This window comes from Mesorhizobium bavaricum (genome assembly GCF_056781655.1).
Genome location: NZ_CM165566.1, coordinates 1,906,939 through 1,963,526, shown reverse-complemented (window position 1 = coordinate 1,963,526; position 56,588 = coordinate 1,906,939). Strand labels below are relative to the sequence as shown.

The window sequence follows — 56,588 nt, the reverse complement described above, 5'->3', positions numbered from 1 at the left end:
GGGCGCGAAATGCGATCAGCACCACCGCATTCGGCGCCAGCGCACAGGCAAGCGAGGCGACAATGAACAGCGCAATGCCTGCCACGAAAGCGCGACGCAACCCGAATCGATCGCCGGCAGCACCCCCGGCAAGGATCAGCGCCGAAAGCGTCAACGCATAGGCATTGGAAATCCACTGTGCCTCGGCAAGGCTGGCGCCAAGGTTGACGCGGATCGCCGGCATGGCGATGGCCAGGATCGAACCGTCGATGAAGCCGAGCGCCGAGGCCAGGATCGCTGCGATCAACACAAATCGCCGCTGCGATGGCGGACAGAACGTACCATTCGTGACCGGACTGATCAGCGGGACGGCGGCGGCTTCACTTGGTGAATGCATGGAACCTTGCTTAGACCGCATGCGTGCCGGCAACAACCAGCCAGTGGCTTGACGTCCTTGAACCCAGCCATATCGCCGGGGTTGGGCCTGTCCGGGTGCAAACGGCGGCAGTCATGCTAGGTTTTCTGGAAAGTTGCAGCCGGGGAGAAATCGATGAAGCGGCCACTTGAAGCATCGGCGGAGGGACGCGGCCGTATCGTCGGCATCACCGACGGGGTGTTCGCCATTGCACTCACGCTGATCGTCCTAGAGATCAGGGTGCCGGCGCACGAGGCGATCCATTCGGAGCACGATCTGCTCGCGGCGATCGCGGCTCTGGCGCCACGCTTCCTGACCTATGCCCTGAGCTTCCTGACGCTGACCATCTTCTGGTTCGGCCAGCAGGCGCAACATGGGCTGATCGCCAAATCCGACCGGCGCCTTGCCACGCTGAACCTCTGCTTTCTCGCTTTCATCGCCCTGCTGCCGTTCTCGACCGACCTTTTGGCCGATTTCCTCGAGTTCAGAACCGCGGTCCTCGTCTACTGGCTCAATCTGCTGATGCTCGGCGTCGCGCTGTTCGCCAGTTGGCGCTATGCGGACAAAAACGGCTTTCTCGCAGAGGGCGTCGGTGCGGATACAAAACGCACGGTCTATCTGCGCATCGTCAAGGCGCAGATCCTGTGGGCGATCGGTGCCGCATTGTGCATGATCACTCCCTTGCTCAGCGTCGGCTTCATCCTGGTGGTGCAGCTGATCTACGCGGCAACGCCAGGCGCGAACTGGGTGCGCAAGATTATCGGCTGAGCGTCTGGGTGCGTGGAGGTTCAAGTCAGGCCGAACCTGACCTGAATCTCAGCGCGCGCTAGTCGACGAACTCCACCGTCACACCCGGCGAAACGAGCTTGGCGAGTTCCCGCGCATCCCAGTTGGTCAGGCGCACGCAGCCATGGCTTTCGGTCTTGCCGATCTTCGACGGGTCTGGCGTGCCGTGGATGCCGTAGGTCGGCTTGTCCAGGGCGATCCACACCGAGCCGACCGGGCCGTTCGGGCCCGGTGGAATGGTCAGGACCTTGTCGTTCTGGCCCTGCTTGAAGTTGATGCTGGGGTTGTAGGTATAGTTCGGATCGAGCGCGACGCGCGATACAGTGTGTATGCCGGACGGTGACGGTGTATCCGACGAGCCGATGGTTGCGGGATAGGCCGCCACCAGCTTGCCACCCGCATCATAGGCGAAGACCTCTTTCCTGCCCTTGTCGGCGACGATACGGGCAACCGGTGTCGAGACCAGTTTGCCGAAATTGGCAACCTTGATGATCGTGCCGGGACGATTGAAGTCGGCGTCCGGATTGAGCGCCTTGAGATAATTCTCGTCCATGTGAAAGCGCTCGGCGAGCGCTTCGGTCACCGACGTATAGCCCATGCGGTCGAGCTGCGCCTTCTGGCTGTAGTCTTCCGGAATCGAGGCGACATAGGGACCGGCCGCATCCTCCGGCGTGATGGTGTAGTTGGCGAAGGCATCGCCGCCGGACTGCGCAAGGGCTGCCTGAATGCCGACCGCATCAGTCGACCGCAGATTGCTGCCGGTGATTTGGTTGTAGGCGGCCAGAGCCTTGTCGACATTCGAACCGAAGCGCCCATCGATGACGCCGGGCGAAGCTCCACCCCGGTCTAGCAGCACCTGCAGCGCTGCGACATCCTGGCGTGCTCCCAGCGAAAGCGACGGCTCGGCGGTGGTCTTGCCGCCGGCCTTCGGCGGCAGTCCCGCCTGATCGGAGGGCACTGCCGGCTCGACAGGTTCTATCGAGGCCTGATCCAGCGGCTGGCGCTCGATGGTGCGCGGCTCTGCCGGCTGCGGCGCATCGGGATAATTGTTGTCGTAGCTGCCATCGTCCTGCGGCGGTGGCGGGAAGGCTTCCACGGAATTGTCGCTATCAGGGTCATATTCGTCCGCCGGCGGCGGGATGACCCGGCCTTCCTCTTCCAACTGCTTGCGGCGGAACCGCGCCATGTCTTCCGGATCATCGAGATAGTAGCGGTCATTGTCATCAGGGGCACGGCCCAGCTCGCGCAGCCTTGTCTCGCGACGCAGCGCGCGCCGGTCGAGCCTGGTCTGCGGCGGCTGGATGGCAATCACCTTGCCGGTATCGGCATCAACGATGACGCGGTTGCCCCTGGCGTCGTAGTAGACGTCGAGGTTGCCTTCCTGTGCGACGAGGATGCCGCCCGTCGTGGTGGCGCGGACGACGCGCGGTGCATTGTCCTGCGTCGGCGCGGCGAGCGCGCCGGTAGACACGAGCCCGGCGGCGAGCACCGAGAGGGTGAAGATCGTGCGGAACATCGTTGCCAAACTCTCCGGTCCGTAATTGCCGCCGCCCGGCACTGTCCCTGTACGGCGAACCCCTTCGCCAGCAAACCAGTTACCCAGCATAAAGTTCCAACATGAACCGGGCATGAAGATGGCGGTTTTCCGGCGCCTCGAGGAATATTAGCTAGCTTGTGGCAAGTCCCAATTCCCTTAGCGCCTGCTTCGTCAGCTTCAGGGCGACAAGGCGATGGCTCTCGCGCAGATAGTCCTTCAGCGCGCCATCATCCATGCTCTGGCTTGTCTGACGCTGGATCCATGTCATGCCGCGCGAAGCAAGATAGGGCGCCGGCCGCAGGCCCGGCTGCTCCTTGAGCACATCATACGCGATGTCGGAACATTTGAAGGTGACGAAGAGCTCCTGGCCCCGGTCCCAGCCGCCGATCGCAAAGACCTTGGCCCCGACCTTCCAGACATGGGCGCCGCCCCACTGGACGACATGCGTCGTCGAAGGCAGTGAAGCGCAGAAGCTGTTGTAGTCGTCCAGCGTCATCGGCGCCCTCATTTGTATGAATACGCCGCGCGTCCAGGATGGACGCGCGGCGTTGGATCAGGCTGCCGCCTCGGCCGCGACAATCGTCGGCTTCGAACGGAAGTTCAGCCGGTCGGAACCGGCTGTCACCTTGACGGTCGAGCCGTCGAGGATGTCGCCGAGCAGGATCTTTTCCGCCAACGGGTCCTGCAGTTCCTTCTGCATCACCCGCTTCAGCGGCCGCGCGCCATAGGCAGGATCGTAGCCCTTGGCCGCCAGCCAGTCGATAGCCTCCTGGTCCAGCGACAGCGTGATCTTGCGATCGACAAGCAGGCTTTCCAGCCGCTTGAGCTGGATCTCCACGATGCGGCCCATATCCTGTCGGCGCAGCCGGTGGAACAGAATCACCTCGTCGACGCGGTTGAGGAATTCCGGCCGGAACGATGCCTTGACGACATTCATCACTTCGTCGCGAACCTGGTCGACATCCTCACCCTCGCCGAGATTGACGAGATATTCGGCGCCGAGGTTCGACGTCATGATGATCAGCGTGTTGCGGAAGTCGACCGTGCGGCCCTGTCCGTCGGTCAGGCGCCCGTCATCGAGCACCTGCAGCAGCACGTTGAACACGTCCGGATGTGCCTTCTCGATTTCGTCGAACAGCACGACCTGGTAAGGTCGGCGCCGCACTGCTTCGGTCAGCGCCCCACCCTCCTCATAGCCGACATAGCCGGGAGGCGCGCCGATCAGCCGGGCGACCGAGTGCTTCTCCATGAACTCCGACATGTCGATGCGCACCATCGCGCTCTCGTCATCGAACAGGAAGCTGGCAAGCGCCTTGGTCAGTTCGGTCTTGCCGACGCCCGTCGGTCCGAGGAACATGAACGAGCCGATTGGCCGGTTCGGATCCTGCAGGCCCGCACGCGCCCGGCGCACGGCCTTCGAGACAGCCTGCACCGCCTCGCCCTGGCCGACGACGCGCTTGCCGATCTCGTCTTCCATGCGCAACAGCTTGTCGCGCTCGCCCTGCAGCATCTTGTCGACCGGAATGCCGGTCCAGCGCGAGACGATATGGGCGACGTGGTCGGGCGTGACCACCTCTTCGACCATGCCGACCTTGCCGTCCTGGGCCTCGGCTTCCTTCAGCTTCTTTTCCAGTTCCGGGATCTTGCCATAGGCAAGCTCGCCGGCGCGCTGGAATTCACCCTTGCGCTGGGCAATGGCAAGCTCGTTGCGGGCCTCGTCGAGTTGCTTCTTCAGGTCGGCGGCTAGGCCGAGCTTCTGCTTCTCGGCCTGCCACTTGGCGGTGATCTCGGTCGATTCCTCCTCGAGGCCGACGAGTTCTTTTTCCAGGCGGGCGAGCCGGTCCTTCGACGCATCGTCAGTCTCGACCTTCAGCGCCTCGCGTTCGATCTTGAGCTGCATGATGCGGCGATCGATCTCGTCGAGTGCCTCGGGCTTGGAATCGACCTGCATGCGCAGCCGCGATGCAGCTTCGTCGACAAGATCGATCGCCTTGTCCGGCAGGAACCGGTCCGCGATGTAGCGGTTCGACAGCGTTGCCGCGGCGACCAGCGCCGAATCCGAAATGCGCACCTTGTGGTGCTGTTCGTATTTTTCCTTCAGGCCGCGCAGGATCGAAACGGTGTCTTCCACCGTCGGCTCATCGACGAACACCGGCTGGAAACGGCGGGCAAGAGCCGCGTCCTTCTCGACATGCTTGCGATATTCATCGAGCGTGGTGGCGCCGACGCAGTGAAGCTCGCCGCGCGCCAGCGCCGGCTTCAGGAGGTTCGACGCATCCATGGCGCCGTCTGCCTTGCCGGCGCCCACCAGCGTGTGCATTTCGTCGATGAACAGGATGATCCCGCCGGCCGCCGAGGTGACTTCGGAGAGTACGGCTTTCAGCCGCTCCTCGAACTCGCCGCGGTACTTGGCGCCGGCAATCAGCGCGCCCATGTCGAGCGCCATCAGCTGCTTGTCCTTCAACGATTCCGGCACGTCGCCATTGACGATGCGCAGCGCCAGGCCTTCGGCGATCGCCGTCTTGCCGACGCCCGGTTCGCCGATCAGCACCGGGTTGTTCTTGGTGCGGCGCGACAGCACCTGGATGGTGCGGCGGATCTCGTCGTCGCGGCCGATGACCGGATCGAGCTTGCCGGCGCGGGCATCCGCGGTCAGGTCGCGCGCATATTTCTTCAGCGCGTCGTAGCCCTGTTCGGCGCTCGCCGAATCGGCGGTGCGGCCCTTGCGGACATCGTTGATGACCTGGTTGAGCGCCTGCGCGGTGACGCCGGCCTTTGCCAGGATGTCGGCGGTCTTGGCCGATTTCTCCATGGCGAGCGCCTGCAGCAGCCGCTCGACGGTGACGAAGCTGTCGCCAGCCTTCTTGGCCAGCTCTTCGGCGGTCGAAAACACCTTGGCCAGCGGCTGCGCCAGATAAAGCTGGCCATTGCCGCCTTCGACCTTTGGCATCGCCTCAAGCGCCGTCTCGACGCCAAGCTTGACGTCGCGGGCGTTGCCGCCGGCGCGTTCGATCAGCGATGCGGCCAGACCCTCGTCGTCGTCGACGAGCACTTTGAGGATGTGTTCGGGTGTGAACTGCTGGTGGTTGCGGGAGAGCGCCATGGTCTGCGCGGACTGGATAAAGCCGCGCACGCGCTCGGAGTATTTCTCAAGGTTCATATCTGTCTCCTTCCATCACCGGCCCGCTTTGCGGCACCGGATCCGATTGCGGTGACGGACCCGCCCATTCGAGCCGGATCCTGTTCAGCCGAGATATGGGGCATGGACCATGCTGTCTCAAGACGCCTTGATGTCGGTCAACCCACAATATTCCATCGCGGCACAAAACGAAAACGGCGGAGATTTCTCTCCGCCGTCCAATGTCCAGAAATGTCGTTCGATCAGTTGTCGATGTCGACAATGACCGGATCAGCATTGCTGCTGTCGCCCGGGGCCGTGGCCACCTCGCCGGCATCGGCATTGTCGCTACCGCCTTCGACCTGATCGGCGTTGACGCGCGGACGGCGCGGGCGCCTCGGACGACGGGCAGCACCGCTTTCGGCGGCAGCCTCGTTGAGCTCGGCCTGGGCGGCGAGACCCGCCGGCGACAGATTCTCGAACAACGGAGCGGGCTCGATCGTCACAACGGATTCGGTAGATTCGGTCGGCGAAACAGCTTCGGCCTGGATCGGGGCCTCGTTGCGCTGGGGCTGACCGCCTTGCTCCACAGGCGAACCAAAGTCGCGCTGGCCGTTCTGGCCGTAACCGCCATTGGGGCGACGATCGCGATGGCGCCCGCCATTGTTGTCGCGGCCGCCATTGTTGCGCCCGCCATTGTCACGCCCGCTATTGTTATCACGAGTGTCGCGGCCGCTTTCCCGGTTGAGCGCGACCTCGGCCGGCATGCCTTCGATGACCGGCTGCGGACCGGCGCCATGGTTGATCACCGGCACCTGGGCATCGGAATTCGTGTTGCCGCCGTTGCCGGCATTGTCGAACTCGTCGCGATCGTCGTCGCCGTCATCGTCGAAATCATCGCGATTCTGTTGGGCGTTCTGGATCGGCATCTGCGCCTGCGCGGCCGCGATGATGCGGTTGTAGTGCTCGGCGTGCTGGAGATAGTTCTCCGCCATGACCCGGTCGCCGGAGCTGTGCGCGTCACGGGCAAGGGTGGCGTATTTTTCGGCGATCTGCTGAGCCGAACCGCGGATCTTCACGTCCGGGCCGTTGCTCTCGTAGTTGCGCGTCAGGGGATTTGGTCCCTTGCGGTTGTTGTTGTTGTTATTGTTGTTATTGCCACCGCCGCCGCCATTGTTGTTGCGACCGCGCATGCGCCTGTTCTGCTGTTGTGGCCTCATCAAACTCTCTTCATTTTGAAATTTTCGAAAAACTCTTCACGAACGGAGGCGCTCATGCAGCCAGCCGTTTCGTCTCTTCACCGGCGTTCGCCCGCATCGATTGCGTTGGCGCCACGTGCCATCCTGTTCCGGTTACATCACTTGCCGGACGATTCCCGCACGAAGCTTGGGCATCGTTTGCGCAAGAAGGCAGCTATTTCCAAGGAAAACCGAATCGCTAAGAGCACTGCCTGCTTCGTCTCATCCGGTTAAGGCGACCCTAGCCGCATTCCCCGGCATTGCCAAGCGCTTTTTTTGCACTGCGTCAAGGCTTTGTCCTTTCAAAGACAATAACCCTGTCGTTTCCACCAAGGTCCCGAAAGGCACCGCCCGGCACATAGCCGGCTGCGGCGAATATCCCGGAGACCTCGTCATGCTGCGTGTGGCCGATCTCGACCGCAATCCTGCCATCAGTTTCCAAAAACCTTGCCGCCTCCGCGGCGATGATCCTGTAGGGGCTGAGACCGTCCGCGCCACCATCCAAGGCCAGGCGCGGATCGAAATTGCGGACTTCGTCCTGCAGATTTCCAATGTCTTCAGACGGTATATAGGGAGGGTTTGCGGCAATTACATGGTACCGGCCGGAAACTTTTTCGAACCAGTCTGACTGGAGCGCCGTAAACCGGCCTGCAATGCCAAGTTGCCGGGCATTGCGACTGGCCGTCGCCAGCGCGCCCGCGGACATGTCGACGCCGGTGGCGATCGCGGCCGGCACGGCACTGAGCAGCGCCAGCGCAATGGCGCCGGTGCCTGTACCAAGATCGAGGATGCGGCATTCGCCTTCCCGCACCGCCACTGCCCTGACGAAAGGCAGCATCGCCTCGACAAGGGTTTCGGTATCGGGCCGCGGTTCCAGTGTTTCCGGCGACAGCGACAGGCGCAAACCATAGAATTCACGATAGCCAAGGATGCGATGCACCGGCTCGCCGCCGGCGCGCCGTCTCAAGGCGTCAAAAATTGCGGCAACAGTGCTTCCATCGATCTTGCGCTCCGGATCGACGATCGCCTGCGTGCGCGTCGTGCCGGAAAAATGTTCGACGATCAGCCTCGCATCGAGCGCCGGATCATCGATAGCCGCGGCGGCAAGCCGAGCCTGCGCTTCCCGCAGCAACGGCCCCAGCGTCTCCGGCAGTTGATCAGCCATCGATGCCGATGTCTGCGAGCAGCTTCGACTGGTGATCGGCAATCAGCGCGTCGACCACTTCGTCGAGTTCGCCCATCATCACCCGGTCGAGCTTGTAGAGCGTCAGGTTGATGCGGTGGTCGGTGACACGGCCTTGCGGAAAATTGTAGGTGCGGATGCGCTCGGAGCGGTCGCCGGAGCCGACTTGCGACTTGCGCGATTCGGAGCGTTCCTCATCCGCCTTGCTACGCTCCAGGTCATAGAGCCGTGCGCGCAGGATCTGCATCGCCTTGGCGCGATTCTGGTGCTGCGACTTTTCAGCTTGCACCACCATGATACCGGTCGGCAAATGGGTGATGCGGACAGCCGAATCGGTGGTGTTGACGTGCTGGCCGCCCGAGCCCGAGGCGCGCATCGTGTCGATGCGGATGTCTTCCGCCCTGATGTCGATGTCGACCTCTTCGGCTTCCGGCAGCACGGCAACGGTGGCGGCCGACGTGTGGATGCGCCCGCTCGCCTCGGTCGCCGGCACGCGCTGTACGCGGTGCACGCCGGATTCGAATTTCAGATGCGCAAAGACGCCCTTGCCTGAGATCGTGGCGATGATTTCCTTGTAGCCGCCGGCGTCGCCATCGCTGGCCGACACCGTCTCGAAACGCCAGCCGCGTTCGGCAGCGTAGCGCTCGTACATGCGAAACAGGTCGCCGGCGAAAAGGGCGGCCTCGTCGCCGCCGGTGCCAGCGCGGATTTCGAGAATGGCATTCTTGTCGTCGGCCGCATCCTTGGGCAGTAGCAGGATCTGGATGTCCTTCTGCAGCGCCTCGATGCGGTCCTCCACCTCCGGCAGGTCGGCCTCCGCCAGGGCCCGCATCTCGGCATCGGTGCCTTTGTCGGCAAGCATCGCTTTCAGGTCGGCCTGCTCATGCTCGGCCGAGCGCAGCGCCCTGACCTTGGCCACCATGTCCTGAATCTCGGCGTATTCGGACGCCATCCGCACATAGGCATCCGGTGCCGGGCCGGCCGACATTTGCGCTTCGAGCATCTCGAAACGCTTGACGACTTGATCCATACGATCGCGTGGCAGGTTGACCATGATGAGGATGCTACAATGGAATCGAACGGTCGTCGGCAAAGGCCTGCAGCAGCGCCCGCATCGGCAGCCCCTGCGCCGGCGCCATCAGATTGTCGTCGAAAAACGCCTCCAACTCGTCCAGCGGCAGTTCCGTCAGCATCGCCTTGACGGGACCGATCGAGGCCGGCGACATCGAAATCGAGCGGAAACCAAGACCGATCAGCGCCATTGCCGAGATCGGCTTGCCGGCGAGTTCACCGCACAAGGTCACCGGCGTGTGGTTGCGGACGCCGGCATCGGCGATCTGCTTCAGGACACGCAGGAACGGCGCCGACAGCGTATCGAAGCGGTTGGCCAATTGCGTGTTGCCGCGGTCGACGGCCATGACGAACTGGAACAGATCGTTCGAACCGACCGAGACGAAGTCGACCGCCTTCATCAATTCATCGAGCTGGAACAGAAGCGACGGCACTTCCAGCATGGCGCCCAGCTTGAGGCTGGTCGGCAGGTGATGGGCAAAGCGCGACAGATGCCGCACCTCGCGGTCGATGATCTCGCGCGCCTGGGCGATCTCGCCGAGTTCGGTGACCATCGGCAGCATCAGCTTCAACTCACGCCCGCCGCTGGCCTTGAGCAAGGCGCGGATCTGGGTGCGCAGCAGCCCCGGCCGATCAAGCGTCAGGCGGATCGCCCGCCAGCCAAGCGCCGGATTCTCTTCCTGGATCGCACCCTTGAAATAGGGCAGCACCTTGTCGCCGCCGATATCGATGGTGCGGAAGGTGACCGGCTTGCCGCGCGCCGCCTCGAGCACATCGCGGTAAAGCTTTTCCTGGGCCTCGGCACGGGGAAATGTCGAGGCGACCATGAACTGCAGTTCGGTGCGGAACAGGCCGATGCCGGCCGCGCCTGCCTCGGCAAGCTGCGGCAGGTCGACGGCAAGACCGGCATTCATCAACAAATCGACCTGGACTCCGTCCCTGGTCATCGACGGCTTCTTGCGCAGCTCTCGGTAGACCTCTTGCCGGCGCGCCCGGAAACGCACCTTTTCGGCATAGGCGGCCTCAAGGTCGGGCTGCGGCCGCAAATGGATCACGCCTTCTTCGCCGTCGACGATGATGGCATCGCCGTTTTCCGCCATGGAAACGGCGCCCTTCATCTGGCCGGCGACGGGAATGCCCATGGCGCGCGCGACGATGACGACGTGGCTGGTGGCGGCACCGTCCTCGAGCACCAGCCCGCGCATCTTATCGCGGGGATAGTCGAGCAGCTCGGCCGCACCCATCGAGCGGGCGACGATGATGGCGTCCTTCGGCAGCGATGCGGCGACATCTTCCGGCCCGCGCCCCATCAGCTGGCGCAGCAGCCGGTTGGCGAGGTCGTCGAAATCGCACATCCGCTCGCGCAGATAAGGATCGGTCATGTGCAGCATGCGGGCGCGCATGTCGCTCTGCACCTTTTCCACCGCGGCTTCGGCCGTCAAGCCGTTGCGGATCGCCTCTTCCAGCCGGCGCACCCAGCCGCGATCGTTGGCGAACATGCGATAGGCTTCCAGAACCTGGCGATGCTCGCCCTCGAAGGCGACGTCGCGGCGCTCCAGCATGTCGTCGATGGAGAGCCGGAGCGAGCCGAGCGAGGTTTCGAGACGGCGAACTTCTTCCTCGCTGTCCTCATTGAACAGATTGGTGACGACGATGCGCGGCTCGTGCAGCACGACATGGCCGAGCCCGACGCCGTCGTTGAAGGACAGGCCGGTAAAACTGACAGGGCGGCGCAGATCGAGTTCGAGGCCGGGACGCGTGAGCCGCGCCAGATCGCCGGTGGCGATCATCTCGGCGATGACCATAGCCGTGGTTTCCAGCGCCTCGACCTCGTCGTCGCGGTAGTGACGCATGGTCTTGTTCTGCACCACCAGCACGCCGAGCGTGCGCCCTGCCCGCAGCACCGGCACGCCGAGGAAGGAGTTGTAGATCTCTTCCCCGGTCTCCGGCAGGTAGGCGAAGGCCGGGTGTTCCTGGGCGTTGGAAAGGTTCAGCGGCCGCGCGCTGGCGGCGATCGTGCCGACCAGGCCTTGCCCCAGCCGCAGCTGCGCCAGGTGGACGGCGTTCGGGTTCAAACCTTCGGTGGCGTAGAGTTCGAGCACCGAATCGGCGCGCAGCACGTAGAGCGAGCAGACTTCGGCGACCATGTTGGAGGCGATGTCGCGCACGATCCGGTCGAGCCGCTCCTGCGGCTCCAGCGGCTCCTGCATGAGCTCGCGGAGCCGTTTCAGCAAAACGCGCGGGCCACTGGCCTGATCACGCATCGCGGGTTCTTCTCCAATGGGCATTTTGCCCGCCGCAGTTTCCACTGCGACCGGCGCACACGCAACAACTCAAATCGTTCTCGCTACTGCTTATCCAGACCGTAGACGGAATGCAAAGTACGAACCGCAAGTTCGGTGTACGGACCGTCGATCAGGATTGAAATCTTGATCTCGGAGGTCGTGATGGCGCGAATGTTGATCGACTTGTCGGCCAGCGCCTTGAAAGCGGTGGCGGCGACGCCGGCATGGCTCCTCATGCCGATGCCGATGACCGAAACCTTCGACATGCCGGCTTCCGATTGCACGACATCGTAACCGATCGAGGCTTTCAGGCGCTCGAGCACGGCCAGCGCCTTGTCGACATCGCCCGACGGCACGGTGAAGGTCATGTCGGTGAACTTGCCGTCCTCGGAAATGTTCTGGACGATCATGTCGACATTGATGTTGGCCTCGGCCAGCGGCCCGAAGATGCCGGCGGCGACACCCGGCCGGTCGCCGACACGGCGCAGCGAAATCTGCGCTTCGTCCTTGGCATAGGCAATTCCGGTGACGACCTGCTGTTCCACGATCTCTTCCTCGTCGCAAATGAGCGTTCCGGGCGGATTGAGCAAATCCCCCATTCCGGGCGCTTCGGGATCGTCGAAGGACGACCGCACGAAGGTACGCACCCTGTGCACCATGGCAAGCTCGACCGAACGCACCTGCAGAACCTTGGCGCCGAGCGAGGCCATTTCAAGCATTTCCTCGAACGAGATCTTGGCCAGCCGCCGCGCCTTGGGCTCGATGCGCGGATCGGTGGTGTAGACCCCGTCGACGTCGGTGTAGATGTCGCAACGATCGGCCTTGACCGCCGCGGCGATGGCCACGGCACTGGTGTCCGAGCCGCCGCGGCCGAGCGTGGCGATGCGATTGTCCGGGCCGATGCCCTGGAAGCCGGCGATCACCGCCACCTGGCCTTCGCCGAAACGCTTGATCAGGAACGCGCCATCGATATCGAGGATGCGCGCCGCGCCATGCGCGTTGTCGGTCTTGATCGGGATCTGCCAGCCCTGCCAGGAACGGGCATGCACGCCCATGTTCTGCAGCGTAATCGCCAGAAGGCCTGCGGTGACCTGTTCGCCGGAAGCAACGACCGCGTCATATTCGCGTGCGTCGTGCATCGGCGAGGCTTCGCGCGTCCAGCCAACCAGCTCATTGGTCTTGCCTGCCATCGCCGAGACGACCACCGCCACTTCATGGCCAGCGTCGACCTCGCGTTTGACGTGACGCGCCACATTGCGGATGCGGGCGATGTCGGCGACGGAGGTTCCGCCGAATTTCATCACGATGCGCGCCATGGAAGCGAAATGCCTTTGACTGAAGCCGGACCCCAACCCAAAAGCGGAATCCCGAAAAGCGGAAGGCCGGCTGACGCCGGCCGCTGAATGCGCGGCCTCCTTAGCCAAATGATGAAGCTTTCGCAAGCTGGCTATGATTGGAGCTCCCGATCTGGCTGGCTGCGACGGCGGGATCTGCTTGTCTCCTCCAAGATAGTGGCGGTTGTAGAGCCCGGTGTTCGGATCACGGATCGACCGTTGCCGCAGCGAAGCCTTCGTTCGCGTCATCGTCCACTCCCTCGAATTCAAAACGATGCCTCTCCTCTGCCGCCAGGCCAATTGTGTCACCGCTGTACCCGGCAACTGACATGCCCTGACAGAATGCATCGCTCTGGCGGCAACGGAAAATTGTTGCCTTGACATTCGCTGCCTCACGCCCGACTTCCTAGCGTTCGAGGAGACCGACCGATGCCAGAGCCCCGACGATCGACGATCGATGCCGGAGAAGTCGAACGCTTTTCCGCTCTTGCCGCCGAATGGTGGAACCCGAACGGCAAGTTCCGTCCGCTGCACAAGTTCAATCCGGTCCGGCTCTCCTATATCCGCGACCAGATAGCGACGCGTTTCGGCCGTGACCCGCGCGCGGCTCGGCCTTTCGAGGGCCTGCGCATTCTCGACATCGGCTGCGGCGGTGGCCTTTTGTGCGAGCCGATGGCGCGGCTTGGCGCCGAGGTGGTGGGTGCGGATGCCTCCGAAACGAACATCGAGGTGGCCAAGCTGCACGCGGCCGAGGGCAATGTGAGCGTCGACTATCGCGCCACGACGGCCGAGGATCTGGCCGACGCCGGCGAGAAATTCGACGTCATCCTCAACATGGAAGTGGTCGAGCATGTCGCCGACATTGACCTGTTCGTCGCCAAATGCGGCGAGATGGTTCGGCCCGGCGGCATTATGTTCGTGGCCACCATAAACCGCACGCTGAAGGCCTTGGGATTGGCCATCATCGGTGCCGAGTATGTGCTGCGCTGGTTGCCGCGCGGCACCCACCAGTTTGGCAAGCTGGTGCGCCCGGAAGAACTCGAAAAGGCGCTTGGCGGCGCCGGCCTGAGCATCATCGACCGCACCGGCGTCACCTACAATCCGCTTGCCGACCGCTGGGCGCGCTCCAAGGACATGGACGTCAACTACATGGTGCTGGCGGAAAAGGGCTCGGTCTGACCGTTCAGGCGTCGAGCGGCCTGTAGCCGCCCCGCCAGTAGATCAGCGCCTGGCCGGCATCTCGGGTGCGCACGGCTTCGACCGAACCGATGACGATGGAATGCGTGCCGCGATCGATCATCTCGTCGAGGCTGCAGTCGAAGGCGGCCACCGCATCCGACAGCAACGACGCTCCGGTCTTCAGCGTCATCCATTCGGCGCCCTCGTAGCGGTCCTTGCCCTTGATGCCGCCAAAGCCGGAGAACCGCTCGGCCACGCGCTGATGCTGGGGCCCGAGCGAATTGACGCCGAAATGCCGGTAGCGCTCGATCAGCGGCCAGGTCGACGACGACCGGTTGACGCAGGCGATCACCTTGGGCGGCTCGGCCGACAGCGAGACGACCGAAATGACCACCAGGCCGGAGCGATCCTCGCCGACGCCGGCGGTGATGACGCTGACATTGCCGACGATCAGCCGCATCGCGGCTCGAAAATCGGCGACATCGACAGGTGTTCCCTCCGGAACCTTTGATTCAGTCATGACTGGCTCCCGGAGCGGGGTTTCGAAAATGGAAACGGCTTTCGGAAAAGATCATGCTCGAACAAGAAGATAAAGATAATCCAGGTACAAATTCAGGTGAATTCCACGCCAAGGTATCTCACGCCCAAGGACGGAACCCAGCGGTGAGAACACGGACTGAAGGTCGGAGCCTCTACGGCTTCTGGCTTTGCGCCTTGGTGGTGATGAACACGCCGGCGGTGATGATGACCGCGCCCGCCCAGGTCAGCAGCCGATAGTGTTCGCCAAGGAAGACCGTACCGGCAAATAGCCCGACTGCCGCCGCCACGTAGCCGATCTGGCTGAGATAGACCGGGCCGCCGACCGCCTGCAGCCGGAAGAAGAAGGCGAACATCGCCGACGCTGACGCAGCCTGCGCGACGACGATCAGCGGCACGCCGCCGAGTGGAGCGAAAGCCCTACCGCCGAACAGGGCGAGAATGCCGACCAGCAGCATCGTCGCCGACGCCAGGTGGCTGCCGACGGCAAGCTCGATCGGGCCGGTGCCTTCCGGCCAGTCGACGGTGCGGTAGATGTTGCCGGCGGCAAGGCTGACCGGGATGAGCAGCCCCATCACCACCCAGAACAAATCGGCCGGCTGGCCGGCCTCGCCGCGCGTCACCGCCACCATGACGGCGCCGACGAAGCCGACGGCGATGCCGACAATGCCCAGCAAGTTGGGACGCCGGACACGCAACAGGATCGAGAACACCAGCGTGATGACCGGCGACAGCGTGAACATGATGCCGGTGTAGCCGGCGCCGAGGTGCGGGATGGCCGAGAACATCAGGAGATTGGGGACGGCATAGGACACCGCCGCGGTAACGAAGAAATAGCGCAATTTGTGCGCGGTGAGCCGGACGCTCCGGCCGCGCAGCAGCAGGGAGCACAGCAGGACGCCGCCGGCGCCGAGCGAGATGACGAAGGCCCAGACCATGGCCGGAACGCCGGCAGCCGTGGCGAGCTTGCCGAACGGCAGCGTCAGGCCGAGCAGGCCGCCGGTGACGACCAGCAGGCCGAGCGCCGAATCCCAGAGAAATTTCATGATCGAGCCCTGTCGCGCGGCCCTTGGCCAGCATTGCATCTTGAGGTAAAGTAATGGAAAGATTCTTAACGTCAAGATATTTAACGGTGAGACAGTGGATCGGGCAGCAAGGGCGATCGAGCAATGGAAGCGGGAGCGGCCGGATCTGGATGTCTCGCCGATGGCCGTGCTTGGGCGACTGAACGAGGCCTCTTCGCTGATCGCCCGAGAGCGCCTCGCTCCGCTCTTTGCCCGTTATGGATTGCAGTCCGGGGAATTCGATGTTCTGGCGACACTGCGCCGCTCGGGATCACCCTTCGCCTTGACGCCGACCGCCCTCTACGAAGCGACAATGGTGACGTCGGGCGCCATGACCAACCGGCTCGACCGGCTCGAAACGGCCGGATTGATCCTGCGCGGGCCGCACCCCAACGATCGGCGCGGGATCGTCGTGCGGCTGACCGAAAAGGGCCTCGCACTGATCGACGAGGCTGTTAGCGCCCACGTCGCCAACGAGCACGAAATCCTCGCCAGCCTGACGCCGGCGGAACGGGAAACGCTGTCTCGTCTGCTTGAGAAATTGATTGGCAGCGTGAGCTAACCGCTCAGTTGCGGTCCCCCGGAAACACCGGGATCGGCATGAACTCGACGCCGTCCTCGGCCAGGCTCTTGGCCTCTTCCAGTGTCGCTTCGCCGTAGATGCCGCGCGCATCGCTTTCGCCGAAATGGATCTTGCGCGCTTCCTCGGCGAACTTGTCGCCGACATAGTCGGCATTCTCGCGCACCTTCTCGGCCATCGCCTTCAGTTGCGCCAGGGCCTGCTTCTGCGCCTCTCCCATGGCAAGCGCTATCGTTTCCTGCTTGCGCGCGGTGGACACGGCCGGCGCCATCAGGGCTTTCTGCACCTTGTGCGAGCCGCAGGTCGGACAGTCGACAAAGCCGCGCTTCTTCTGGATGTCGAAATCGTCGTTGCTACGAAACCAGCCCTCGAATTCGTGCTCATGCTCGCAAATCAGGGCAAATCGGATCAAGAGGCAGCACCCCTGAGACGCGGCGCATCGCCCACGCCGGCATTGACGGCGAAATCCCGCGCATTTTTGAGATTGGGGATCTTCTTGCGCGCCGCCGCCGACTGCGCCGGATCGATCTCGGCGACGATCACCGCCGGCTCGTCATGCGCGGCTTCCGCGATGATGCGGCCCCACGGGTCGACGATCAGCGAATGGCCATAGGTCTCGCGGCCGTCCTCATGCAGGCCGCCTTGCGCCGCGGCAACGACATAGGCGCCGTTCTCGATGGCGCGGGCCCTGAGCAGCACATGCCAGTGCGCCTCGCCCGTCTGGCGGGTGAAGGCGGCGGGCACCGAAAGCAGGTCGGCACCAGCCATCGCCTCGGCTCGGAAGAGCTGCGGAAAGCGCAGATCGTAGCAAACGGCGAAGCCGAGCCTTGCACCGTCGATCTCGGTGACGACTGCCTCGGTACCTGGTTCATAGGCGGCGGATTCGCGCCAGGACTCGCCATTGTCGAGATCGACGTCGAACATGTGGATCTTGTCGTAGGTGGCAAGCGTGGCGCCGTCCGGGCCGAACAGCAGCGCCCGGTTGGCGAGCTTGCCGTCGGCGCGCAGGATGGCGGTCGAGCCTATATGCAGGAAGACGCCGAGTTCGCTCGCCAGTCTGCGCGCGGTCGCGACGACGATATCCTTGTCTTCCGAGGTGAAGGAAGCGGCGCGCGCTTCCTTGTCGCGGATCAGCGCACCGGTCATTTCCGGCGTCTGGATATAGGTCGCACCTTGGGCCGCCGCCTCACGCACCAGCCGTTCGAGATCGACCGCGTTGCGCTCGGGGCTTTCACCTGAACGCATCTGGATCGCAGCGGCCTTGAAAACACCCATGGTCATATCCTCAAATTGTCGCGCCGTTGGCGAGCAGTTTGTCCAGCCGGCCTTCGGCTTCCAGATCGTGGAGGTCGTCGCAGCCGCCGACATGCGTATCGCCGATGAAAATCTGCGGAAAGGTCGAGCGGCCGTGGGCGCGGGAAATCATCTCCTGGCGCAGCTCAGGCGAGAATGAGGCGTCGTGCTCGGTGAAGGCAACGCCCTTGCGCTCGAGCAGCCGCTTGGCTGCCGTGCAATAGCCGCACATCATGCGGGTGTAGATCGTGACATCGACCATGACAAATTTCCGCTCTTCGTTGCCGACTTATATAGTCGCGGACTCGTCCGCCCGAAAGTCCCCCGGCAACACACGGGCGAAAGTCAGCACGTCGACGGCACCGGCGCCACCCCGTTTCAACGCCTTGGTCGCGGCACGGACGGTGGCGCCAGTGGTGTAGACATCATCGATCAAAAGCACCCTGCGGCCGGCGATCTCGATTTCCGCCTCGGCGGGCACCCGAAAGGCGGCCCGCACATTCTCTTCGCGTTCCTGCCTTTCCAGCCCGACCTGCTGGCGGGTGAGTTTCACGCGCCGCACCGCCGAGGGTGCGAAAGGCAATTCGCTGAGCACCGAGACCGCCCTTGCCAGTTCGGCCGACTGGTTGAAGCGCCGCCTGAAAAACCGCCGCCAGTGCAGAGGCACCGGCACCACCACATCCGCCTCGGCGATGAGATCGGCGCCGGCACGCACCATCCAGCGGGCCATCCATGGCGCGAGATCCGTGCGATCCTGGTATTTCAGTCCTTGCACCATCTGGCGGGCGACGCCGGAATAGGCGACGGCCGCCCGCGCGCGCTCGAAGGGTGGCGGATCGGCGATCGCCTCGGCGGACAGAAAGCCCTCGCCCATATGGTGGGTGAACGGCGTGCCCATCACCGGGCACCATGGCCGCTCCAGCAGCCGCAGCTTCGTCCAGCAGGCGCCACACAGAACGCCGGGCTGCGAGACATGCCGGCGGCAACCGGCGCAGACCGGCGGAAACAGGATGCGCGCCGGCCAGCCGAGGGCCGATCGGGCCAGGCTCTTGATCTCGATGGGCTTGATCTTGGGCATCGGATCGGCCACGTGGTTGGTCGTGGCGCCACTATATCAACGATTTCAGGGCGCGGACAAACAAGGATCTGCCCCGTTGCAGCCGATAATGGATACCTCTCTCTGGCTGGCGCGCAAACGGCGCGCGCTTGCCAATCCGGTTGATGGCGCCGACTTCCTCATGCGCCGCACGGCCGAGGAGCTTGCCGACCGGTTGGGCGCCGTCGAGCGCCGGTTCGGCACGGCGACGGTGCTGTTTTGCCAGACGCCGGCGGCAGCCGAAATGCTTGCCGAGAGCGGCAAGGTCACTGACATTGTCCGCGTCGAGATGGACACGGCTTTTCTGATTGGCGGCGGCACCGGCTTGATTGCACCGTTCGAAACCGTGCCGTTCGAACCGGAAAGCCTCGATCTGGCGGTCTCGCTGCTGTCGCTGCAGGCGATGAACGACATTCCCGGCATGCTGATCCAGATCCGCCGCGCGCTGCGGCCGGACGGACTTTTCCTCGGCGCCTTTGCCGGCGCCGGCACGCTTTTCGAGTTGCGCGAAAGCCTGCTTGCGGCCGAGACCGAGCTCTACGGCGGCGCCAGCCCTCGTGTCGTCCCGTTCACCGATGTGCGCGATGCCGGTGCGCTTCTGCAGCGTGCCGGTCTCGCTTTGCCGGTCGCCGACGTCGAGACGGTGACGGTGCGCTACCCCAACCTGTTCGGCCTGATGGCAGATCTGCGGGCCATGGGCGAAACCAGCGCGCTCACCGATCGCAGCCGGCGCCCCGGGTCTCGCAAGCTGTTTGCCCGTGCGGCGGAAATCTACGCCGAGCGGTTTTCCGACCCCGACGGCCGCGTCAGGGCAAGTTTCTCGATTGTCTGGATGTCAGGCTGGGCGCCCGACGCCTCGCAGCAAAAACCGCTGAAACCGGGTTCGGCCAAGGTCTCGCTGAAAACGATACTTGAGGCTCCCGAAGGGCAATGATCCGGTCAGGCGCGCACAGGTCAGGGTGCGAAGGCGTTCGCAAGCCTGCTGCCGTTGTCGCTGAACAGCCAGGTGATCGAGTTGAAGACCTGACTGATGCCGCCGACGATGGTCAGCGACAACACAGCGACGATAAGGCCATACTCGACGGCCGTGGCGCCGGTCTCGTCCTGTAGAAAACGCAGCAGCACTGCTTTCATGACCTCAATCCCTCTTGCCAGGACCTTACCGCCGATCTGTTAAGAAAGGTTAACGGCAAAGGCTTAACAGGCGGTGAAACCGCAGCCCTTCCCAAGTCTCTTAACCATGTCAGCAGTCGCCGCTGCTTCTGCCATTGGACCTGATGATGCAGACGGAACTGGGTTGCGGCTGCAACACGCTGCGGCGCAGCGTATAGATTTCGCGATGGCTGACCGATCCGGTGGCCGTCATGTCGAGTCCGCCGCCAAGATCATCGCGGGCCGATAGCGAGCGGGTCTGGCTGTCGAGGAAAGGTATCGCGATCAGCGCCAGCGCCACTGCGGCCGAACCGAACAAGAGCGTGATGCGCAATATGCCCATGCCCGCGTCGGCGGCGCGAAAGCTGCGCTCGGGCCGGATCGAGTCCCAATCCCTATCTAGGCTCATGCTATCGCTCCCCAGCGAATCGGCGGCGCGGCCGCGAAACGATCTTGCTTCAATTTTTCATGACGAGATAAATCTTCCATTAACGCTGGCTGACACAACGCCTCGGCCGACAGCCAAGCGGGCGCCTTCAAAGAAGATCGATGAGAAACGGGATCAGCGGCGCATCGGCCGGCGGCATCGGATAGTCGCGCATCTGCTTTGGCCGCACCCATTTCAGCGCCTGCCCTTCCCTGGGCTGGGCGATGCCGCGGAAGCGGCGGCAGATGAACAATGGCATCAGCAGGTGGAAATCATCGTAGGAATGACTGGCGAAGGTGAGCGGCGCCAGGCAGGGAATGTCGGTTTCGATGCCGATTTCCTCATGCAATTCGCGAATGATGCACTGTTCCGGCGTTTCGCCGGGCTCGACCTTGCCGCCGGGAAATTCCCACAGGCCGGCAAGTTGCTTGCCCTGGGGCCGCTGTGCCAGCAGCACCCGGCCATCGGCATCGACCAGCGCGCAGGCGGCGACCAGGAGCAGGCGCTTGCCGGCGATCGTCACATCACTCATGCCCAATTTCACTCATGAACAGGCGGCCGGCGATAATGGTAGCGATAGACTTCATCGAAGCCGAGCGAACGATAGAGCGCCAGCGCCGGCACATTGCCGGCCTCGACCTGCAGCCAGGCTTCGCGGGCGCCACGCAGGCGCGCCCATTTCAGCGCCGACAGAATCAGGTTGCGGCCGTGGCCCTTGTTGCGCGCCGACTTGTCGGTGGCGATCTCGAACAGGCCGGCAAGATCGCCGTCGTGCACGCAGATCAGCGTCGCCAGCGGTTCGGCCCCCTCTTCAAGCGCGAACAACCCGGCTTCGGGCTGGATGGCGCCGATGATCTCCGACAGGCCGGGCCGCAGCGAAACGTCCGAACCGCTGACCTTCAGCGACGCGCCGATGAAGCGGCTGATGTCCTTCAGCGGGATCTGGTCCATGGCGGCGTCGAGTTGCGCGTCGCCCAGCGGCAGCCGCATCACCAGCGATTCGTCGAACCGGCTCCAGCCCTCGCGGTCGAGATGGCCGGCGAGATCGGGACCAGACAGCGGCGACATGCGGAACGTCAGCGGCCTGCCATAGGCATCGAAACGGCGGCTGGCGCGGCCGATACGGTCGGCAATGTGCTGGGTGTCGCCGGGATCGAGCGGATTGACCGAATTCAGCCGCTTGGCCGGATGGCCTGCGGTCAGCCGCACCACCCAGGTGCCGTCATAGTGGACGGCCGCTGCCGGCCAGGCGCGAAAGCCGGCCGCCTCGTAGCGGCGCACGATCGCGAGCATGCTTGCCGGATGCTTGGAAGCCAAGACCATCAGCTCCGATAATCGCCATTGATGGCGACATATTCCTTGGTGAGATCGCAGGTCCACACCGTCGCCTTGCCGCGGCCGATGCCGATATCGGCGCGGATGCGGATGTCGTCACGCTTCATGTAGGCCGACGTCGCTGCCTCGGAATAGCCGGGGTCGCGCTCGCCCTCATGCGCCAGTCGGTTGTCGCCGAACCAGATCGACAGCCGGTCGCGGTCGGCAGGTTCGCCGGCCTTGCCGACGGCCATGACGACGCGACCCCAATTGGCATCCTCGCCGGCGACCGCCGTCTTGACCAGTGGCGAATTGGCGATCGACAGCGCGATGCGCTTGGCCGACCGCGCCGATTTGGCGCCGGTGACGGTGACTTCGACCTGCTTGCGGGCGCCTTCGCCGTCGCGCACTACTTGCAGCGCCAGCGATTTCAGCACCTTGCCGAGCGCGCGGCGGAACGCGCCGAGGCGCGCATCCTTCGGGTCGGTTATCCCAGGCGCGCCGCGGCTGGCGGCCTTGCCGGTGGCGAAGATCAGCAGCGTGTCGCTGGTCGAGGTGTCGCTGTCGACGGTGACCGCGTTGAAGGTCTTGGCCGTCCCGCGCGACAACAGATCCTGCAGCACAGGGGCGGCGATCGGCGCATCGGTGGCGATGAAGGAGAGCATCGTTGCCATGTCGGGCGCAATCATGCCGGCGCCCTTGGAAATGCCGTTGATGGTGACATCGGTGTCGCCGAGCTTGACGGTCGCGGTCGCCACTTTCGGATAGGTATCCGTGGTCATGATCGCCTTTGCCGCTTCGGTCCACAGGTCAGGCTTGCCGTTGCTGACCAGTCCGGCCAGCAGATGGCTGAACTTGCCGGTATCGAGCGGCTCGCCGATGACGCCGGTCGAGGCCAGGAAAACCTCGCTTGCCTTGCAGCCGGCCGCCTTCGCCGCCGCCTCGCCGGTCAGGGCGGTGGACTCACGCCCCTTCTTGCCGGTGAAGGCGTTGGCGTTGCCGGAATTGACGACCAGCACCCGCGCCTTGCCGGCGCCGAGATTCTGCCGGCAGAAATCGACCGGCGCCGAGGGGCACTTCGATTTCGTGAACACGCCGGCGACCGCGGTGCCTTCATCGAAGACCATGGTCAGCAGGTCGGTGCGGTTCTTGTATTTTATCCCCGCCTCTGCGGTGGCAATGCGCACCCCCTCGATGGTCGGCATCTTGGGGTATTTCTTCGGCGCAAGCGGCGAAATCGTCGTGGACATGGAGACCTCGGGCGGGAAAATCGCAAGGGAAGGCCGGTTTGCCCGATACGACGCCCGGGCGCAAGGGCGTTTTCGCTTGTCTCCGGGGGCGGCAACCCAGTCGGAATTAAGCCTGCATTTCAAATCTGTTGGCGTCGCCGTGGCCTCTAGCGTTATGATCTTCCCCATGGGCAGGCTGGCGATCCTCGCATGGGCATTTCTGGGACTTTTGCTGCTGAGCGCCGATGCACAGCCGCAACGGCGCGTGGCGCTTGTCATCGGCAACGGTACCTATGCCGAAGCCGGGACGCTGGCCAACCCGGTCAACGACGCGCTCGACATCGCCGACAAGCTGCGCTCCATCGGCTTCGAGGTCATCGAAGGCAATGATCTCGGCAAGCGCGAGCTCGAACGCAGCATAGGCGAGTTCTCCGATGCGCTCGAAGGCGCCGGCGTCGGGCTTTTCTACTATGCCGGCCACGGCCTGCAGGTCGAGGGCCGCAATTACATCGTGCCGGTCGATGCCAGGCTCGACATGCCGGTCAAACTGCAGCTCGAGGCCGTGCCGATCGACGAAGTCCTCGACATCATGGAACAGCAGACCAAGGTCAGCCTGGTGTTTCTCGATGCCTGCCGCAACAACCCGTTTGCCCGCAGCCTGAGCCGCACCGCCACCACCCGCTCGGCGACGGCGCTGGCCGGGCTGGCGCAGTTCGATTCGACGCGCGGCTCTTTCATCGCCTTCTCGACCGCGCCAGGTGCGGTCGCCATGGACGGAAGCGGGCGCAACTCGCCCTTCGCCGAGGCTCTGCTGCGGCACATCGCCGAGCCCGGCCAGAGCATCAACGACATGATGATCGCGGTGCGCCGCGACGTGGTTTCGCAAACGCGCGAGGCCCAGCGCCCCTGGGAGCAGGGCTCGCTGCTTGAGCGCTTCGAGTTCGTCTCGGACGGACAGCCCGCCCAGGCGCAGAAGCCGGCGGCGGCTCCGGCACCCCCCACGGAAATTGCCGCGCTCGAGCGCTCGGTGGGTGACGACAGGGGCTCGATCGAGAATTTCCTGCGCAAGGACTATCTGACGCCGGACACCAAGGCGATGAACGAGACCGTCAAGCGGCTCTACAGCCCCTCCGCCACCATCTTCGGCACCCGCTACGACACCGATGCCATCGTCAGGGTCAAGGCCGACTGGTTCGCGCAGTGGGCCTCCTGGTCGCTCGGCCTGGAGCCCGGCAGCCTGGAAGTCACTCCGCATGGCGAGGATCGCGCCGAGGTCGTCTTTGCGATGCGCTATGACTACGTGCCGAAGGACAAGTCGGCGGCGCCCCTGACCGGCAAGGCGCGTGTCACGCTTGGCTTGGTCAAGGCGGACGGCGGCTGGCGCATCGAGTCCGAGACATCGCAAGCGCTGCAATAGTCATCATCCGACGGCCGGTGCGGCGGTGTCGGCAGCTCCTGTGCCGGTCGCGTTTCACGTCGATAGGAATTTTTCTTGCCCCAGTGAGGGCAGCTATGCTACATATTTGTTCATGGTGCTGATTTGCGCCAGTGACCCGCCGCACAGGCGGGTTTTTGCGTTTGATGCTCCGTCAACCAACGCGCCGGCGAAGGCTCCGACAGAACCGTTAACCCGGATTCGTTGCCCTGCCGCCATTATCGCGTGCTTCCAGAAGCTTGAAAACGGGCCGTTTCGTTTGGTCGCCGGGTCACGTATATTGCCGGCGAAATTGTTGGCGAGGACGACGGGAATGGCCGAAGACGCCGATCCGGCACGCAAATCGATCGGCGCGCGGCGCAATCCCGACAGCGCCGATGCCATTCTCGAAGCCGCCGAGGCCGTGCTGGTCGAAGCCGGTTATGCCGGTTTCTCGATCGAGGCGGTGGCGCGGCGGGCCCGCGCCGGCAAACCAACCATCTACCGCTGGTGGCCAAGCAAGGCCGCATTGCTGCTCGAGGTCTACCAGCGCCAGAAACGCGTCGATGTTCCCGATACCGGGCGACTGGAGGAGGATCTGGTCGGCTTCCTGAAAAGCCTGTTCGCCCATTGGCGCGAGACATCGTCGGGCAGCGTGTTCCGGTCGCTGATCGCCGAGGCGCAGTCGGATGATGCGGCGTCCGCGGCGCTTGCCGGCTATGCGCTGGGCGGACGGTCCCATACCGGCGAGATCGTCGAACGCGCCAAGGCAAGGGGTGAAATCGGCGCCGACATTGATTCAGCGCTGGTCGCCGACCTGATCGCCTCCTTCGCCTGGAAGCATCTGTTGACCAACCGGCTCGACGAGGACGAAGCGACGATACGCAAGACAGTCAACTACGTGATGCGAGGCATAGCGGTGCCCGGAAAGTAAATCGGCTGTCGCCAGCCGAAAAAAAGGCGCGGCAACCCCAGGCTGCCGCGCCCTTTCGAAAATTCTTTCAGGCTTACTTCGCGCTTTCCAGCGTTTCGACCGCCTTCTTCAGGTTCGCATCCGGAATCTCGACCTTGGCGCCGGCGCGCAGCGACTTGACCAGCGCAAAATACTTGTCGCGGATGACCGCCTGCTTGGCTTGGTCCTTGACGTCGTCGAAAGCCGGCGGCTGCTTGGTGCGCTTGTCCTCGAGCTTGATGACATGCCAGCCGAACTGCGACTGTACCGGCTGCTCGGTGTATTTGCCGACCTGAAGCGCGAAGGCCGCCTTGTCGAACTCCGGCACCATCTGGCCAGGTCCGAACCAGCCGAGATCGCCGCCACTGGTCTTGCCTGAGGGATCGCTGGTGTGTTCGTTGGCGAGCTTCTGGAAGTCGGCACCGCCGTCGAGCTGCTTGATGATGGCCTCGGCCTCTTCCTTCGTCTTCACGAGGATGTGACGGGCATGCACCTCGTTGACCGGCGGCGTGTTTGCGATTTCCTGGTCGTAGCGGGCACGAACCTCGGCGTCGGTGACCTTGTCGACGACGCCCTTCTCGACCATCTCGCCATGCAGCGCGCGCTGCTGCAGGAAAGCCATGCGGCGCTGGAAGTCAGGATCCTTGTCGAGGCCGGTGGTGACCGCCTGGGCGGCCATGACGCGGATTTCGATGGCCGCCGAAAGGGCGGCGGCGCGGCGCTGCTCGGCCGGCAGCTGGGCGAACTGCTGCGACAACTCACCTTCGGCGAGCACAAGGTCGGCTTCGGTCAAGGCCTGTCCATTGACCGTGGCGATCACGGTATTCGGATCGACCGGCGCCGCGGCAGGTGCTGCTGCGTCCGCCGGAGCGGCGGGAGCGGTCTGTTGCGCCATCAGCGGCGACAGCGAAAGGGCCGACAAGCCGAAGGCCAGACCAAGGCTGGCGAGCGACGCGCGGCGGAACAACAAGGACATGAAGATGACTCCGGTAAGGGATTATGAGGGCGGGGAGGTTTCCAGATCAGCCGGATTGTGGCGGAATTTGGCGCGACCGGCAGGGCCAGCGCGGCGTTGACATCAGTTGAGCCCCCTCTTATCTGTCCAACGACTTTGCGTCCAGAACCGTTTTCCGGGCGCTTTTTGTGTTTGCCCGTGTTCAGGCGGTGCGTTCACGTGGATTTGATGGGGCCGGCCGGCGCCCATCTCAAAGATTGAGAATTCTATCGAAAGGACCATTGGATGGTCAGTCTCGGCGGTCTCGCCCGTAAGGTTTTCGGCTCCTCCAACGACCGTCGGGTCAAATCGACCCGGCCCCGTGTCGAGGCGATCAACGCCATGGAAAACGAGATGCGGGCGCTCTCCGACGAGGAGTTGGTCGGCCGCACCGCGAAATTCCGCCAGGACATCGCCAACGGCGCCACGCTCGACGACCTTCTGGTACCAGCCTTTGCCACAGCCCGCGAGGCGGCGCGCCGCGTGCTCGGCATGCGCCCCTTCGATGTCCAGCTGATCGGCGGCATGGTGTTGCACAATGGCGGCATCGCCGAGATGCGCACTGGTGAGGGCAAGACCCTGGTCGCGACGCTGCCGGTCTATCTCAACGCGCTCGCCGGCAACGGCGTCCACGTCGTCACCGTCAACGACTATCTCGCCACCCGCGACTCCGAATGGATGGGTCGCGTCTACAAGTTTCTCGGCCTCACGGTCGGCGTCATCGTCCACGGCCTGTCCGACGAGGAGCGCCACGCCGCCTACGCCGCCGATGTCACCTATGCCACCAACAACGAACTCGGCTTCGACTATCTGCGCGACAACATGAAGTACGAGCGCGCCCAGATGGTGCAGCGCGGTCACAATTACGCGATCGTCGACGAAGTCGATTCCATCCTAGTCGACGAGGCGCGCACGCCGCTGATCATTTCCGGTCCTCTCGAGGACCGCTCGGAAATGTACAACACCATCGACACCTTCATCATCCAGCTGCAGCCGCAGGATTACGAGATCGACGAGAAGCAGAAGACCTCGATCTTCACCGAGGAAGGCACCGAGAAGCTCGAGAACCTGCTGCGCGATGCCGACCTGCTCAAGGGCGAGTCGCTGTATGACGTCGAGAACGTCGCCATCGTCCACCATGTCAACAACGCGCTGAAGGCGCACCGGCTGTTCCAGAAGGACAAGGACTATATCGTCCGCAACGGCGAGATCGTCATCATCGACGAATTCACCGGCCGCATGATGCCGGGCCGCCGCTATTCGGAAGGCCTGCACCAGGCGCTCGAGGCCAAGGAGCATGTCGCGATCCAGCCGGAGAACCAGACGCTCGCCTCCGTCACCTTCCAGAACTATTTCCGCCTCTACAAGAAGCTTTCCGGCATGACCGGCACGGCGCTGACCGAGGCCGAGGAATTCGGCAACATCTACAATCTCGACGTCACCGAGATCCCGACCAATTTGCCGGTCATCCGCAAGGATGAGGACGACGAGGTCTACCGGACGGTCGAGGAGAAATACAAGGCGATCGTCAGGGAGATCCGCGAAGCCAGCGCCAAGGGCCAGCCGACGCTGGTCGGCACGACCTCGATCGAGAAATCCGAACAGCTGGCCGACCGCCTGCGCAAGGAAGGTTTCACCGATTTCGAGGTGCTGAACGCCCGCCACCACGAACGCGAGGCGGCGATCGTCGCCCAGGCCGGCAAGCCGGGCGCCATCACCATCGCCACCAACATGGCCGGCCGCGGCACCGACATCAAGCTCGGCGGCAATGCCGAGATGCGCATCGCCGACGAGCTTGGCGACATGCCGGACGGACCCGAGCGCGAGGCACGGGAAAAAGAGATCAACGCCGACGTCGAGCGTCTGAAGGAAAAGGCGTTGGCCGCCGGCGGACTCTACGTGCTCGCCACCGAACGCCACGAATCGCGCCGCATCGACAACCAGCTCAGAGGCCGTTCAGGCCGCCAGGGCGATCCCGGCCGCTCGAAATTCTTCCTGTCGCTGCAGGACGACCTGATGCGCATCTTCGGCTCCGAGCGCATGGACGGCATGCTGCAGAAGCTCGGCCTCAAGGAAGACGAGGCGATCATCCATCCGTGGATCAACAAGGCGCTGGAAAAGGCGCAGAAGAAGGTCGAGGCGCGCAACTTCGACATTCGCAAGAACCTGCTGAAATATGACGACGTCTCCAACGACCAGCGCAAGGTGGTGTTCGAGCAGCGCATCGAGCTGATGGATGGCGAGGGCCTGACCGAGATCATTGCCGAGATGCGCGAGGGCGTCATCGACGAGATCGTCGCCAAGGCCATCCCCGAAAACGCCTATGCCGAGCAGTGGGATGTTGCCGGGCTGAAGGCCGAGGTCGCCGAATTCCTCAATCTCGACCTGCCGGTCGACGACTGGGCCAAGGAAGAGGGCATCGCCGAGGACGACATCCGCGAGCGCATCACGCAGGCCGCCGACGCCGCCGCCAAGGAGCGTTCCGAGCGCTTCGGCCCCGAGGTGATGACCTATGTCGAGCGCTCGGTGGTGCTGCAGACGCTCGACCATCTGTGGCGCGAGCACATCGTCAATCTCGACCATCTGCGTTCGGTCGTCGGCTTCCGCGGCTACGCCCAGCGCGATCCACTGCAGGAATACAAGGGCGAGGCGTTCGAGCTGTTCCAGGCAATGCTGGGCAATCTGCGCCAGGCCGTCACCGCGCAGCTGATGCGCGTCGAACTGGTCCGCCAGGCCGCCGAAGCCCCGCCGCCCGAAGCGCCCGACATGTTCGGCACCCATATCGACGGCACCACCGGCGAGAATGATTTCGAAGGTGGCGAGACGGCGCTGCTGGTCCGCCCGGAGACGACCGCGATCGTCGCTCCCGAGGACCGCGACCCCAACAACCCGGCTAGCTGGGGCAAGATCGGCCGCAACGAGGCCTGCCCCTGCGGCTCCGGCAAGAAATACAAGCACTGCCACGGCGCATTCGCGTAAGTGCGCTCTCTTCCTCCTCCCCGTTCACGGGGAGAAGGTGGTCCGCAGGGCCGGATGAGGGGCGGCGCCGGCTCTCCTGATTGACCGACCTCGCCACTTGGTCCGCTAAGGCGCGCTGCCCCCCGGACCGGGGCCCCGTTGCCTCCGGCAACTCCCCGGCTTTCGCTCGCCATTCGTCATGCCACCGGCATGACGAATGGGCGTGCCGCGCACCGGCGGCTTGCCGGCCCTCCGCTACGGCTCCGGGCGTTCGTCGCTCGAAAAGCCAAATCGTTGGCTTTTCGTCCGCTGCGCGGACCGCTCCTCACCCAACCGTTTCTTAATGTGTTTTCGCTACACCAAAGCCTGAAAAGAAGCGGAAAACGGAGAGTAATCGGGGTGCGCTTTTCCGCGGCCACGACAGCCGGGCGGTTCTTGCCGCAGCGTTTGGCGCTGCGCATGAGACCGTTGCTTGGCCTCATCGACGCCGTGCTGTTCACCGCCGACGAGCGCGGCGAAGCCGGCCGCATGTCGGTCATCGCCTTCTCCATCCGCATCGTCAGCGCCGTCATCGCCTTCGTCAGCCAGGTGCTGATGGCGCGCTGGATGGGCTCGTTCGAATACGGCATCTTCGTCCTCGTCTGGGTGACGATGGTCATCGTCGGCAACCTCGCCTGCCTCGGCTTCCACACCTCTGTGATCCGCTTCATTCCCGAATACCGCGAACGCAACATGCTGGCCGAACTGCGCGGCATCGTGCTGGCCAGCCGGCTGTTCGTGCTGATCGCCTCCACGCTCATCGCCGGGCTCGGTGCACTCGGCGTCTGGCTGGCCGCGCCGTGGATCGAGAACTACTACGTGATACCGTTCATCCTCGGCGTCATCTGCCTGCCGATGATTGCCATGTCCGACCTTTTGTCCGGACTGGCACGCGCCAACAGCTGGGCGCTGTTTGCCCTGTCGCCGACCTATCTGGTGCGGCCGGTGCTGATCCTGCTGTTCATGGCGCTGATGCTGCTGGCCGGCTACGCGCCCGATGCGAGGACCGCGATCTTCGCCTCGATCGCCGCCACCTATGTCACCACGCTCGGTCAGCTCATCGGTGTCACCCAGCGCATGGAAAAGCAGATCCCGGCCGGGCCGATCAAGGTGCATTTCGCGCAGTGGTTCATCGTGTCGCTGCCGATCTTCCTGGTCGAAAGCTTCTTCTTCCTGCTCACCAATGCCGACGTGCTGATGGTCGGCGCCTATATGGATCCCAACGACGTCGCCGTCTATTTCGCCACCGTGAAGACGCTCGCGCTGGTGCATTTCGTCTATTTCGCCGTCAAGGCCGGCGTTGCCCAGCGCTATGCGCAGTTCACCCATGGCGAGCCGCACAGGCTCGCCGCCTTCGCCCGCGAGACGGTGTCGTGGACGTTCTGGCCGTCGCTGCTGATGGCGTTGCTGGTGCTGGCGCTGGGCGAACCGATGCTGGTGCTGTTCGGCCCTGAATTCAGCAGTGGCTATCCGCTGCTGTTCCTGCTCGTCTTCGGCGTCGTGGCCCGCGCCGCCGTCGGTCCGTGCGAGAGCCTGCTGACGATGAGCGGCAACCAGAACATCTGCGCCGCCGTCTACGCCATGACGCTGGCCTTCAACATCGGCCTCAACGTGGTGCTGATCCCGCTCTTCGGCCTGTGGGGCGCGGCGATGGCCACCGCCTTCGCGATGATCTTCGAAGCCTGCGCGCTGTCCTTCACGGTCTGGCGCAAGCTCGGCATCGTCATGCTGATCTTCGTGCCCGCCAAAGGAGCCGCGTGATGGCCGCCATCCCGTTGCTCGAGGAAACCAGCGGCGGCACGGCCGGCGCCATGGTGTCAGGCCTCGCCGGGCTGACCCGCGACGCGGACCCCGCCCATATCGAAATCCTCGCCAACAACCGGCCCGAGCGCAAACTCGCCATCTACCCGGCATCGGCCGGCTTCGACCTGGTCGAGGAACTGGATTATCTCTGCACCCGCACGATCGAGCCGAACGTGTTCTTCAACCCGCGTTTCCTGGCGCCGGCCATGCCCCGGCTGGAGGATCGCGAGGTGCGGCTGGCGGTGATCCGCGACGGCGACGAATACCGCAACCGGCTGCGGCTTTTGGTGCCGTTCTCGGTGGAGCGGCCGGGGATACCGCTCGGCGTGCCGGTCATGCGCACCTGGTCGAGCCCGTTTGGTCCGCTCGGCACGCCGCTGGTCGACCGCGACGACCCGGTCGGCGTCGTCGAGGATTTCTTCTCGATGCTGTCGCGCCCGCACCTCAAGCTGCCGAGAGTCTTCGTCCTGCCCGACATCCGGCTCGATGGCCCGCTGGCGAGCCTGCTTGCCACCGTGGCCGAGACGCGCGGCCTGATGCTGGTCACCACCGGCCAGACCCAGCGCCCGGCGCTGGACAGCGAAGCTGACGGGGACGAGTATCTGAAGGCCTCGCTGCGCTCGCACCATTACCGCGAGTTCCGCCGCCTGAAGCGGCGCCTCGGCGACCTCGGCAAACTCGAGCATGACGTGGCGCGCGGGCCTGAAGACATCCGCCATGCGATCGAGAGCTTCCTGACGCTGGAAGCGGCCGGCTGGAAAGGCCGCGAGCGCACCGCCATGGCGATCGACCGCTACCGCGCCGCCTTCGCCCGCGAAGCCGTGCACCGGCTGGCCGAACAGGACATGTGCCGCATCCATTCGCTGACGCTCGACGGCCGCACGATCGCCTGTCTGATCGTCTTCGTCGAAGCCGGCGTCGCCTACACGTGGAAGACGGCCTATGACGAGACGCTGGCCGCCTATTCGCCGGGCACGCTGCTGATGATCGAGGTGACCAGGCAGCATCTCGACGATCCCAACATCATGATGACCGATTCCTGCGCCATGCCCGACCATCCGGTGATGAGCCGCCTATGGACCGAGCGCAAGCCGATGGGCACACTGGTGATCGGGCTGACGCCGGACGCCGACCGCCTTACCCGCCAGGCCGCCTCGCAGCTGCACCTCTACCGCGAAACCCGCAACATGGCCCGCCTGCTGCGCCTGCGGATGAAGAGCTTGCTGGGGCGGCGGTAAGGGCCGGAGCGCCCTCGCCAAGGCTTCCGCGATCACACCATAGGCTAACGCCATCACTCAGTTCACAATATAACTACAAGTGGTCGATTCCTTAGGGATGTAGCCGCTCCAAAGGCCCGCCGCAGGTCGCTCCCGTGGCGGGCTTTTCATCGATCAGGGATAAGGGTTTCCGGCTCGGAGAGCCAAGCACCGTTTTTGCCTCGCGTACTCAGACCCCCGAAACCGCACCGGCCATTCCCCTTGATGAAAGCCTCGCCCGCGCACATTTCTGCCGTCTGCTGTCCTGAATCGGAAACGTGGCCAGCGAACGGTCCACGCTTGTCGACGGCAAAGCCGGCATCGTCGAAACCAACGAGATGGTTGTGCTGTGGAAAGTGTATCGTTTTACACAATTTCCAATTGCTGGACTCGCGCGATGCGTCGGTAGTTTAATTTTGCATCGAGCTAAGGAGTGGAAGGGTTGCAACTGGGAGGAAGCAGACATGGATTTGGAATTCGACATCCGCCATCCATCTGACGATCAGCCATACGAAATTACCTCTTTCGCCAAAAAGTACGGCCTAACGATCCCAATTGCGGACGCCGTGCTTTTCGCCAAAGGACCGTCGCGGACGGCATGCGACGCTGCCGCATTGGCTTTCCTCTGCGCCATTGCCGCACAAGCCAAGAAACCGAGGGCGCAATAGGCCAGCCAGCGGTCCACGCTGATTTCAAGGGAATCCACCGCTTGGGGGGTTGAAGAAATTGGGGCAAAGACAGGCGAAAAACTGAACAAACTCAGTGCCTGAAAAATGGGATGGTGCCCCTAGCCGGAATCGAACCAGCACTCCTTGCGGAACTCGATTTTGAGTCGAGCGCGTCTACCAATTCCGCCATAGGGGCTCAGGCCGGGAGGCCTGGATGGGCGCGGACTATACGGTCGGAGGCCTGTTCGTCAACTGGCCAATTGTCGACGGCCCGGATGCGACCAAACTTCACCTTTCGATTTCGCGACGGCGCTGCCATTGTGCAGCGCGGAAAATCTTTCTAGACAGGCGGCGCATCAAAGCGCGGCGCGTCTGACAGAATGGATGGCGCGCGCTTTGGGTCTTTGTCTTGCAGATGCCACTGTCCCGAAACCGCTGCGCACTTTTGGGCGACACGCATTAGGAGTGCCGATGCTTCGCGGATTGTACGAATGGACCTTGTCGCTGGCGGCAAGGAAATCCGCCGAATGGTGGCTGGCCTTCATCGCTTTCGTCGAAAGCTCGGTGTTTCTGGTACCGGCCGACGTGCTCTATCTGCCCATGGCGCTGTCGCGGCCGGATCGCGCCTACCGCTATGCGCTGATCGCCACCGCCGCCTCGGTGCTGGGCGGCATCGCCGGCTGGTTCATCGGCCACTACGCCTATGACGCGGTGGCGAGGCCGATTCTCGAATTCTACGGCAAGTATGACGAGTTCGAGGCACTGCGCGCAGGCGCGGGCGTCGGCTTCATCATCCTCATGCTAATCACCTCCGGCGCTGCCCATCTGCCGCCGATCAAGGTGGTGACCATCCTGTCAGGCGTCATCGGCGTCAATTTGCTGCTGTTCATCGTGCTGGCGATCGTAGCGCGCGGCGGCCGTTTTCTGTTCCTGGCATGGCTGTTGCGCCGCTATGGCGAGCCGATCCGCGAGTTCATCGAAAAGCGCCTTGGCCTGATCGCCAGCGCTGCGGCGGCTGCCCTGATTTTGCTCTATATCCTCGTCAAATACGCGTTCTAGTCCCTGTCGTCCAAAAGTGCCCAGCGGTTTTGGCACAACGACAAGGACAAAGGGCCGGCGGCGAACTCAACGGACGAAAACCCATGACAGCGACCATGAATGCCGACACCGGACGCCAGCGGACGCGCACGGCCCTGTTTCTCGCCGTCGCCATGGCGGCCACCGTCGGCTCGGCGCTCGGCTTCCAGTATCTCGGCGGCTACATCCCCTGCCACCTCTGTCTTGAGCAGCGCACGCCCTACTATATCGGCGTGCCGCTGATGCTGCTGGCGGTGATTGCATCCACGCTGCACGCACCGGCATGGCTGACGCGCGGCCTGCTGGCCGCCGGCGGTCTGCTGATGCTCTATGGCCTCTATCTCGGCGTCTATCACTCCGGCGTCGAATGGCAGTGGTGGGCCGGCCCGACCGATTGCACCGCGGGTGCCGGGCCGGTCGACACCGGCGGCAAGGGCGTGCTCGACGCTCTCGACAAATTCGTGCCGCCGTCCTGCGACAAGGCGGCGCTGCGCATCCTCGGCCTGTCGCTGGCCGGCTGGAACGCCATCGCCAGCCTCGTCCTGGCCGCCGTCGCCTTCCGTGGCGCTCTCACCCGCGACTGAGCCACCGTTTGCGCCGACGCGAGATCGTTCAAGAATTCGGCAGGCTGAGTCGGATGGAGTGATTGTCGAGAACCGAAGCGGAGCGGACATCTGGTCCGTGAGCATCGGAAGCGCAGACAATTGCTCCAGACGGCCAGCCTCCCGAATTCTCGGTCGATCTCAAGGTTCGAGTTCGACATCCCAGTACAGATAATCCATCCAGCTTTCATGCAGATGGTTGGGCGGGAACAGGCGGCCGTTGTTGTGCAAGTCGTGCACAGTCGGTTGGAAAGGTTTCTGCAGCGGCCACATCTTGGCATGCGCCGGCATCATGCCGCCCTTCCTGAGGTTGCAGGGCGAACAGGCGGCAACGACATTCTCCCACGTCGTCGCGCCACCGCGATGGCGGGGGATGACGTGATCGAAGGTCAGATCCTCCGGCGTGCCGCAATACTGGCACTGGAAGCGGTCGCGCAGGAAGACGTTGAAGCGGGTGAAGGCCGGATGCCTGGACGGCTTCACATAGGCCTTCAGGCTGACGACGCTCGGCAGCTTCATCGAGAACGTCGGCGAGGACACCGCGTGCTCGTATTCGGCGACGATGTTCACCCGGTCGAGGAACACCGCCTTGATGGCGTCCTGCCAGGACCAGAGCGACAAGGGGTAATAGCTGAGCGGACGGTAATCCGCATTCAGCACCAGCGCTGGAAGCCCATCCGGAGATACGGCAACCGTCACCTCGTTTACCTCCTAGTTCTCGAACCGATCGGCGCGGATACTGTAAGCCCGACATGACAGGGATGTGAAGCGGATTGTCGCGTCGCTGAAACGCCAAAAAAGCATGATTTTTATGCTTTTTTGCGAATTCAGGCTGGTGGCGCGGCGTCGCGCCCCCGGGTTTCGCGATAATAGGACCAGAAAAGCCGCGATGCGACACCTCGCCACGGGCTCCATGATTCGGCCAATGCGATCAGAATTTTCTCCGGCGGACGCGGCTCAATGCCGAGCGCGTGGCCGACCGCGCTCTGCAAGGCGACATCGCGGGCCGGAAAAATATCGGGGTGGCCGGCGGCAAACAAAAGATACACTTCCGCCGTCCACGGGCCGATCCCGGCCACCGCCGTCATCGCCGCAATCGCCTCCTGGGCATCGAGCGAACAGAGGTGATGGAGGTCGAGGCCGTCGGACACCGCCTGGGCAATGGCAATGAGCCCACGCTGCTTCGGCCGCGACAGGCCGGCCTCGCGAAACATGTCTTCGCCGGAGGTGAGGATCGCCTGCGGCGTCAGCGGATCGACCAATTTGGTCAGCCGGCCGAAGATCGCGTCGGCGCTGGCGCGGGACACTTGCTGCGAGACGATGATCGAGGCCAGGCTTCGAAACCCCGGCTCGGAGAGACGCAGCGGCACCTCGCCGGCCATGCCGCGCACCTTCTCCAGGCGCGGGTCGATCACGCAAAGAGCATCGAGCCCCCGGGCAATGTCGTCTGATGTGGCGATACGTTGCATGCTTTTCTTGTTCCTTGACCCTCGACAAGGTAGCAATTGGCGCAGCGTCGCAAAACAGGATTGCCGCCTGAGAGATGACACTCCTGACATTCCGCTTCGCCCCCAGCCCCAATGGCGACCTGCATCTCGGCCACGCCTATTCGGCGCTTCTCAATCAGAAATTGGCTGACGCCACCGGCGGCCGCCTGCTGCTACGCATCGAGGATATCGACACGACGCGCTGCACGCCGCAATTCGAGGCCGGCGTGTTTGCCGATCTGAAATGGCTGGGACTTGGCTGGGAACAACCGGTGCGCCGCCAGTCCGAGCACTTTGCCGAGTATCAGGCGGTGCTCGAGCGGCTGATCGAGGAAGAGCTCGTCTATCCCGCCTTCATGAGCCGTGGCGAGATCCGGGCCTTCATCACCGACAGCGAAGAGCGCGGACGCGACTGGCCGCGCGACCCCGACGGCGTGCCGCTTTACCCCGCCGCCGACAAGTCGCTGGCGGTGAAGGAACGCAAGCGGAGGATCGCCGAGAATGCGCCTTTCGCCTGGCGGCTGGATATCGATGCCGCCAGGGCGCGTGTCGGCAAGGATCTGTCATGGGCCGAATTCGTCGATGAGACGTTCCTTGCGACGCGCGCCGTCGAAGCCCGTCCGCAGGATTGGGGCGACGTGATCGTGGCGCGCCGCGATATCCCGACCAGCTACCACCTCGCCGTCGTCATCGACGATGCGCTGCAAGGCGCCAGCCATATCGTGCGCGGCCAGGATCTGTTTTCCGCCACCGGCGTCCAGCGCCTGCTGCAGGACCTCCTCGGACTGCCGCAGCCGGCCTATTTCCATCATCGCCTCATCCTTGGGCCGGACGGACGAAAGCTGTCGAAGAGCCTCGGCGACACCGGCCTTGCCGTCTTGCGCAATTCCGGCGGATCGCCGGACGACGTCAGGCGGATGGTCGGGCTATGACCCCGGCGGGGTCAGGGAAACCGCATGCCGAATTCGCCATGCGTTGAATTCCGGTGATGCATGGATCAATCGTTTCGTTTTGCGCGCCGGCTTGAACCGCATTAGAGCATCGCCACGGTCAATTCTCTCAAGCGCGGCGGTCTCCCGAACATGCACGGCATCAAGCGGTTCATTCCCGCCACCTTCGTCGTCCTGTGGGCGACCGGCTTCATCGGCGCGCGCTACGCCATGCCATGGGCGGAGCCGTTTACCTTTCTTGCCGCGCGTTTCGTCCTGGCCGCCATCCTTCTCGCCGTCCTGATGCTCGTGCTGGGTTCGAAAAGAGCCACCCGCACTGAAGCGCTGCACGCCACCGGCGCCGGCATCCTGATGCATGGCGTCTATCTCGGCGCCGTCTTCTGGGCCATCCACCGCGGCATGCCGGCCGGCTTTTCAGCGCTGATCGTCGGCCTGCAGCCGCTGATCACCGCCGTGCTTGCCGGCAAGTTTCTCGGCGAGGCGATCTTGCCGCGCCACTGGGCCGGCCTTGGCATCGGTCTCATTGGCATCGTCATCGTGCTGTGGCCGAAGCTCGGAGCGCTCGGCGGCGGCGTGACGGCGGCGACGCTGACCGCGTCGCTGGTCTCGGTGCTCGGCATGAGCGCCGGCACCATCTGGCAGAAGCGTTTCGCTTCCGGCGGCGACCTCGTCGCGGCGACCATGTGGCAATATGTCGGCGGCGCCGCTTTGATGATCCTCGCCGCGCTCGCCTTCGAGACGCATATGGTCGTCATCAACGGCGAGCTGATCTTCGCCATGGCCTGGCTGGTGCTGGTGCTGTCGCTCGGCGCCATCTTCCTGCTAATGGTGATGATCCGTGACGGCGAGATGTCGAAAGTGGCCTCGCTGTTCTACCTGGTGCCCGCGGTGACGGCCGTCATCGCCTGGGCCTTGTTCGACGAGCAACTCAATGCGCTGCAGATTGTCGGCATGGCGATAACGACATTCGGCGTTGGCCTGGCAACGGCTCGGTCGACCAAATCTCAGCCGACCAATCTCAACCGACCCGTGCGCGTGCCTCCAGGTAACGGCTGATCGCGGCATTGAGCTCGCCGCCGAGGATGAAGATCGCCGAGACCATGTAGAGGAAGACCACCGCGATCATGATCGAGGCCAGGCCGGCATAGGTCGTCACATAAGACGAGAAGTGATCGAGATAGGTGGCGAAGATGGTCGAACCGATAAGCCATGCCGCCAGCGTGAAGATGATGCCCGGCACCAGTGAGACGAAGCGGCGCTTGCCCGCCGGCAGCCAGAAATGCACGGCAAACAATCCGCCGACGATGACCGCCGAAGCGATGACATAACGCCATAGCGTGATCGTGCCCATATAGGGCTTGATCCCTTCGATATGGGCTTCGGCCAGCCGCGCCAGCAGCGGCGCGAACACCAGGAGCACGCTGATCGCCAGGAAACCGGCCGTCGCGATCAGCACGAAGATGATGCTCTGCACCCGGCGGTAGACGATGCCGCGCGTCTCCGAGACGCGATAGGCGCGGTTGAGCGAGGTGCGCAGCGCCTCGATGCCATTCGAGGCAAAGTAGGCGGCAAGCAGCACGCCGTAGGTCAACAGGTCGGTACGCCTGACGGTCAGCACATTGAGCACTTCGCGCGCGATCGGCTTGGCGATCTGTTCGGGCCAGGTGTCGAAGACCAGATGCACGGCCGTGTCGGCAAAGGCCTGGGCGCCGAGGAAGCTCGCCAGCGTCGTGGCGAAGATCAGGAAAGGAAACAGCGCCATCAGCGACGTGATCGCCAGATGGCTGGCCATCGCCCAACCGTCATCGGTGTTGAAATGGCCAAGTGCGTCGTAGAGCACGCGGCGCAGGGCGACAATATTCCGCAGCAAGAACCCGCGCTCCCTTCGATTGTCTCGACGCCGCGAATATGGGAAGGGAATGCGGCAAATGGCAACCCTTCGTCAAACCATGAATTCTCCAGCGGAAGAGTTGCGCTCGATCATCGTCACCGGCGCATCTTCGGGAATAGGCGCCTATTGTGCGCGAGCGTTGAAGGCCGAAGGCTGGCGGGTGTTCGCGACGGCGCGAAAACCCGCCGACATCGCCGCACTCGAGGCTGACGGCATCGAGGCTTTCTACCTCGACTATAGCGAACCAGACTCCATCGCCGCCCTGGTGACGGAAGTACTCGACCGCACCGGCGGCCGGCTCGACGCCTTGTTCAACAATGGCGCTTACGCTCAACCCGGCGCCGTCGAGGATCTGCCGGTGGCAGCGCTCAAGGCGCAGTTCGAGGCGAATTTCTTTGGCTGGCATGATCTCACCCGCCGGCTGGTACCGGTGATGCGCCGCCAGGGCCATGGCCGCATCGTCCACTGCTCGTCGATCCTTGGTCTCGCGCCGGTGCGCTTTCGCGGCGCCTATTCAGCCTCGAAACACGCGCTGGAAGGCCTGATGCTGTGCCTGCATCAGGAACTCAGGGGCAGCGGCATCCATGTCTCGCTGATCGAGCCGGGGCCGGTAACGTCGAAAATCGCCAGCAATGCGCTTCCCTGGTTCCTGAAGAACATCGATCACGAGAACTCGGTCCACCGCCTCGACTATCAGGCGCAACTGGAAAGGCTGCGGGCCGGCGGCAGCCAATCGCGGCTGAAACCTGGCCCGGAAGTGGTTCATGCGGCGCTTCGCCATGCACTTCTGTCGCGGCGCCCGCGCCCGCACTATGTGGTAACAGTGCCGGCCAGGATCGGTGCGGTGCTCAAACGCATCCTGCCCGCATCGATGCTCTACCGCTTCCTTGCCAAACGCGCCTGAACGAACCGAACTGGGAACACACCATGGCAACCGTCTTCAACATCCTCGCCGTTCTGGTCATGGTCGCCGTGGTGATCGTGCTCGTTCGCGGTCTCGTCAACATGATGCGTGGTGGTTCCGGCGTCACCTCGAACAAGCTGATGCAGGCGCGTGTCCTGCTGCAGGCCGTGGCGCTGGTGCTGATCCTGCTGGCGGTGTATTTCACCCGCAAGTGAGGATATCGGCGGCTGGGGAGGCGACGTGGTCAAGCTCAACAAGATCTACACCCGCACCGGCGATGATGGCACCACGGGTCTCGGCACCGGCGAACGGCGGCTGAAATCCGATCTGCGGGTCGACGCCTATGGCACGGTCGACGAAGCCAATGCCTGCATCGGCATCGCCCGGGTCCACACCGCAGCCACCCACCCGGCGATCGACGCCATGCTTTCCCGCATCCAGAACGATCTCTTCGACCTCGGCGCCGACCTCGCCGTGCCCGATGACGGCAAACCGCTCGGCTATGAGCCACTCCGCATCATCGCCACCCAGACCGACCGGATCGAAAAGGATATCGACCTGCTCAACAAGGACCTTCAGCCGCTCAGATCCTTCGTGCTGAACGGCGGCACGCCGGCGGCGGCCGCCCTGCATCTCGCCCGCACCGTGGCGCGGCGGGCCGAACGGCTGATGGTGGCCCTGGCCCAGGACCCGAGCGAACACGTCAACCGCGACGGGCTGAAATACATCAACCGGGTCTCGGATTTCCTGTTTGTCGCCGCCCGGGCGGTCAATGACAACGGAAATGCCGACGTGCTATGGGTTCCCGGCAAGAACCGCTGAACTGTCCGAAAGCGCGAGGGGGCCAGGGACCGATGTTCATCCCGCTTTACGACACCAACAGGCTGCGGCACATCCGCCTGCAATATGTGACGATCGGGCTGATCGTGGTCAACGCCCTGGTCTACTGCGCCACCACGCTCGGCGGCGAGAACTTCACCAATGCCGCCGTGCTCGGCCTCGGCTTCATCCCGGCCGTCGTCCATGACACCGCCGAGCTCGATCCTCGCTTTGTCGTCGTTCCCGAAAGCCTGAGCTACCTCACCTACTCCTTCCTGCATGCCGACATCTTCCACCTCGGCGGCAACATGCTGTTCCTGTGGGTGTTCGGTGACAATGTCGAGGACGCCCTCGGCCACGTCCGCTACCTCATCTTCTACCTGTTGTGCGCGGTCGCCGGAGCCGCCTTCCAGGGCCTCGTCGCCTGGGATTCGCAGGTGCCGCTGATCGGCGCCTCCGGCGCCATCGCCGGCGTGGTCGTCGCCTATCTGATTCTCTATCCCAGGGTAAAAGTGTGGGTGCTCGCCTTTGCCCGCATCCCGCTGCGCATTCCGGCCTTCATTCCGCTCATCCTGTGGGTGCTGTTCCAGGTGGTGATGTTTGCCGCCGGCGGCGAAGACCAGATTTCCTGGGCCTGCCACATTGGCGGCATCATTGCCGGCGCCGTACTGGTGCTCGTCTTGCGCAGCCGCGGCGTGCCGCTGTTTGCCGGCGCTGACGACGATGCTGCCGTTGCCGCTCCTCCCGAACAGCCGCCCGTTGCCGCCGACACGGTTACGCCCGACCCATCCGCCGCGCCGCCGCGCTGGGGGCGAGGAACCGCTTCCAGTTCCGACTGAACCGATTTGAGCGGCTTGCGGCGTATTGACGTGCAGGGTCGTCGCAACTACGGAAACGTCTCCGTCGCAGCCCAAGGCGGTCAAAGACCAGAATTTCCATCCGGAATGTCGGCTTTCGACAACTCAGAAAGGGCGCAGGCTGTTATAGCGCGCCTAATTATCTTGAAGAGGTGACAGGCAATGAAGATCCTTGTGCCCGTAAAGCGGGTTGTGGATGCGAACGTCAAGGTTCGCGTGAAGGCTGATGGTTCGGCGGTGGAACTCGCCAACGTCAAGATGGCGATGAACCCGTTCGACGAGATCGCGGTTGAGGAGGCGATCCGGCTGAAGGAGGCCGGCAAGGCCGAAGAGATCATCGTCGTTTCGATCGGCCCGCAGCAGGCGCAGGAAACCTTGCGCACCGCGCTTGCCATGGGCGCCGACCGCGCCATCCTGGTCAAGACCGACGAACAGACCGAGCCGCTCGGCGTCGCCAAGGTGCTGAAGGGCGTCGTCGACGCCGAACAGCCCGGCCTCGTCATCCTCGGCAAGCAGGCAATCGACGACGACTCCAACCAGACCGGCCAGATGCTGGCTGCATTGCTGGGCTGGGCCCAGGGCACCTTCGCCTCCAAGGTGGTGATCGACGGTGACAAGGCCAAGGTGACGCGCGAAGTCGACGGCGGCCTGCAGACGGTGGAACTGAAGATGCCGGCGATCGTGACCGCCGACCTTCGCCTCAATCAGCCGCGCTATGCCTCTCTGCCCAACATCATGAAGGCCAAGAAGAAGCAGCTCGACGAGAAGACCCCGGCCGACTACGGCGCCGACGTCAAGCCGCGGCTGAAAGTGCTCAAGACCGAGGAGCCGAGCGGCCGCAAGGCAGGCGTCAAGGTCAAGAGCGTCGCCGAACTGGTCGACAAGCTCAAGAACGAAGCCGGCGTTTTGTAAGCGATCGGGAAAGGAACAAGAAATGGCTATTCTTCTGATTGCTGAACACGACAACGCGACGCTTTCCGACCAGACCGCCAAGGCGCTTTCCGCGGCCCTGCAGATCGGTTCGGACGTGCATGTACTGGTTGCCGGCAAGGGCGCCAAGGGTGCAGCCGACGCCGCCGCCAAGCTCAAGGGCGTGAGCAAGGTGCTGCTGGCCGAGGCCGACGAGCTTGCCGAGCGCCTCGCCGAACCGACGGCGGCACTCGTTGTGTCGCTGGCGGGCGCCTATGACACAATCATCGCGCCGGCGACTTCGTCGGGCAAGAATGTCGCGCCGCGCGTCGCAGCGCTCCTCGATGTCGCGCAGGTGTCCGAAATCATCGAGATCGTGTCGCCCGATACGTTCAAGCGCCCGATCTATGCCGGCAACGCCATCCAGACGGTGCAGTCGACCGATGCCAAGAAGGTGATAACCGTGCGCACCGCCTCCTTCCAGGCGGCGCCCGAGGGCGGTTCGGCCGCGGTCGAAACCGTGAAGGCGGCCGCCAATCCCGGCCTGTCCACTTTCGTCGAGAACAAGCTCTCCGACACCGATCGTCCGGAACTGACCTCGGCCAAGATCATCATCTCGGGTGGCCGTGCACTGGGTTCGGCGGAAAAATTCCAGGAGGTCATCCTGCCGGTCGCCGACAAGCTCGGTGCCGCCGTCGGCGCCTCGCGCGCCGCCGTCGATGCCGGCTATGCCCCCAACGACTGGCAGGTTGGCCAGACTGGCAAGGTCGTGGCTCCCGATCTCTACATCGCGGTGGGCATCTCCGGCGCCATCCAGCACCTTGCCGGCATGAAGGATTCGAAGGTCATTGTCGCCATCAACAAGGACGAGGAGGCACCGATTTTCCAGGTCGCCGACTACGGTCTCGTCGGCGATCTCTTCGTCATTTTGCCGGAGCTGCAGAAGGCACTTTGACGCTTTCTGCCAAAGCGTATTAAATAGTGAGGGGCGGGGTAGACGAAGTCGCCCCGCCCTTTTAGTTTGCACCGCACAAAAAGCAGGCCGCAAAGGCCTTTTGACGGGATCGGTGTAATGAGCAAGATCGAGACGATCGGCATCATCGGCGCGGGCCAGATGGGCGGCGGCATCGCCCATGTCTCCGCGCTTTCGGGCTACAAGGTGCTGATCTACGACATATCGCCCGACCGCATCGAGAAGGGCATCGCCACCATCAGCGGCAACATGGCCCGTCAGGTGGGATCCGGCAAGCTCGACGAGAAGGTGCGCAACGAGGCGATGTCGCGCATCGCTTCCGCGCCGACGATGGCCGATCTTGCCGGCGCCGATCTGGTGATCGAGGCGGCGACCGAGGACGAGACGGTCAAGCGCAAGATCTACGCCCAGCTCTGTCCGCAGCTCAATCCCGAAGCGATCCTGGCGACCAACACCTCGTCGATCTCGATCACGCGGCTTGCCGCGCAGACCGACCGGCCGGAGCGGTTCATCGGCATCCATTTCATGAACCCGGTGCCGCTGATGAAGCTCGTCGAGCTGGTGCGCGGCATCGCCACCGAGGACCAGACCTTCGAGGCGGCAAAGACCTATGTGAAGCAGCTCGACAAGACGATCACGGTTTCCGAGGATTTTCCGGCCTTCATCGTCAACCGCATTCTGCTGCCGATGATCAACGAGGCGATCTACACGCTCTATGAGGGTGTCGGCTCGGTCGATGCCATCGACACCGCCATGCGGCTCGGCGCCAACCATCCGATGGGGCCGCTGCAGCTGGCCGACTTCATCGGCCTCGACACCTGCCTGTCGATCATGCAGGTCCTGCATGAGGGCCTGTCGGACTCGAAATATCGCCCCTGCCCGCTGCTGGTCAAATATGTCGAGGCTGGCTGGCTCGGCCGCAAGACCGGACGCGGTTTCTACGACTATCGCGGCGAGCACCCCGTTCCGACACGCTAGTCAGGTTTGGGGCTGATCGACCGGATCAGGATGCCGCCGCAAGCGGCGTCTCGGTCCCGCCGCTTGAACGGTTGTCGTCCGGTGCCACACAAACGCATCCGCGGCCGGCCGCCTTGGCCGCATAGCAGGCGGCGTCGGCCCTCGCGATGATCTCGTCGACTTCGCCGCAATTGGCGCCGACCGCAGCCAGCCCGATGCTGGCGCCGATCACGTGAGGACGCCCATCCCAGGCGAAGTCCAGGCCGCCGATCGCATCGATGATGGAGCGCGCCGCGATCTTGGCGCCGGCTGCCGAACCCGATTTCAGAATCACCGCGAATTCATCGCCGCCCAGACGCGCGACCATGTCTTCAGGACCAAGGACGCCGCGCACCGCCTCGGCAACCCGCTTGAGCAAGGCATCCCCTGCTGCGTGGCCGCCGGTGTCGTTGACCAGTTTGAAATGGTCGAGGTCGATGAACATGAACTGATGTCCGCTGCCCTTGCCCGAGGTGCCGTCCTTGCGCGCCTGGTCGAGCAGTGCCTCCATAGCGCGGATGAAGCTCGAGCGATTGGCAAGGCCGGTCAGCGCATCATGCGCGGCGGCATGGGCGAGCTGGCGCTGCAGCGCGCGCGCATCCGTAAAGTCCTGGAAAACGATGACCAGCCCGCAGAATTCGTTCCGATCGTTGATGATCGGCGACACCACCTGACGGATGCTGCAGCGCGTATCGTCGCGCCGGATGAGAACCGCGCGGCTGTTCTGGTCGGCGGGCGCCTGGCCGCCGACCGTGGGCCGGGTCACGCCGATCCGGTGTCCCGTCTCCTCGTCGACCGCCCAGTAGACATGGCCAAGCATCTTGCCGAGAGCGTCGCCGCCGGCCACCCCGGTCAGCTTTTCGGCGACCGGGTTCATGAAGGTGATGCGGTTTGCGGCATCGGTGCAGATGACCGCATCGCCGATCGACTGCAGCGTCACCCTCAGCCGCTCCTTCTCATCGGCCAGCATTGCCGCCGACACTGTGAGGCGTGCTTCGGTCTCCTTGCGCCGGGTGATGTCGGTCAGGCTGCCGATGGCCCTGACCAGCCGCCCCTCCTCGTCACGCTCGATGGCCTTGCCGCGGTCGAGGAACCACATCCAGTGGCCATCCTTGTGGCGCATCCTGAATTCGGCTTCGAAGTAGGGCGTATTGCAGTCGAGATGGGCGCGGTCCGCCTCGGCGACGGTCTCGCGATCGTCGGGATGGATCATCGTCAGCCAGTGGTCGGGGTCGCCGTCGAGTTCGCCGTCCGCATAGCCCAGCATCTTGACCCAGGTCGAGGAATAGGTCGTGCCACCCTTGCGCATGTCGAGGTCCCAGACGCCTTGACCGGCGCCGGCCAGCGCGAAATTCCAGCGCGTTTCCGCTTCGGCAATGCGCACCTCGGCCTGCTTGCGCGCGTCGATGTTCTCGATCTGCGAGACGAGATAGAGCGGATGGCCGCTGTTTTCGTCACGAATCACGGAACCGGCGAGATGGGCCCAGATCGGGGTGCCGTCCTTCCTGAGGTAGCGCTTCTCGAAGTGGAAGGAATTGACCGTGCCCGCTTTCAGAGCGCCCATCGTTTCCAGGCCGATCTGGACATCGTCGGGATGCGTGATCTGGAAGAAGGTCAGCGCCTCGACCTCTTCCCGGCTGTAGCCAAGCATGGCGGCGAAGGCCGGATTGGTCTCGAGAATGCGCCCGTCGAGGCCGACAACGACGATACCGATCGCCGAATCCTCCATGGCGCGGCGGAAGCGTTGTTCGCTCTCCGCGATCTGCCGGCGATCCTCGCTGACCCGGCGGTTGAACAGGACGGCGAGGAACAATGCACCCACCGCCACCCCCACCGCGACCTGCAGGCAGAGTTTCAGCGCCTCGGTGCCGAGATCCAGGTGCGACAGCAGGATCGAGGCCGTCACGACGCAGAGGCCGGCCACGAGCACCGCCAACCCTGCGTACCCAAGAGATTTTCGGCCGGTCAAGCCTTGCCACATCACGATACGTGCCACCCCCGTGCGCAAACGCATGTTGTCGCGACAACCTTGGCGGATCGATTTTAAGGAATGGTTGCGTCCGGCATGCCCGAGCCATCGCTAACCGACAAACAATTGCCGGCATGATTAAGGATCGGTGTGCATGGGGCGGCGAGTGCGGCGGGCGCTACCAGCGCACGAAAAACCGCCCACCGAGCGCGCCAAGCATCGCGAGAACCGCGATTGCTATCGTGTACCAGGTGGCGACGAAAAGCGGCGAATCGTCGATGCAGTGCGCGGCATAAAAGGTCGCCGCCAGCCCGCCGGCTAGCAGGCCCGCGATCGCGCCGGCAAGCACCGGCCGTGTCGGTGCGCCATAGCGCAGCATCCACAGGAAGATGGCAAGCGGCCCGATGCCGATCAGCGGAATGAAGCCCATGCAGATCATCATGTTGGAGCCGACCATCCGTGTGCCCCAGTCGGCCTCGGGCACGGCTAACAGCTCAAGAACCACGGCGACGGCTACCAACAGCGGCGCGGCGATCATCCCAGCCATTGCCTGGCCTGTCGGGGCACCGGGTGTCGACAAGGCGCGGATCAGGGCAAAGGCGCTGACCGCAAGCACGATTGTGAAGACGAATTTGGAGAGGAAGCGCATCGTGTGCGCGGCGGCCATGAAGTCCGGGCGCGGGCCGATCGTCAGCAGGAAAACGATGGCCGCGATGACAACAGCCGCACCGGCGGCCATCCACCAGACCGATTGCAGCGGCATCGCCTTGCTGCGGGCATCGGCGTCCAGCGCCTTGATGAGATCGTCCGTCCTCATGTCATTCCCGCCCGAAGCGCCCCTGCCCGAATCGCTTGGCTATGGCGGCGAGCCCCCGATGCAGCGACACACGCACCGCCGTCTCGCTGATGCCGAACTTTGCCGCCGTCTCGCCGATCGACCGCCCTTCCACCGACACGGCCGAGACCACGGAACGCTGTGCCGGCGACAGGCCGTCCAATGCCCGGTTGATGTCGCGTTCGCTGATGGTCTCCGTTTCCGGCTCGGCGAATGTCTCCGCGATGTCGTCGACATCGATCTCGATGCGCCGTCCGCGCCGCCGGAACGCGTCGATCAGCTTGAAGCGGGCGATCGCATAGACCCACGGCAGCACCGGCGCATCCTGGCGCCAGGTATGTCGTTTCACATGAACGGCCAGCAAGGTTTCCTGCACGACATCCTCGGGATCGACCCCGCCCTGCACGATCTTGCGCCTGACAAAACCGCGAACCAGCGCGGCAATCCGGTGCAGAAAGTCGGCGTAGGCTCTTTCATCTCCCGCGATCGCGGCCCGCATCAGCCGGGAAAGCTCGGCCTCATCCTTGCCGGTCACAAGAGTTACTCCCCCGATTTTCGCGTCTCGGCGCTGATTTGTTACGTGGCCGGCGAAATAATGTCCAAGCCAAATTACCGGCAAATCACGAAAGTTTGCGTCCCGGCGGTTGATCAAAATCGGCAAGACAATGTTGACTATCCCTGTCAGGTATCGATAGGTGCAGCCGTGACAGACGCAAGACCCCCGAGATCGAGGACAATGCCATGAAATACGCTCTTTCCACCCTCGTCGGCGCCACCGCGCTGGCAATCAGCCTGATCGCCGGCCCGGCGATGGCGGAAGATGATGGCATCATTGTCTACAACGCTCAGCATGAAAACCTGACCAAGGCGTGGGCCGAAGGCTTCACCAAGGAAACCGGCATCAAGGTCACTGTCCGCAATGGCGGCGACAGCGACTTCTCCAACCAGATCGTCGCCGAAGGCGCTGCCTCGCCGGCCGACGTGTTCCTGACCGAAAACTCGCCGGCCATGGTGCTGGTCGAAAGCGCCGGCCTGTTCGCTCCGGTCGACGCCGACACGCTGGGGCAAGTTCCCAACGACTATCAGCCAGCCAGCGGCAAATGGGTCGGCGTCGCCGCACGCAGCACCGTCTTTGCCTACAACAAGACCAAGTTGACGGCCGACCAGCTGCCCAAGTCGATGCTCGATCTCGCCGATCCGAGCTGGAAGGGCCGTTGGGCCGCCTCGCCGTCCGGCGCCGATTTCCAGGCCATCGTCAGCGCGCTGCTGCAGCTCAAGGGTGAGGCCGCCACGGCGGACTGGCTGAAGGCGATGAAGACGAATTTCACCGCCTACAAGGGCAACAGCACGGTGATGAAGGCGGTCAATGCCGGCGAGATCGAAGGCGGCGTGATCTACCACTATTACTATTTCGGCGATCAGGCCAAGACCGGCGAAAACAGCGGGAATGTCGAACTGCACTACTTCAAGAACCAGGATCCGGGCGCGTTCGTTTCGATCTCCGGCGGTGGCGTGCTGGCCTCCAGCAAGCATCCTAAGGAAGCCCAGGCGTTCCTGAAGTGGGTGACCGGCAAGGGCGGCCAGGAGGTCTTGAAGGCCGGCGATTCCTTCGAATACGCGGTCGGCAAGGGTGCCGAGTCAAATCCGAAGCTCGTGCCGCTCGCCGATCTGCAGGCGCCGAAGGTCGATGCCACGACGCTGAACTCCAAGAAGGTCACCGACCTGATGACCGCAGCCGGCTTGCTTTAGTTGCCATTCGTCCTAAAAGGACAACCGACCACGCTCCCGCGGGAACTCACTTTCCGCGGGAGTGATTTTGTTTTTCGAGATGGCATTCGTCGATGACGACACGCTGTGTTCCCGACCGCAATTGCGGTCCTTCAATTGCTGCCGCTGGACGGCCACGGCACGGCGTCTGATCTGATGCAGTCTGCGGTCGATCTCGCGCGCTCGGGCCTGCCTGTGGGCACAGGCCGAAGGGCTCGGCGACGCGCGGCACCCTGGCTGGTTGTCGCCGCCATCTTCGTTTCGCTGCTGGCGCTGCTGCCGCTTGCCTTCATCATCTGGATCGCGGTGCAGACCGGCTGGGAAACCGTCGCGGCGCTGGTCTTTCGGCCGCGTGTCGGCGAGCTTCTGGTCAACACTGTCTTGCTGGTCTTGCTGGCCGTGCCGATTGCCATTGTGCTGTCGGTCACGTTGGCCTGGCTGACCGAGCGCAGCGACCTACCTGGCGCCAGGCTCTGGGCCTGGCTGTGCGTGGCGCCGCTCGCCATCCCGGCTTTCGTGCACAGCTATGCCTGGATCACCATGGTGCCCAGGCTGCACGGCCTGTGGGCCGGCGTGCTGGTTTCCGTCATCGCCTATTTCCCGTTCCTCTATCTGCCGGTGTCGGCGGCATTGCGCCGTCTCGATCCCGCCCTCGAGGACGCCGCGGCAGCACTCGGCCTTGGGCCCTGGCGCGTGTTCTGGCGCGTCGTGCTGCCGCAATTGCGGCTTGCCATCTGCGGCGGCTCGCTGCTGGTCGGGCTGCATCTGCTGGCCGAATATGGCCTCTATGTCTTCATTCGCTTCGACACCTTCACTACGGCGATCGTCGATCAGTTCCAGTCGACCTTCAACGGGCCGGCGGCCAACATGCTGGCCGGCGTGCTGGTGAGCTGCTGTTTCGTGCTTCTGGGCCTCGAAGTGCTCGTGCGCGGCGAGGAGCGCTATGCCCGTGTCGGCTCCGGCGCCGCACGGTACCAGCAGCGTGCGAGCCTCGGACGCGCCACCATTCCATGCCTGCTCTTGTTCGTCGCCACCACGCTGCTGGCGCTTGGCGTGCCTTTCGTCACCATCGGCGGCTGGCTCGCCGCCGGCGGCACCGCTGTCTGGCGGTTCGACGAGATCGGCCTGGCGCTCGGCCAGACGCTGTTCCTGGCGATTGCCGGCGCCCTGCTCGCCACTGTCGCCGCCATGCCGATGGCCTGGATCTCGATCCGCGCGCCCGGACCCTTGCAGCGCCTGCTGGAGGGCTGCAACTACATCGTCGGCTCGTTGCCGGGGGTCGTCATCGCGCTGGCGCTGGTCACCATCACCGTGCGCATCGCCTTGCCCCTCTATCAGACCCTCTTCACCATCCTGGTGGCTTATGCGCTGATGTTCCTGCCTCGCGCGCTGGTCAGCCTGCGCGCATCGATCGCGCAGGCGCCGGTCGAACTCGAACGCGCTGCCTCCAGCCTCGGGCGACCGCCGCTGCAGGCGCTGTGGTCGACGACGATCCGCCTGTCGGCGCCCGGTGCCGCAGCCGGCATGGCGCTGGTGGCGCTCGGCATCATGAACGAACTGACCGCCACCCAGATGCTGGCGCCGAACGGCACCCGCACCCTGGCGATGGCGTTCTGGTCCTACAGCGGCGAGATTGATTATGCCTCGGCGGCACCTTACGCCTTCATCATGGTGGCGATGTCGCTACCCCTGACCTGGCTGCTCTATGTCCAGTCGAAACGGATGGCCGGACGATGAGCTTTCTCGAAATCAGCGGCCTGCACAAGCATTACGGCCCAGTGGCCGCACTTGCCGGCGTCGATCTGAACGTCACCAGCGGCAGCCGCACGGCGATCGTCGGCCCGTCCGGTTGCGGCAAGACGACCTTGCTGCGGCTGATCGCCGGGTTCGAGGCTCCGGACCAGGGCCGCATCGCGCTCGACGGCGCAGTGCTGGCCATGGACGGCAGTGCGGTGCCTGCACATCGTCGCGGCATCGGCGTGGTGGCGCAGGACGGCGCCCTGTTCCCGCATCTGACCATCGGCGACAATATCGGTTTCGGCATGGGCCGCGGCGAGGACAAGCGCTCCGAGCGCATCGTCGAACTCGCCTACATTGTCGGGCTCGACAAGGCGATCCTCAAACGCCGCCCGCACGAGCTCTCCGGCGGCCAGCAGCAGCGCGTGGCGCTGGCCCGCGCCATGGCGATGAAGCCACGGCTGATGCTTCTGGACGAGCCGTTCTCGGCCTTGGATACCGGCCTGCGCGCATCGATGCGCAAGGCCGTGGCCGAGCTTCTGGAGGCGGCTGGCATCACCACCATCCTGGTGACGCACGACCAGGCCGAAGCGCTGTCCTTCGCCAGCCAGGTCGCGGTGATGCGCGACGGCAAGTTCTCGCAGGTGGGCACGCCGCGCGACCTCTATCTCAAGCCGAAGGACAGGATGATCGCGGAGTTCCTCGGCGACGCCATCATCCTGCCGGCAAAGATATCCGATGGTTTCGCAAACTCGCCGCTTGGCCGCATCGCCGTCGACACAAATGAGCGACGCGATGTTGCCCGCATCATGTTGCGGCCCGAGCAGATTGCCCTGAAGAGAACATCGCGCGAAGGCATGTCGGGCACCCCTGACATGCTGTTCGGCGAAGTGACGGAATCGGAATTCGCCGGCGCGATGTGCACGATCGCGGTGCGGCTTCTGAACAGCGCCGATCCGCCCGACGCGGCCGCGATCGGCAACACGCCGCTGGTCCTGCGCAAATCCGGCATGGACGCGCCGGCGGTCGGCGAGATCGTCCGGCTGACCGTATCGGGAAAGGCGCATGTGTTCGCCTGAACGGTCATGAACGACGCGACCGCGTCCTTGTGTTCAGGCGCGGCGGCTGTCCCGTGCAATGATCTCGCCCGTCTATTGCGTGGCCCGTTGGTTGACTGTCGAGTCAATGGCGGCTTGCAGTTTTTTTAACAGCCGGTGTCCGTGCAAAGGTACAGACCCCGGGGCAGCGCCACGCGGGGAAGGGATACCGCATGACAACAACCAGTCAAATGCATCAAATTCGCCAGGCCTTTGGGAACAAAATTCCCGAGCGACCTTACAACTTGTATTTTGCGCCTATCTAGGTTTCATAAGTCGGCAAATAACTTAGGGAGGTATTCAAAATGACAAGAAGGGCAATTCTTGGCGCCGGCATCCTTGCCGCCGGAATGTGGGCCGTGTCGTCATCGGCGTCCGCTGAAAGCCTGACTATGTATTGCGGCGTTGACGAGGTCTGGTGCCAGCAGACGGCGCGGGCCTTCGAGGAAAAGACCGGCATTACCGTGGATATGACCCGCAAGAGCGCTGGCGAAATCTATGCGCAGCTACGCGCCGAGGCCGCCAATCCCAAGGGTGACATTTGGTGGGGCGGCACCGGCGACCCGCATCTGCAGGCGGCCGAAGAGGGCCTGACCGAGGAGTACAAGTCTCCCCTGCTCGACCAGTTGCAGCCCTGGGCGATCAAGCAGGCGGAAACATCCGGCCACCGAACGGTCGGCATATATTCCGGCGCGCTGGGCTTCGGCTATAACAAGGATCTGCTGGCAAAGAACAATCTGCCCGAGCCGAAATGCTGGGCCGATCTGATCAAGCCGGAGTACAAGGGGCAGATCCAGGTCGCCAACCCGAATTCCTCAGGGACCGCCTACAACATGCTTGCCACGATCGTGCAGCTGTTCGGCGAGGAGAAGGGTTTCGAGTACATGAAAGCCCTGCACAAGAACGTCAACCAGTACACCAAGTCGGGTTCGGCGCCGATCAAGGCCGCCGGGCTTGGCGAGACCACGATCGGCATCGTCTTCATCCACGACGCCGTGTCGCAGGTCGTTGCCGGCTTCCCGATCGTTCCGGTCACCCCTTGCGAGGGAACCGGCTACGAGATCGGCTCGGAATCGATCATCAAAGGCGCCCGCAACATCGAAGCCGCGAAAAAATTCTACGACTGGGCGCTCGAGGCCGACGTCCAGTCTACGGCGCAGGACGCGGGGTCGTTCCAGGTTCCGTCGAACAAGGCGGCAAAGACCTCCGACAAGGCGCCTGACCTAGCTGCCATAAAACTGATCGACTACGACTTCAAAAAGTATGGATCGAGCGAAGAGCGCAAGCGCCTGCTGAAAAAGTGGGACGAAGAGGTCGCATCGCTGCCGCAATAGCAGATGCGCTTTCGCCAAACCCGCGGGCTACTTGAGCCGACCGCCATCCTTTGGATGGTGGTCGGTTGGGTGGGTTTTGCTTTGCTGCCATGGTACGGCATCGAAGACGGGTTCTTCGGCTTGTCATGGTTGCTCCACGGCTACCCGTTCGACAGCAAATTCGCACCAGCGCTGGTTCTGGTCCTCAAGGGCGAGAAAATGTGGCTGGCGCCGCTCGGTTTCCTGCTGGCAGCGCCGCTGCTTCTGTGGGGCCGCAACAAATCCGATCCGTTTTTCGGCCGGGCGCTGATCATTATCGGCGCTGCCGGTTTTAGCTGGCTTTTGTTCCAAGGCTTCGCCATCGGGTTGCGCGGCTGGCAGTTCAGCTGGTTGACCAGCCTGTTCGGGGATCTTGGCGACCGCCAGTTCGGCATGGGTTACGGCGCCCTGCTGGTGAGCAGCGCCTTTCTGTTCCTGCTCACCCTTGGCATTGCCGCGCGCGGTGCCGTCGGCGGTGACGTATTCGTCGTCAGTTCGATCGGGTTTGTCGTCGCGGTGGTTTCCATCTTCATCTTCATGCCGCTCCTGATGATGCTGGCCAACGCCATGCAGACCGACGACGGTGGCTATTCGCTTGTCGCGTTCCTGGCCAAACTGTTCAGTTCGCGTCTGTGGAGCCTGGCTTGTCTCGCCGGCGGCAGCCGCTGCGGCGTGGCCTGGAACTCGCTGCTGCTCGCCGTACTCGTCGGGCTACTAACCATGTTTCTGGGGCTGGTGTTCGCACTCGTTGTGACACGCACGGGTTTCCGCCACGGCAAGCTGCTGCGTGCGCTGACCGTGTTGCCGATCATCACGCCGGCCTTCGTCATCGGCCTTGCCATCATCCTGTTGTTCGGACTGTCGGGCACGGTGACCCAGAGCGTCGCCGGTGTCTTCGGCATCCAGCCAACACGCTGGGTATATGGCCTTCCCGGCCTGCTCATCGCCCAGGTTCTCGCCTTCACCCCGATCGCCTTCCTGGTCCTGATCGGCGTTGTCGAAGGCGTCAGCCCGTCGATGGAAGAGGCCTCACAGACACTCCGCGCCAGCCGCTGGCAGACCTTTTGGACCGTATCCTTGCCGCTCATGCGGCCAGGCCTCGCCAATGCCTTTCTGCTCGGCTTCATCGAAAGCATGGCAGACTTCGGCAACCCGCTGGTGCTGAGCGGCAACTACGACGTCCTGTCGACGGAAATCTTCTTCGCCATTGTCGGCGCGCAGAACGATGCGGCACTTGCGGCGATCCTGGCGCTGGTGCTGCTAGGCTTCACGCTTAGCGCCTTTTATGCACAGCGCTTCTGGATCGGCCGGCGTTCCTATACCACCGTCACCGGCAAGGGCGACGCAGGCGTCCATCCGCGCCTGCCGGATGGGCTGACACGCGCGCTCTATGTGATCGCCGGGCTGTGGACGGCGTTCACCGTGCTGGTCTACGCGGTCATCTTCTACGGCAGTTTTGTCCGGTTGTGGGGGGTCGATCAGAGCCTGACCCTGCAGCACTACAGGAAGGCGTTCTCCGTCGGCTGGAATGAATTCGGCATCCATTGGTCGGGGTCGGCGTGGAGTTCGTTCTGGACGACGATGGAGATCGCACTGATATCGGCGCCTCTGACCGCCGGGATAGGGCTTCTGACCGCCTATCTTCTCGTCCGCCAGAACTTCCGTGGCAAGAATGCCTTCGAATTCGCTACCATGCTGTCTTTCGCGATTCCAGGAACCGTCATTGGCGTCAGCTACATCATAGCCTTCAACGTGCCGCCGATCGAACTGACTGGAACCGGCATCATCCTCGTGCTGTCGTTCATCTTCCGCAACATGCCAGTCGGCGTACGCGCTGGTGTCGCCTCGATGTCGCAGATCGATCGCAGCCTGGATGAATCCTCGCTGACACTTGGCGCCAACTCCTGGCAGACCTTCAGACGCGTTATTCTGCCATTGCTGAGATCGGCAATGCTGGCGGCACTCGTCTATTCCTTCGTGCGCGCGATGACCGCGATCAGCGCCGTCATCTTCCTGGTCAGTGCGCGCTACGATCTTTCGACCAGCTACATCGTCGGACGTGTCGAGAACAATGAATACGGCATCGCCATCGCCTATTCGACGGTACTGATCGTCGTCATGCTGGTGGTCATCGGCCTGATGCAACTGGTCGTCGGCAGCCGCAATATCGGCCGGCGCGGTATCCAGAAGGGCGACGGCGGCTGGAGCGTGCGCACCAATGTCAGCCTGCCGGCAACGCCAGGCGGCCAGACGACAATAGCGGGAGCCGGGTGATGGCCGAAATTCGCGGCAACGCTGCCTCTGTGACCTTCGAGCATGTCACCAAGACTTATCCCGGCGCCAGCACGCCGGCGGTCAACGACATTTCACTTGCGATCGAGGCCGGGAAGCTGGTGACGCTTCTCGGACCCTCCGGTTGTGGCAAGACGACCACGCTGCGTATGATCGCCGGCCTGGAGATGCCATCCAGCGGCCGTATCCTGATCGGCGGCGACGATGTGACTCGGCTGCCGGCCACCGACCGCGACGTGTCCATGGTGTTCCAGTCCTATGCACTGTTCCCGCATATGACGGTGATAGAAAATGTCTCCTACGGGCTGCACTTCTCCGGCCATGACAAGAAGGAGGTCGCGTCCCGCGCCCGCGCCGGGCTGGAGCTGGTCGGCTTGACCGGTTTCGAGGCGCGCCTGCCCAGCGAACTGTCGGGTGGTCAGCAGCAGCGCGTGGCAGTGGCGCGCGCTCTGGTGCTCGAACCGCAAGTGTTGCTGTTCGACGAACCGCTTTCCAACCTCGACGCAAAGCTGCGCCGGCATGTGCGCGAGGAAATCAGGGAGATCCAGACCAAGCTCGGCCTGACCGTGGTCTATGTCACGCACGACCAGGAAGAGGCGCTGGCGGTTTCAGACCGCATCATCGTCATGAACAAGGCGGTGGTGGCGCAGGACGGTACGCCGCGCGAACTCTACGATGCGCCTGCCAACGCTTTCGTTGCCGACTTCATCGGCGAAGCCAACATCCTGGATTGCGAGGTGGTTTCGGTGCAAGGGGACGAAGCGGCCGTCCGGGTCGGTTCGCTTGCCTTGAAACTGCCTGCGCGTGGCCACCGGGCCGGCCCGGCGAAGCTAGCCGTCCGCCCGAGCCGCATCGAGATCGGCGCTGCCGGCACGCCGCAGACGATCGCAGGCACGCTCGCAAAGGTCACCTATGCCGGCAGCCATCTCGAATTGGTCGTTGCCACGGGGCTTGGCGACGTGTTCGTGTTGTCGCGCAACGTCGATGCGCCGTTTCAGGCGGGCGACAATGTCGGCATCGGCTTTCCGGAGCGCGGACCGGTTCTGATCAAAGCTTGAAGGGTTCGATGCAAAGGTCGCGAATCTGGGCGAACACACCGTTGCCGGCGCAGATCACCAGCGTACCCTTCTCCAGAACGGTTCTCGGGTCCGGCTTCACGATCGTGCCGCCGGC

At 63.8% G+C, this 56,588-nt stretch carries 55 protein-coding genes and 1 tRNA gene (2 of these 56 only partly in view); 27 read left to right on the top strand and 29 right to left on the bottom strand.

The window, feature by feature from the left end:
- Positions 1-376, bottom strand: the beginning of a protein-coding gene (locus tag AC1RZR_RS09610) for an MFS transporter (protein WP_477269768.1). It extends 1,184 nt beyond the left edge of the window; the window shows 376 of its 1,560 coding nt (coding positions 1-376); it begins with the start codon at positions 374-376; its stop codon lies beyond the left edge, outside the window.
- Positions 377-529: 153 nt separating this feature from the next.
- Between AC1RZR_RS09610 and AC1RZR_RS09605 the strand changes: the two genes are divergently transcribed.
- On the top strand, positions 530-1,162 hold the full coding sequence (locus AC1RZR_RS09605) for a TMEM175 family protein (protein ID WP_477269766.1): 633 nt from the start codon (positions 530-532) through the stop codon (positions 1,160-1,162).
- Between the two features lie 58 nt (positions 1,163-1,220).
- Here the strand turns inward: AC1RZR_RS09605 and AC1RZR_RS09600 are convergent, their stop codons facing one another.
- From AC1RZR_RS09600 to AC1RZR_RS09565, 8 genes are all read right to left on the bottom strand, one after another.
- Positions 1,221-2,696, bottom strand: a complete 1,476-nt coding sequence (locus AC1RZR_RS09600; RefSeq protein WP_477269764.1) for a L,D-transpeptidase family protein — start codon at positions 2,694-2,696, stop codon at positions 1,221-1,223.
- 151 nt (positions 2,697-2,847) lie between these two features.
- Entirely contained in the window at positions 2,848-3,213 is a 366-nt protein-coding gene (locus AC1RZR_RS09595) for an MmcQ/YjbR family DNA-binding protein (protein WP_481828353.1), read from the bottom strand.
- Between the two features lie 57 nt (positions 3,214-3,270).
- Positions 3,271-5,877 carry an ATP-dependent chaperone ClpB gene (clpB, locus tag AC1RZR_RS09590; protein ID WP_481828352.1) on the bottom strand — a complete coding sequence of 869 codons (2,607 nt, stop codon included), beginning with the start codon at positions 5,875-5,877 and terminating at the stop codon, positions 3,271-3,273.
- A 221-nt stretch (positions 5,878-6,098) separates the two neighbouring features.
- Entirely contained in the window at positions 6,099-7,055 is a 957-nt protein-coding gene (locus AC1RZR_RS09585; RefSeq protein ID WP_481828351.1) for a DUF4167 domain-containing protein, read from the bottom strand.
- 304 nt (positions 7,056-7,359) lie between these two features.
- A complete protein-coding gene (gene prmC / locus AC1RZR_RS09580) occupies positions 7,360-8,238 on the bottom strand; it encodes a peptide chain release factor N(5)-glutamine methyltransferase (RefSeq protein ID WP_481828350.1) in 879 nt (292 codons plus the stop codon).
- Positions 8,231-9,310 (bottom strand): peptide chain release factor 1, encoded by a 1,080-nt coding sequence (gene prfA / locus AC1RZR_RS09575; RefSeq protein WP_477269754.1) that lies wholly within the window; start codon positions 9,308-9,310, stop codon positions 8,231-8,233. Before prfA ends, prmC begins: the two co-directional genes overlap by 8 nt.
- A 10-nt stretch (positions 9,311-9,320) precedes the next feature.
- Entirely contained in the window at positions 9,321-11,591 is a 2,271-nt protein-coding gene (gene ptsP, locus AC1RZR_RS09570; RefSeq protein WP_481828349.1) for a phosphoenolpyruvate--protein phosphotransferase, read from the bottom strand.
- Positions 11,592-11,674: 83 nt separating this feature from the next.
- Positions 11,675-12,928: an aspartate kinase gene (locus AC1RZR_RS09565; protein WP_481828348.1), complete on the bottom strand. Its 1,254-nt coding sequence runs from the start codon at positions 12,926-12,928 to the stop codon at positions 11,675-11,677.
- 447 nt (positions 12,929-13,375) lie between these two features.
- On the opposite strand from AC1RZR_RS09565, the gene ubiG reads away from it, so the two are divergent.
- Positions 13,376-14,125, top strand: coding sequence for a bifunctional 2-polyprenyl-6-hydroxyphenol methylase/3-demethylubiquinol 3-O-methyltransferase UbiG (gene ubiG / locus AC1RZR_RS09560; protein ID WP_111548894.1), 750 nt, complete (start codon positions 13,376-13,378; stop codon positions 14,123-14,125).
- A gap of 4 nt (positions 14,126-14,129) precedes the next feature.
- Here ubiG and AC1RZR_RS09555 read toward each other — a convergent pair whose 3' ends face one another.
- The gene (locus tag AC1RZR_RS09555; RefSeq protein ID WP_379103289.1) at positions 14,130-14,645 is read right to left on the bottom strand and encodes a flavin reductase family protein; all 516 of its coding nucleotides are present in this window, start codon (positions 14,643-14,645) and stop codon (positions 14,130-14,132) included.
- Between the two features lie 172 nt (positions 14,646-14,817).
- Positions 14,818-15,708: a DMT family transporter gene (locus AC1RZR_RS09550; protein ID WP_481828347.1), complete on the bottom strand. Its 891-nt coding sequence runs from the start codon at positions 15,706-15,708 to the stop codon at positions 14,818-14,820.
- Between the two features lie 94 nt (positions 15,709-15,802).
- Between AC1RZR_RS09550 and AC1RZR_RS09545 the strand changes: the two genes are divergently transcribed.
- Positions 15,803-16,288 carry a MarR family winged helix-turn-helix transcriptional regulator gene (locus AC1RZR_RS09545; protein WP_477269748.1) on the top strand — a complete coding sequence of 162 codons (486 nt, stop codon included), beginning with the start codon at positions 15,803-15,805 and terminating at the stop codon, positions 16,286-16,288.
- Positions 16,289-16,292: 4 nt separating this feature from the next.
- On the opposite strand, the gene AC1RZR_RS09540 is transcribed toward AC1RZR_RS09545, so the two are convergent.
- Genes AC1RZR_RS09540 through AC1RZR_RS09525 form a run of 4 tightly spaced genes read right to left on the bottom strand, consistent with a single transcriptional unit; the run spans position 16,293 to position 18,689 of the window.
- A complete protein-coding gene (locus AC1RZR_RS09540; RefSeq protein ID WP_477269746.1) occupies positions 16,293-16,718 on the bottom strand; it encodes a DUF1178 family protein in 426 nt (141 codons plus the stop codon).
- Positions 16,715-17,581, bottom strand: coding sequence for a carbon-nitrogen hydrolase family protein (locus AC1RZR_RS09535; protein ID WP_481828346.1), 867 nt, complete (start codon positions 17,579-17,581; stop codon positions 16,715-16,717). The genes AC1RZR_RS09540 and AC1RZR_RS09535 overlap by 4 nt, the downstream gene beginning before the upstream one ends.
- 10 nt (positions 17,582-17,591) lie before the next feature.
- Positions 17,592-17,861: a glutaredoxin 3 gene (gene grxC, locus AC1RZR_RS09530; RefSeq protein ID WP_477269743.1), complete on the bottom strand. Its 270-nt coding sequence runs from the start codon at positions 17,859-17,861 to the stop codon at positions 17,592-17,594.
- A 27-nt stretch (positions 17,862-17,888) separates the two neighbouring features.
- A complete protein-coding gene (locus AC1RZR_RS09525) occupies positions 17,889-18,689 on the bottom strand; it encodes a ComF family protein (protein ID WP_477269741.1) in 801 nt (266 codons plus the stop codon).
- Positions 18,690-18,753: 64 nt separating this feature from the next.
- Between AC1RZR_RS09525 and AC1RZR_RS09520 the strand changes: the two genes are divergently transcribed.
- Positions 18,754-19,629: a class I SAM-dependent methyltransferase gene (locus AC1RZR_RS09520; RefSeq protein ID WP_481828345.1), complete on the top strand. Its 876-nt coding sequence runs from the start codon at positions 18,754-18,756 to the stop codon at positions 19,627-19,629.
- A 20-nt stretch (positions 19,630-19,649) separates the two neighbouring features.
- On the opposite strand, the gene AC1RZR_RS09515 is transcribed toward AC1RZR_RS09520, so the two are convergent.
- From AC1RZR_RS09515 to argJ, 5 genes are all read right to left on the bottom strand, one after another.
- Complete coding sequence (locus tag AC1RZR_RS09515; protein ID WP_477269737.1) at positions 19,650-19,829, bottom strand: Flp family type IVb pilin; 180 nt, start codon at positions 19,827-19,829, stop codon at positions 19,650-19,652.
- 109 nt (positions 19,830-19,938) lie between these two features.
- A complete protein-coding gene (locus AC1RZR_RS09510) occupies positions 19,939-20,256 on the bottom strand; it encodes a hypothetical protein (RefSeq protein WP_481828344.1) in 318 nt (105 codons plus the stop codon).
- Between the two features lie 127 nt (positions 20,257-20,383).
- A complete protein-coding gene (locus AC1RZR_RS09505) occupies positions 20,384-20,806 on the bottom strand; it encodes a (deoxy)nucleoside triphosphate pyrophosphohydrolase (RefSeq protein WP_477269733.1) in 423 nt (140 codons plus the stop codon).
- Positions 20,807-20,814: 8 nt separating this feature from the next.
- The gene (locus AC1RZR_RS09500; protein ID WP_477269876.1) at positions 20,815-21,567 is read right to left on the bottom strand and encodes a GNAT family N-acetyltransferase; all 753 of its coding nucleotides are present in this window, start codon (positions 21,565-21,567) and stop codon (positions 20,815-20,817) included.
- 29 nt (positions 21,568-21,596) lie between these two features.
- Positions 21,597-22,838 carry a bifunctional glutamate N-acetyltransferase/amino-acid acetyltransferase ArgJ gene (argJ, locus tag AC1RZR_RS09495; RefSeq protein ID WP_481828343.1) on the bottom strand — a complete coding sequence of 414 codons (1,242 nt, stop codon included), beginning with the start codon at positions 22,836-22,838 and terminating at the stop codon, positions 21,597-21,599.
- Positions 22,839-23,004: 166 nt separating this feature from the next.
- On the opposite strand from argJ, the gene AC1RZR_RS09490 reads away from it, so the two are divergent.
- Positions 23,005-24,234, top strand: a complete 1,230-nt coding sequence (locus tag AC1RZR_RS09490) for a caspase family protein (RefSeq protein WP_481828342.1) — start codon at positions 23,005-23,007, stop codon at positions 24,232-24,234.
- Positions 24,235-24,565: 331 nt separating this feature from the next.
- A complete protein-coding gene (locus AC1RZR_RS09485; RefSeq protein ID WP_481828341.1) occupies positions 24,566-25,165 on the top strand; it encodes a TetR/AcrR family transcriptional regulator in 600 nt (199 codons plus the stop codon).
- A gap of 73 nt (positions 25,166-25,238) precedes the next feature.
- On the opposite strand, the gene AC1RZR_RS09480 is transcribed toward AC1RZR_RS09485, so the two are convergent.
- Positions 25,239-26,159, bottom strand: coding sequence for a peptidylprolyl isomerase (locus AC1RZR_RS09480; protein WP_379103316.1), 921 nt, complete (start codon positions 26,157-26,159; stop codon positions 25,239-25,241).
- A 264-nt stretch (positions 26,160-26,423) separates the two neighbouring features.
- Between AC1RZR_RS09480 and secA the strand changes: the two genes are divergently transcribed.
- The 4 genes from secA (at position 26,424) to AC1RZR_RS09460 (ending at position 32,901) form a co-directional block, all read left to right on the top strand.
- Positions 26,424-29,156: a preprotein translocase subunit SecA gene (gene secA / locus AC1RZR_RS09475; protein ID WP_481828340.1), complete on the top strand. Its 2,733-nt coding sequence runs from the start codon at positions 26,424-26,426 to the stop codon at positions 29,154-29,156.
- Positions 29,157-29,534: 378 nt separating this feature from the next.
- Entirely contained in the window at positions 29,535-30,935 is a 1,401-nt protein-coding gene (locus tag AC1RZR_RS09470; RefSeq protein ID WP_477269724.1) for a lipopolysaccharide biosynthesis protein, read from the top strand.
- Positions 30,935-32,215, top strand: coding sequence for a GNAT family N-acetyltransferase (locus tag AC1RZR_RS09465; protein ID WP_481828339.1), 1,281 nt, complete (start codon positions 30,935-30,937; stop codon positions 32,213-32,215). The genes AC1RZR_RS09470 and AC1RZR_RS09465 overlap by 1 nt, the downstream gene beginning before the upstream one ends.
- 296 nt (positions 32,216-32,511) lie before the next feature.
- Positions 32,512-32,901 carry a hypothetical protein gene (locus AC1RZR_RS09460; protein ID WP_481828338.1) on the top strand — a complete coding sequence of 130 codons (390 nt, stop codon included), beginning with the start codon at positions 32,512-32,514 and terminating at the stop codon, positions 32,899-32,901.
- A 111-nt stretch (positions 32,902-33,012) separates the two neighbouring features.
- On the opposite strand, the gene AC1RZR_RS09455 is transcribed toward AC1RZR_RS09460, so the two are convergent.
- Positions 33,013-33,097 (bottom strand) — tRNA-Leu (locus tag AC1RZR_RS09455).
- Positions 33,098-33,372: 275 nt separating this feature from the next.
- Here AC1RZR_RS09455 and AC1RZR_RS09450 point away from each other — a divergent pair.
- Positions 33,373-33,960 (top strand): YqaA family protein, encoded by a 588-nt coding sequence (locus AC1RZR_RS09450; RefSeq protein ID WP_481828337.1) that lies wholly within the window; start codon positions 33,373-33,375, stop codon positions 33,958-33,960.
- Between the two features lie 83 nt (positions 33,961-34,043).
- Entirely contained in the window at positions 34,044-34,562 is a 519-nt protein-coding gene (locus tag AC1RZR_RS09445; protein WP_481828336.1) for a disulfide bond formation protein B, read from the top strand.
- A 159-nt stretch (positions 34,563-34,721) separates the two neighbouring features.
- On the opposite strand, the gene AC1RZR_RS09440 is transcribed toward AC1RZR_RS09445, so the two are convergent.
- Positions 34,722-35,279 carry an HNH endonuclease gene (locus AC1RZR_RS09440; RefSeq protein WP_006328497.1) on the bottom strand — a complete coding sequence of 186 codons (558 nt, stop codon included), beginning with the start codon at positions 35,277-35,279 and terminating at the stop codon, positions 34,722-34,724.
- 128 nt (positions 35,280-35,407) lie between these two features.
- Positions 35,408-36,049 carry a DNA-3-methyladenine glycosylase family protein gene (locus tag AC1RZR_RS09435; protein ID WP_481828335.1) on the bottom strand — a complete coding sequence of 214 codons (642 nt, stop codon included), beginning with the start codon at positions 36,047-36,049 and terminating at the stop codon, positions 35,408-35,410.
- Positions 36,050-36,123: 74 nt separating this feature from the next.
- Between AC1RZR_RS09435 and gluQRS the strand changes: the two genes are divergently transcribed.
- Both gluQRS and AC1RZR_RS09425 read left to right on the top strand, forming a co-directional pair.
- Positions 36,124-36,999: a tRNA glutamyl-Q(34) synthetase GluQRS gene (gluQRS, locus tag AC1RZR_RS09430; RefSeq protein ID WP_481828334.1), complete on the top strand. Its 876-nt coding sequence runs from the start codon at positions 36,124-36,126 to the stop codon at positions 36,997-36,999.
- A 150-nt stretch (positions 37,000-37,149) separates the two neighbouring features.
- Positions 37,150-38,073 (top strand): DMT family transporter, encoded by a 924-nt coding sequence (locus AC1RZR_RS09425; RefSeq protein ID WP_481828333.1) that lies wholly within the window; start codon positions 37,150-37,152, stop codon positions 38,071-38,073.
- On the opposite strand, the gene AC1RZR_RS09420 is transcribed toward AC1RZR_RS09425, so the two are convergent.
- Entirely contained in the window at positions 38,036-38,887 is an 852-nt protein-coding gene (locus AC1RZR_RS09420) for a YihY/virulence factor BrkB family protein (protein ID WP_477269708.1), read from the bottom strand. The genes AC1RZR_RS09425 and AC1RZR_RS09420 overlap by 38 nt on opposite strands.
- A gap of 58 nt (positions 38,888-38,945) precedes the next feature.
- Here AC1RZR_RS09420 and AC1RZR_RS09415 point away from each other — a divergent pair, with 58 nt between their 5' ends.
- The 7 genes from AC1RZR_RS09415 (at position 38,946) to AC1RZR_RS09385 (ending at position 44,348) form a co-directional block, all read left to right on the top strand.
- Complete coding sequence (locus AC1RZR_RS09415) at positions 38,946-39,812, top strand: SDR family oxidoreductase (RefSeq protein ID WP_481828332.1); 867 nt, start codon at positions 38,946-38,948, stop codon at positions 39,810-39,812.
- Between the two features lie 23 nt (positions 39,813-39,835).
- The gene (locus tag AC1RZR_RS09410) at positions 39,836-40,027 is read left to right on the top strand and encodes a twin transmembrane helix small protein (RefSeq protein ID WP_477269703.1); all 192 of its coding nucleotides are present in this window, start codon (positions 39,836-39,838) and stop codon (positions 40,025-40,027) included.
- Between the two features lie 25 nt (positions 40,028-40,052).
- Entirely contained in the window at positions 40,053-40,634 is a 582-nt protein-coding gene (locus tag AC1RZR_RS09405) for a cob(I)yrinic acid a,c-diamide adenosyltransferase (RefSeq protein ID WP_477269701.1), read from the top strand.
- Positions 40,635-40,666: 32 nt separating this feature from the next.
- A complete protein-coding gene (locus tag AC1RZR_RS09400) occupies positions 40,667-41,470 on the top strand; it encodes a rhomboid family intramembrane serine protease (protein ID WP_477269699.1) in 804 nt (267 codons plus the stop codon).
- A gap of 180 nt (positions 41,471-41,650) precedes the next feature.
- A complete protein-coding gene (locus tag AC1RZR_RS09395; RefSeq protein ID WP_477269698.1) occupies positions 41,651-42,400 on the top strand; it encodes an electron transfer flavoprotein subunit beta/FixA family protein in 750 nt (249 codons plus the stop codon).
- A 22-nt stretch (positions 42,401-42,422) separates the two neighbouring features.
- Positions 42,423-43,352 carry an electron transfer flavoprotein subunit alpha/FixB family protein gene (locus AC1RZR_RS09390; RefSeq protein ID WP_477269696.1) on the top strand — a complete coding sequence of 310 codons (930 nt, stop codon included), beginning with the start codon at positions 42,423-42,425 and terminating at the stop codon, positions 43,350-43,352.
- Positions 43,353-43,469: 117 nt separating this feature from the next.
- Positions 43,470-44,348, top strand: coding sequence for a 3-hydroxybutyryl-CoA dehydrogenase (locus AC1RZR_RS09385; protein ID WP_481828331.1), 879 nt, complete (start codon positions 43,470-43,472; stop codon positions 44,346-44,348).
- A gap of 25 nt (positions 44,349-44,373) precedes the next feature.
- On the opposite strand, the gene AC1RZR_RS09380 is transcribed toward AC1RZR_RS09385, so the two are convergent.
- From AC1RZR_RS09380 to AC1RZR_RS09370, 3 genes are all read right to left on the bottom strand, one after another.
- Positions 44,374-46,296: a PAS domain S-box protein gene (locus tag AC1RZR_RS09380; RefSeq protein WP_481829047.1), complete on the bottom strand. Its 1,923-nt coding sequence runs from the start codon at positions 46,294-46,296 to the stop codon at positions 44,374-44,376.
- Between the two features lie 217 nt (positions 46,297-46,513).
- Positions 46,514-47,152 carry an NrsF family protein gene (locus AC1RZR_RS09375; protein ID WP_481828330.1) on the bottom strand — a complete coding sequence of 213 codons (639 nt, stop codon included), beginning with the start codon at positions 47,150-47,152 and terminating at the stop codon, positions 46,514-46,516.
- 1 nt (position 47,153) lies between these two features.
- Positions 47,154-47,705 (bottom strand): sigma-70 family RNA polymerase sigma factor, encoded by a 552-nt coding sequence (locus tag AC1RZR_RS09370; RefSeq protein WP_481829046.1) that lies wholly within the window; start codon positions 47,703-47,705, stop codon positions 47,154-47,156.
- 206 nt (positions 47,706-47,911) lie between these two features.
- Between AC1RZR_RS09370 and AC1RZR_RS09365 the strand changes: the two genes are divergently transcribed.
- From AC1RZR_RS09365 to AC1RZR_RS09340, 6 genes are all read left to right on the top strand, one after another.
- A complete protein-coding gene (locus AC1RZR_RS09365) occupies positions 47,912-48,919 on the top strand; it encodes an iron ABC transporter substrate-binding protein (RefSeq protein ID WP_481828329.1) in 1,008 nt (335 codons plus the stop codon).
- A gap of 174 nt (positions 48,920-49,093) precedes the next feature.
- Positions 49,094-50,674: an ABC transporter permease gene (locus tag AC1RZR_RS09360; RefSeq protein ID WP_477269870.1), complete on the top strand. Its 1,581-nt coding sequence runs from the start codon at positions 49,094-49,096 to the stop codon at positions 50,672-50,674.
- Complete coding sequence (locus AC1RZR_RS09355) at positions 50,671-51,753, top strand: ABC transporter ATP-binding protein (protein WP_481828328.1); 1,083 nt, start codon at positions 50,671-50,673, stop codon at positions 51,751-51,753. Before AC1RZR_RS09360 ends, AC1RZR_RS09355 begins: the two co-directional genes overlap by 4 nt.
- A gap of 323 nt (positions 51,754-52,076) precedes the next feature.
- Positions 52,077-53,105 carry an ABC transporter substrate-binding protein gene (locus AC1RZR_RS09350; RefSeq protein ID WP_477269687.1) on the top strand — a complete coding sequence of 343 codons (1,029 nt, stop codon included), beginning with the start codon at positions 52,077-52,079 and terminating at the stop codon, positions 53,103-53,105.
- Positions 53,106-53,108: 3 nt separating this feature from the next.
- The gene (locus AC1RZR_RS09345; protein ID WP_481828327.1) at positions 53,109-55,397 is read left to right on the top strand and encodes an ABC transporter permease; all 2,289 of its coding nucleotides are present in this window, start codon (positions 53,109-53,111) and stop codon (positions 55,395-55,397) included.
- Positions 55,397-56,473: an ABC transporter ATP-binding protein gene (locus AC1RZR_RS09340; protein WP_481828326.1), complete on the top strand. Its 1,077-nt coding sequence runs from the start codon at positions 55,397-55,399 to the stop codon at positions 56,471-56,473. Before AC1RZR_RS09345 ends, AC1RZR_RS09340 begins: the two co-directional genes overlap by 1 nt.
- On the opposite strand, the gene AC1RZR_RS09335 is transcribed toward AC1RZR_RS09340, so the two are convergent.
- Positions 56,463-56,588 carry the final stretch of an inositol monophosphatase family protein gene (locus AC1RZR_RS09335; protein WP_477269681.1) on the bottom strand. Its footprint extends 651 nt past the window's final position, so the window shows 126 of its 777 coding nt (coding positions 652-777); its start codon lies off the right edge, out of view; its stop codon occupies positions 56,463-56,465. The two genes, AC1RZR_RS09340 and AC1RZR_RS09335, sit on opposite strands and share 11 nt — an antisense overlap.

Coding starts and splice junctions, on each gene's coding strand:
- AC1RZR_RS09390 (WP_477269696.1), top strand. CDS start 42,423: ATGGCTATTCTTCTGATTGCTGAACACGACAACGCGACGCTTTCCGAC.
- prfA (WP_477269754.1), bottom strand. CDS start 9,310: ATGGTCAACCTGCCACGCGATCGTATGGATCAAGTCGTCAAGCGTTTC.
- grxC (WP_477269743.1), bottom strand. CDS start 17,861: ATGGTCGATGTCACGATCTACACCCGCATGATGTGCGGCTATTGCACG.
- AC1RZR_RS09565 (WP_481828348.1), bottom strand. CDS start 12,928: ATGGCGCGCATCGTGATGAAATTCGGCGGAACCTCCGTCGCCGACATC.
- AC1RZR_RS09435 (WP_481828335.1), bottom strand. CDS start 36,049: ATGCAACGTATCGCCACATCAGACGACATTGCCCGGGGGCTCGATGCT.
- AC1RZR_RS09415 (WP_481828332.1), top strand. CDS start 38,946: ATGGCAACCCTTCGTCAAACCATGAATTCTCCAGCGGAAGAGTTGCGC.
- argJ (WP_481828343.1), bottom strand. CDS start 22,838: ATGTCCACGACGATTTCGCCGCTTGCGCCGAAGAAATACCCCAAGATG.
- AC1RZR_RS09550 (WP_481828347.1), bottom strand. CDS start 15,708: ATGAAATTTCTCTGGGATTCGGCGCTCGGCCTGCTGGTCGTCACCGGC.
- AC1RZR_RS09365 (WP_481828329.1), top strand. CDS start 47,912: ATGAAATACGCTCTTTCCACCCTCGTCGGCGCCACCGCGCTGGCAATC.
- clpB (WP_481828352.1), bottom strand. CDS start 5,877: ATGAACCTTGAGAAATACTCCGAGCGCGTGCGCGGCTTTATCCAGTCC.
- AC1RZR_RS09505 (WP_477269733.1), bottom strand. CDS start 20,806: ATGAGTGATGTGACGATCGCCGGCAAGCGCCTGCTCCTGGTCGCCGCC.
- AC1RZR_RS09500 (WP_477269876.1), bottom strand. CDS start 21,567: ATGCTCGCGATCGTGCGCCGCTACGAGGCGGCCGGCTTTCGCGCCTGG.
- ubiG (WP_111548894.1), top strand. CDS start 13,376: ATGCCAGAGCCCCGACGATCGACGATCGATGCCGGAGAAGTCGAACGC.
- secA (WP_481828340.1), top strand. CDS start 26,424: ATGGTCAGTCTCGGCGGTCTCGCCCGTAAGGTTTTCGGCTCCTCCAAC.
- AC1RZR_RS09485 (WP_481828341.1), top strand. CDS start 24,566: ATGGCCGAAGACGCCGATCCGGCACGCAAATCGATCGGCGCGCGGCGC.
- AC1RZR_RS09360 (WP_477269870.1), top strand. CDS start 49,094: ATGCAGTCTGCGGTCGATCTCGCGCGCTCGGGCCTGCCTGTGGGCACA.
- ptsP (WP_481828349.1), bottom strand. CDS start 11,591: ATGCGTGATCAGGCCAGTGGCCCGCGCGTTTTGCTGAAACGGCTCCGC.
- AC1RZR_RS09585 (WP_481828351.1), bottom strand. CDS start 7,055: ATGAGGCCACAACAGCAGAACAGGCGCATGCGCGGTCGCAACAACAAT.
- AC1RZR_RS09510 (WP_481828344.1), bottom strand. CDS start 20,256: ATGAGCCTAGATAGGGATTGGGACTCGATCCGGCCCGAGCGCAGCTTT.
- gluQRS (WP_481828334.1), top strand. CDS start 36,124: ATGACACTCCTGACATTCCGCTTCGCCCCCAGCCCCAATGGCGACCTG.
- AC1RZR_RS09385 (WP_481828331.1), top strand. CDS start 43,470: ATGAGCAAGATCGAGACGATCGGCATCATCGGCGCGGGCCAGATGGGC.
- AC1RZR_RS09400 (WP_477269699.1), top strand. CDS start 40,667: ATGTTCATCCCGCTTTACGACACCAACAGGCTGCGGCACATCCGCCTG.
- AC1RZR_RS09465 (WP_481828339.1), top strand. CDS start 30,935: ATGGCCGCCATCCCGTTGCTCGAGGAAACCAGCGGCGGCACGGCCGGC.
- AC1RZR_RS09350 (WP_477269687.1), top strand. CDS start 52,077: ATGACAAGAAGGGCAATTCTTGGCGCCGGCATCCTTGCCGCCGGAATG.
- AC1RZR_RS09345 (WP_481828327.1), top strand. CDS start 53,109: ATGCGCTTTCGCCAAACCCGCGGGCTACTTGAGCCGACCGCCATCCTT.
- AC1RZR_RS09605 (WP_477269766.1), top strand. CDS start 530: ATGAAGCGGCCACTTGAAGCATCGGCGGAGGGACGCGGCCGTATCGTC.
- AC1RZR_RS09375 (WP_481828330.1), bottom strand. CDS start 47,152: ATGAGGACGGACGATCTCATCAAGGCGCTGGACGCCGATGCCCGCAGC.
- prmC (WP_481828350.1), bottom strand. CDS start 8,238: ATGGCTGATCAACTGCCGGAGACGCTGGGGCCGTTGCTGCGGGAAGCG.
- AC1RZR_RS09595 (WP_481828353.1), bottom strand. CDS start 3,213: ATGACGCTGGACGACTACAACAGCTTCTGCGCTTCACTGCCTTCGACG.
- AC1RZR_RS09535 (WP_481828346.1), bottom strand. CDS start 17,581: ATGGGTGTTTTCAAGGCCGCTGCGATCCAGATGCGTTCAGGTGAAAGC.
- AC1RZR_RS09410 (WP_477269703.1), top strand. CDS start 39,836: ATGGCAACCGTCTTCAACATCCTCGCCGTTCTGGTCATGGTCGCCGTG.
- AC1RZR_RS09600 (WP_477269764.1), bottom strand. CDS start 2,696: ATGTTCCGCACGATCTTCACCCTCTCGGTGCTCGCCGCCGGGCTCGTG.
- AC1RZR_RS09395 (WP_477269698.1), top strand. CDS start 41,651: ATGAAGATCCTTGTGCCCGTAAAGCGGGTTGTGGATGCGAACGTCAAG.
- AC1RZR_RS09445 (WP_481828336.1), top strand. CDS start 34,044: ATGACAGCGACCATGAATGCCGACACCGGACGCCAGCGGACGCGCACG.
- AC1RZR_RS09555 (WP_379103289.1), bottom strand. CDS start 14,645: ATGACTGAATCAAAGGTTCCGGAGGGAACACCTGTCGATGTCGCCGAT.
- AC1RZR_RS09490 (WP_481828342.1), top strand. CDS start 23,005: ATGGGCAGGCTGGCGATCCTCGCATGGGCATTTCTGGGACTTTTGCTG.
- AC1RZR_RS09450 (WP_481828337.1), top strand. CDS start 33,373: ATGCTTCGCGGATTGTACGAATGGACCTTGTCGCTGGCGGCAAGGAAA.
- AC1RZR_RS09340 (WP_481828326.1), top strand. CDS start 55,397: ATGGCCGAAATTCGCGGCAACGCTGCCTCTGTGACCTTCGAGCATGTC.
- AC1RZR_RS09425 (WP_481828333.1), top strand. CDS start 37,150: ATGCACGGCATCAAGCGGTTCATTCCCGCCACCTTCGTCGTCCTGTGG.
- AC1RZR_RS09480 (WP_379103316.1), bottom strand. CDS start 26,159: ATGTCCTTGTTGTTCCGCCGCGCGTCGCTCGCCAGCCTTGGTCTGGCC.
- AC1RZR_RS09515 (WP_477269737.1), bottom strand. CDS start 19,829: ATGAAAGCAGTGCTGCTGCGTTTTCTACAGGACGAGACCGGCGCCACG.
- AC1RZR_RS09355 (WP_481828328.1), top strand. CDS start 50,671: ATGAGCTTTCTCGAAATCAGCGGCCTGCACAAGCATTACGGCCCAGTG.